58 protein-coding genes and 1 pseudogene (1 of these 59 only partly in view) are annotated in these 55788 nt (G+C 55.7%); 20 read left to right on the top strand and 39 right to left on the bottom strand.

Going from position 1 to position 55788, the window contains the following annotated elements; genetic code table 11:
• The 4 genes in view from AC2FGC_RS18940 to AC2FGC_RS18925 are tightly spaced (at most 21 nt apart) and all read right to left on the bottom strand, a layout consistent with a single transcriptional unit that may run on beyond the window.
• Positions 1–1096, bottom strand: partial view of a nitric oxide reductase activation protein NorD gene (locus AC2FGC_RS18940; protein ID WP_496783140.1) — the 5' portion only. Its footprint begins 791 nt before the window's first position; 1096 of the gene's 1887 nt are visible here — the first part of the coding sequence; the start codon lies at positions 1094–1096; its stop codon lies beyond the left edge, outside the window.
• A 5-nt stretch (positions 1097–1101) separates the two neighbouring features.
• Complete coding sequence (locus AC2FGC_RS18935) at positions 1102–1896, bottom strand: CbbQ/NirQ/NorQ/GpvN family protein (protein ID WP_496725634.1); 795 nt, start codon at positions 1894–1896, stop codon at positions 1102–1104.
• A 3-nt stretch (positions 1897–1899) separates the two neighbouring features.
• Positions 1900–3249 (bottom strand): cbb3-type cytochrome c oxidase subunit I, encoded by a 1350-nt coding sequence (locus AC2FGC_RS18930; protein WP_496725635.1) that lies wholly within the window; start codon positions 3247–3249, stop codon positions 1900–1902.
• 21 nt (positions 3250–3270) lie between these two features.
• Positions 3271–3723, bottom strand: coding sequence for a c-type cytochrome (locus tag AC2FGC_RS18925; RefSeq protein ID WP_155147961.1), 453 nt, complete (start codon positions 3721–3723; stop codon positions 3271–3273).
• Between the two features lie 119 nt (positions 3724–3842).
• On the opposite strand from AC2FGC_RS18925, the gene AC2FGC_RS18920 reads away from it, so the two are divergent.
• Positions 3843–4058: a DUF1858 domain-containing protein gene (locus tag AC2FGC_RS18920; protein ID WP_496725636.1), complete on the top strand. Its 216-nt coding sequence runs from the start codon at positions 3843–3845 to the stop codon at positions 4056–4058.
• Positions 4059–4063: 5 nt separating this feature from the next.
• On the opposite strand, the gene AC2FGC_RS18915 is transcribed toward AC2FGC_RS18920, so the two are convergent.
• Positions 4064–4777, bottom strand: coding sequence for a Crp/Fnr family transcriptional regulator (locus tag AC2FGC_RS18915; protein WP_496779736.1), 714 nt, complete (start codon positions 4775–4777; stop codon positions 4064–4066).
• Between the two features lie 153 nt (positions 4778–4930).
• Here AC2FGC_RS18915 and AC2FGC_RS18910 point away from each other — a divergent pair, with 153 nt between their 5' ends.
• Genes AC2FGC_RS18910 through AC2FGC_RS18900 form a run of 3 tightly spaced genes read left to right on the top strand, consistent with a single transcriptional unit; the run spans position 4931 to position 7415 of the window.
• Complete coding sequence (locus tag AC2FGC_RS18910) at positions 4931–5362, top strand: pseudoazurin (protein WP_496725637.1); 432 nt, start codon at positions 4931–4933, stop codon at positions 5360–5362.
• A gap of 60 nt (positions 5363–5422) precedes the next feature.
• Complete coding sequence (nirK, locus tag AC2FGC_RS18905; protein WP_496725638.1) at positions 5423–6640, top strand: copper-containing nitrite reductase; 1218 nt, start codon at positions 5423–5425, stop codon at positions 6638–6640.
• A gap of 19 nt (positions 6641–6659) precedes the next feature.
• On the top strand, positions 6660–7415 hold the full coding sequence (locus AC2FGC_RS18900) for a formylglycine-generating enzyme family protein (protein WP_496725639.1): 756 nt from the start codon (positions 6660–6662) through the stop codon (positions 7413–7415).
• Positions 7416–7499: 84 nt separating this feature from the next.
• On the opposite strand, the gene AC2FGC_RS18895 is transcribed toward AC2FGC_RS18900, so the two are convergent.
• The 12 genes and pseudogenes from AC2FGC_RS18895 to AC2FGC_RS18840 all read right to left on the bottom strand — a co-directional run bounded on the left by AC2FGC_RS18895 (position 7500) and on the right by AC2FGC_RS18840 (position 19841).
• Positions 7500–7835, bottom strand: a complete 336-nt coding sequence (locus AC2FGC_RS18895) for a hypothetical protein (RefSeq protein WP_496725769.1) — start codon at positions 7833–7835, stop codon at positions 7500–7502.
• Between the two features lie 13 nt (positions 7836–7848).
• Positions 7849–7986 (bottom strand): annotated as a pseudogene (locus tag AC2FGC_RS18890) (IS5/IS1182 family transposase); the annotation flags it as partial.
• 55 nt (positions 7987–8041) lie between these two features.
• On the bottom strand, positions 8042–8314 hold the full coding sequence (locus AC2FGC_RS18885) for a transposase (protein ID WP_496779729.1): 273 nt from the start codon (positions 8312–8314) through the stop codon (positions 8042–8044).
• Between the two features lie 149 nt (positions 8315–8463).
• A complete protein-coding gene (locus AC2FGC_RS18880; RefSeq protein WP_496725641.1) occupies positions 8464–10080 on the bottom strand; it encodes a GMC family oxidoreductase in 1617 nt (538 codons plus the stop codon).
• A 47-nt stretch (positions 10081–10127) separates the two neighbouring features.
• Positions 10128–11645 carry an FGGY-family carbohydrate kinase gene (locus tag AC2FGC_RS18875; protein WP_496725642.1) on the bottom strand — a complete coding sequence of 506 codons (1518 nt, stop codon included), beginning with the start codon at positions 11643–11645 and terminating at the stop codon, positions 10128–10130.
• Entirely contained in the window at positions 11638–12480 is an 843-nt protein-coding gene (locus AC2FGC_RS18870; RefSeq protein WP_496725643.1) for a class I fructose-bisphosphate aldolase, read from the bottom strand. Before AC2FGC_RS18870 ends, AC2FGC_RS18875 begins: the two co-directional genes overlap by 8 nt.
• Positions 12453–14192, bottom strand: coding sequence for a glycerol-3-phosphate dehydrogenase/oxidase (locus tag AC2FGC_RS18865; RefSeq protein WP_496783136.1), 1740 nt, complete (start codon positions 14190–14192; stop codon positions 12453–12455). Before AC2FGC_RS18865 ends, AC2FGC_RS18870 begins: the two co-directional genes overlap by 28 nt.
• Positions 14193–14253: 61 nt before the next feature.
• Positions 14254–15249 carry an aldo/keto reductase gene (locus AC2FGC_RS18860; RefSeq protein WP_496725645.1) on the bottom strand — a complete coding sequence of 332 codons (996 nt, stop codon included), beginning with the start codon at positions 15247–15249 and terminating at the stop codon, positions 14254–14256.
• A complete protein-coding gene (locus AC2FGC_RS18855; RefSeq protein ID WP_496725646.1) occupies positions 15239–16219 on the bottom strand; it encodes a sugar-binding transcriptional regulator in 981 nt (326 codons plus the stop codon). Before AC2FGC_RS18855 ends, AC2FGC_RS18860 begins: the two co-directional genes overlap by 11 nt.
• Before the next feature lie 3 nt (positions 16220–16222).
• Positions 16223–17218, bottom strand: coding sequence for an ABC transporter permease (locus tag AC2FGC_RS18850; RefSeq protein WP_496725647.1), 996 nt, complete (start codon positions 17216–17218; stop codon positions 16223–16225).
• Positions 17219–17232: 14 nt separating this feature from the next.
• Positions 17233–18753, bottom strand: a complete 1521-nt coding sequence (locus tag AC2FGC_RS18845) for a sugar ABC transporter ATP-binding protein (RefSeq protein ID WP_496783134.1) — start codon at positions 18751–18753, stop codon at positions 17233–17235.
• 71 nt (positions 18754–18824) lie between these two features.
• A complete protein-coding gene (locus AC2FGC_RS18840; RefSeq protein ID WP_496783129.1) occupies positions 18825–19841 on the bottom strand; it encodes a substrate-binding domain-containing protein in 1017 nt (338 codons plus the stop codon).
• Between the two features lie 978 nt (positions 19842–20819).
• On the opposite strand from AC2FGC_RS18840, the gene aspT reads away from it, so the two are divergent.
• Entirely contained in the window at positions 20820–22520 is a 1701-nt protein-coding gene (gene aspT / locus AC2FGC_RS18835; RefSeq protein WP_496725650.1) for an aspartate-alanine antiporter, read from the top strand.
• A 107-nt stretch (positions 22521–22627) separates the two neighbouring features.
• Here the strand turns inward: aspT and AC2FGC_RS18830 are convergent, their stop codons facing one another.
• From AC2FGC_RS18830 to urtA, 6 genes are all read right to left on the bottom strand, one after another.
• Positions 22628–24259 (bottom strand): bifunctional aspartate transaminase/aspartate 4-decarboxylase, encoded by a 1632-nt coding sequence (locus AC2FGC_RS18830; protein ID WP_496725651.1) that lies wholly within the window; start codon positions 24257–24259, stop codon positions 22628–22630.
• 1080 nt (positions 24260–25339) lie between these two features.
• Complete coding sequence (gene urtE, locus AC2FGC_RS18825; protein ID WP_496725652.1) at positions 25340–26035, bottom strand: urea ABC transporter ATP-binding subunit UrtE; 696 nt, start codon at positions 26033–26035, stop codon at positions 25340–25342.
• 3 nt (positions 26036–26038) lie between these two features.
• A complete protein-coding gene (gene urtD / locus AC2FGC_RS18820; protein WP_496725653.1) occupies positions 26039–26779 on the bottom strand; it encodes an urea ABC transporter ATP-binding protein UrtD in 741 nt (246 codons plus the stop codon).
• Positions 26776–28005, bottom strand: a complete 1230-nt coding sequence (gene urtC / locus AC2FGC_RS18815) for an urea ABC transporter permease subunit UrtC (RefSeq protein ID WP_496725654.1) — start codon at positions 28003–28005, stop codon at positions 26776–26778. Before urtC ends, urtD begins: the two co-directional genes overlap by 4 nt.
• Positions 28006–28008: 3 nt before the next feature.
• Positions 28009–29961, bottom strand: a complete 1953-nt coding sequence (gene urtB, locus AC2FGC_RS18810; RefSeq protein WP_496725655.1) for an urea ABC transporter permease subunit UrtB — start codon at positions 29959–29961, stop codon at positions 28009–28011.
• A gap of 62 nt (positions 29962–30023) precedes the next feature.
• Positions 30024–31304 (bottom strand): urea ABC transporter substrate-binding protein, encoded by a 1281-nt coding sequence (gene urtA, locus AC2FGC_RS18805; protein ID WP_496725656.1) that lies wholly within the window; start codon positions 31302–31304, stop codon positions 30024–30026.
• Positions 31305–31699: 395 nt separating this feature from the next.
• On the opposite strand from urtA, the gene AC2FGC_RS18800 reads away from it, so the two are divergent.
• From AC2FGC_RS18800 to ureG, 9 genes are all read left to right on the top strand, one after another.
• The gene (locus AC2FGC_RS18800) at positions 31700–32515 is read left to right on the top strand and encodes an urease accessory protein UreD (RefSeq protein WP_496783127.1); all 816 of its coding nucleotides are present in this window, start codon (positions 31700–31702) and stop codon (positions 32513–32515) included.
• 1 nt (position 32516) lies between these two features.
• Entirely contained in the window at positions 32517–32819 is a 303-nt protein-coding gene (locus AC2FGC_RS18795; RefSeq protein ID WP_496725658.1) for an urease subunit gamma, read from the top strand.
• An 18-nt stretch (positions 32820–32837) separates the two neighbouring features.
• Positions 32838–32999: a hypothetical protein gene (locus AC2FGC_RS18790; protein WP_496725659.1), complete on the top strand. Its 162-nt coding sequence runs from the start codon at positions 32838–32840 to the stop codon at positions 32997–32999.
• Positions 32996–33328, top strand: a complete 333-nt coding sequence (locus tag AC2FGC_RS18785) for an urease subunit beta (protein WP_496725660.1) — start codon at positions 32996–32998, stop codon at positions 33326–33328. Before AC2FGC_RS18790 ends, AC2FGC_RS18785 begins: the two co-directional genes overlap by 4 nt.
• A complete protein-coding gene (gene ureC / locus AC2FGC_RS18780; RefSeq protein WP_496725661.1) occupies positions 33303–35063 on the top strand; it encodes an urease subunit alpha in 1761 nt (586 codons plus the stop codon). Before AC2FGC_RS18785 ends, ureC begins: the two co-directional genes overlap by 26 nt.
• A 130-nt stretch (positions 35064–35193) precedes the next feature.
• Positions 35194–35415, top strand: a complete 222-nt coding sequence (locus tag AC2FGC_RS18775; protein ID WP_170519457.1) for a DUF1127 domain-containing protein — start codon at positions 35194–35196, stop codon at positions 35413–35415.
• 31 nt (positions 35416–35446) lie between these two features.
• A complete protein-coding gene (locus AC2FGC_RS18770) occupies positions 35447–35899 on the top strand; it encodes an urease accessory protein UreE (RefSeq protein ID WP_496725662.1) in 453 nt (150 codons plus the stop codon).
• On the top strand, positions 35883–36536 hold the full coding sequence (locus tag AC2FGC_RS18765; protein ID WP_496725663.1) for an urease accessory protein UreF: 654 nt from the start codon (positions 35883–35885) through the stop codon (positions 36534–36536). Before AC2FGC_RS18770 ends, AC2FGC_RS18765 begins: the two co-directional genes overlap by 17 nt.
• Positions 36533–37162 (top strand): urease accessory protein UreG, encoded by a 630-nt coding sequence (ureG, locus tag AC2FGC_RS18760; RefSeq protein WP_170519465.1) that lies wholly within the window; start codon positions 36533–36535, stop codon positions 37160–37162. The genes AC2FGC_RS18765 and ureG overlap by 4 nt, the downstream gene beginning before the upstream one ends.
• A gap of 525 nt (positions 37163–37687) precedes the next feature.
• On the opposite strand, the gene AC2FGC_RS18755 is transcribed toward ureG, so the two are convergent.
• The 5 genes from AC2FGC_RS18755 to AC2FGC_RS18735 all read right to left on the bottom strand — a co-directional run bounded on the left by AC2FGC_RS18755 (position 37688) and on the right by AC2FGC_RS18735 (position 40713).
• The gene (locus tag AC2FGC_RS18755; protein WP_496725664.1) at positions 37688–38125 is read right to left on the bottom strand and encodes a c-type cytochrome; all 438 of its coding nucleotides are present in this window, start codon (positions 38123–38125) and stop codon (positions 37688–37690) included.
• A gap of 8 nt (positions 38126–38133) precedes the next feature.
• Positions 38134–39000 carry a CopD family protein gene (locus AC2FGC_RS18750; protein ID WP_496725665.1) on the bottom strand — a complete coding sequence of 289 codons (867 nt, stop codon included), beginning with the start codon at positions 38998–39000 and terminating at the stop codon, positions 38134–38136.
• Between the two features lie 2 nt (positions 39001–39002).
• Positions 39003–39344 carry a copper resistance CopC family protein gene (locus AC2FGC_RS18745; protein WP_496725666.1) on the bottom strand — a complete coding sequence of 114 codons (342 nt, stop codon included), beginning with the start codon at positions 39342–39344 and terminating at the stop codon, positions 39003–39005.
• Positions 39345–39355: 11 nt separating this feature from the next.
• Positions 39356–39787 carry a c-type cytochrome gene (locus tag AC2FGC_RS18740; protein ID WP_496725667.1) on the bottom strand — a complete coding sequence of 144 codons (432 nt, stop codon included), beginning with the start codon at positions 39785–39787 and terminating at the stop codon, positions 39356–39358.
• A gap of 536 nt (positions 39788–40323) precedes the next feature.
• Positions 40324–40713, bottom strand: a complete 390-nt coding sequence (locus tag AC2FGC_RS18735) for a MerR family transcriptional regulator (RefSeq protein WP_496725668.1) — start codon at positions 40711–40713, stop codon at positions 40324–40326.
• A gap of 95 nt (positions 40714–40808) precedes the next feature.
• On the opposite strand from AC2FGC_RS18735, the gene AC2FGC_RS18730 reads away from it, so the two are divergent.
• On the top strand, positions 40809–41132 hold the full coding sequence (locus AC2FGC_RS18730; protein WP_496725669.1) for a hypothetical protein: 324 nt from the start codon (positions 40809–40811) through the stop codon (positions 41130–41132).
• Positions 41133–41136: 4 nt separating this feature from the next.
• Positions 41137–41355, top strand: a complete 219-nt coding sequence (locus AC2FGC_RS18725) for a GDCCVxC domain-containing (seleno)protein (protein ID WP_496783125.1) — start codon at positions 41137–41139, stop codon at positions 41353–41355.
• Positions 41356–41778: 423 nt separating this feature from the next.
• Here AC2FGC_RS18725 and AC2FGC_RS18720 read toward each other — a convergent pair whose 3' ends face one another.
• The 11 genes from AC2FGC_RS18720 to AC2FGC_RS18670 all read right to left on the bottom strand — a co-directional run bounded on the left by AC2FGC_RS18720 (position 41779) and on the right by AC2FGC_RS18670 (position 51651).
• On the bottom strand, positions 41779–41994 hold the full coding sequence (locus AC2FGC_RS18720; RefSeq protein ID WP_496725671.1) for a hypothetical protein: 216 nt from the start codon (positions 41992–41994) through the stop codon (positions 41779–41781).
• A 1447-nt stretch (positions 41995–43441) separates the two neighbouring features.
• Positions 43442–44569: a cytochrome-c peroxidase gene (locus AC2FGC_RS18715; RefSeq protein WP_496725766.1), complete on the bottom strand. Its 1128-nt coding sequence runs from the start codon at positions 44567–44569 to the stop codon at positions 43442–43444.
• Positions 44566–44871 (bottom strand): hypothetical protein, encoded by a 306-nt coding sequence (locus AC2FGC_RS18710; protein WP_496783123.1) that lies wholly within the window; start codon positions 44869–44871, stop codon positions 44566–44568. Before AC2FGC_RS18710 ends, AC2FGC_RS18715 begins: the two co-directional genes overlap by 4 nt.
• Before the next feature lie 68 nt (positions 44872–44939).
• Positions 44940–45746 carry an amidohydrolase family protein gene (locus AC2FGC_RS18705; RefSeq protein WP_496725673.1) on the bottom strand — a complete coding sequence of 269 codons (807 nt, stop codon included), beginning with the start codon at positions 45744–45746 and terminating at the stop codon, positions 44940–44942.
• Between the two features lie 21 nt (positions 45747–45767).
• The gene (locus AC2FGC_RS18700) at positions 45768–46634 is read right to left on the bottom strand and encodes a dioxygenase family protein (protein WP_496783121.1); all 867 of its coding nucleotides are present in this window, start codon (positions 46632–46634) and stop codon (positions 45768–45770) included.
• A gap of 10 nt (positions 46635–46644) precedes the next feature.
• Positions 46645–47949 (bottom strand): TRAP transporter large permease, encoded by a 1305-nt coding sequence (locus AC2FGC_RS18695; protein WP_496725675.1) that lies wholly within the window; start codon positions 47947–47949, stop codon positions 46645–46647.
• Positions 47946–48497, bottom strand: a complete 552-nt coding sequence (locus AC2FGC_RS18690) for a TRAP transporter small permease subunit (RefSeq protein ID WP_496725676.1) — start codon at positions 48495–48497, stop codon at positions 47946–47948. The genes AC2FGC_RS18695 and AC2FGC_RS18690 overlap by 4 nt, the downstream gene beginning before the upstream one ends.
• A gap of 30 nt (positions 48498–48527) precedes the next feature.
• On the bottom strand, positions 48528–49601 hold the full coding sequence (locus AC2FGC_RS18685) for a C4-dicarboxylate TRAP transporter substrate-binding protein (protein ID WP_496725677.1): 1074 nt from the start codon (positions 49599–49601) through the stop codon (positions 48528–48530).
• 29 nt (positions 49602–49630) lie between these two features.
• Positions 49631–50086: an OsmC family protein gene (locus tag AC2FGC_RS18680; RefSeq protein ID WP_496725767.1), complete on the bottom strand. Its 456-nt coding sequence runs from the start codon at positions 50084–50086 to the stop codon at positions 49631–49633.
• 18 nt (positions 50087–50104) lie between these two features.
• Complete coding sequence (locus AC2FGC_RS18675) at positions 50105–50770, bottom strand: malonic semialdehyde reductase (protein WP_496725678.1); 666 nt, start codon at positions 50768–50770, stop codon at positions 50105–50107.
• Positions 50767–51651, bottom strand: coding sequence for a fumarylacetoacetate hydrolase family protein (locus tag AC2FGC_RS18670; RefSeq protein ID WP_496725679.1), 885 nt, complete (start codon positions 51649–51651; stop codon positions 50767–50769). The genes AC2FGC_RS18675 and AC2FGC_RS18670 overlap by 4 nt, the downstream gene beginning before the upstream one ends.
• Positions 51652–51735: 84 nt before the next feature.
• On the opposite strand from AC2FGC_RS18670, the gene AC2FGC_RS18665 reads away from it, so the two are divergent.
• Genes AC2FGC_RS18665 through AC2FGC_RS18650 form a run of 4 tightly spaced genes read left to right on the top strand, consistent with a single transcriptional unit; the run spans position 51736 to position 55650 of the window.
• The gene (locus tag AC2FGC_RS18665) at positions 51736–52122 is read left to right on the top strand and encodes a YciI family protein (protein WP_496725680.1); all 387 of its coding nucleotides are present in this window, start codon (positions 51736–51738) and stop codon (positions 52120–52122) included.
• Between the two features lie 51 nt (positions 52123–52173).
• Complete coding sequence (locus AC2FGC_RS18660; RefSeq protein ID WP_496725681.1) at positions 52174–52830, top strand: GntR family transcriptional regulator; 657 nt, start codon at positions 52174–52176, stop codon at positions 52828–52830.
• Position 52831: 1 nt separating this feature from the next.
• On the top strand, positions 52832–54130 hold the full coding sequence (locus AC2FGC_RS18655) for a malonyl-CoA decarboxylase (protein ID WP_496783118.1): 1299 nt from the start codon (positions 52832–52834) through the stop codon (positions 54128–54130).
• Entirely contained in the window at positions 54127–55650 is a 1524-nt protein-coding gene (locus AC2FGC_RS18650; RefSeq protein ID WP_496783117.1) for a malonate--CoA ligase, read from the top strand. Before AC2FGC_RS18655 ends, AC2FGC_RS18650 begins: the two co-directional genes overlap by 4 nt.
• The last annotated feature ends 138 nt before the right edge of the window (positions 55651–55788 follow it).

Below are 55788 nucleotides of genomic sequence, written 5' to 3'. Positions count from 1 at the left end.
CGGGCTGAGCCGGGGCATCCAGCACGCGGCAGTGCCCCTCCATGTAGGAGCGCGCGCGGTGGTTCCATTCGGGATAGGTATGCTCACCGGCCAAGGCTTCGTGATCGGCATCGGCGGGGGAAAGGTCGAGATGCAGGCGCAGGCGCGTTGCCGCCTTGCGATGCTGTTTCGACAGAATGATCTGGTCCTGATCCTCGGCCGCTTTCTGGGCGTTCTCGTCATCGTCGTCATCGACGCTGCGGTTGATATTCATCGACTCGACCCAGGACAGGATCGATTCAAAGCGGTGGATGATGAAGCTGTCTTTTCGGTTCTGCTGATCCTGATCCTTGCGGTGGCCCAGTTTCCGGCTCGTAAGTGCGGCATTGGGCGGAGGGGCCGCAGGGTCGGCCTGTTCTTCGGTTGCCGCCGCACCCGATCCGGGGCGGGAAAAACGCAGCCAGATCGGTACCGGCGCAAAGGGTTCATAGCCGCGCGAAGTGGTTTCGGCGCCGATTGCCGGTGTTGCGCCGCAAAGCTGGTCGCGGATCGCGGTTTCGATCTGTGCCTCAGGCGTGGGGCGCATCACGTCGAGCCGTGTGGCGGCGCAGTGTTCTGCCATCCGGGCGTAGTCACCGCGCAGGCCAGGGCAGCTTGCATAGGCCCGGTCGGCGGCTGCGGCATTGGCGCGAATTTGTGCCCCGTCCAAGACAGCGCCATCCCCTTCAAGATCGAAATCGGTCACTTCGCTGACCGCCGCCAGCGCGGTCAGCCAGAAATAGGCGGCGCGGTTCAGGTGTGGCTCGGGGAAGGCAGCGATGACCGGGGGGAGCGACAGGCGTTCGCCGTCATACCCCGCCACCCATTCCCGGTCCCGCTCAGCCCCCAGATTGCGGCGCACCGGACGGCGGTGGCGCACCAGCGTCGCGGGGGCCTCGGCCAGTTCCACGCCGGGCGCTCCGCCCAGCGCACGGAACAGGACCGCAAGGCTGGGTCGGACCGAGGCAAGGGAAACACCGGCCTCGGGGTAGCTGACATGCGCCGCGATCCCGCTGGCCACCTCGTGCCAGAGATTGCCAACGGTTTCTTCGGGTTCCATGAGATCGAGAAGTCGCATGACGCTTATCCGTAAATGGTGGCAACCAGATCGCGCAGTGCCTGCTGCATGTCGGCCTCATCGGTCAGGGGTTCGACAATGGCGGCCTCGATCGCCTGATTGACCCCCATGCCCCCGGCCATCAGCGTGGCGGCATAGATCAGCAGACGGGTCGAGACACCCTCTTCGAGGTCCATGCCCGACAGCGCCCGGATATGACCGCCCAGACGTACCAGAGGCGCGACGCGTCCGGGTTCAAGGCGGCTTTCGCGGGCCACTACGGCAATCTCGATCTCTTCGTTGGGGAAGTCGAACGAGATGGACAGGAACCGCTGCCGGGTCGAGGGTTTCAGCCGCTTCAGCACGTTCTGGTAACCGGGGTTGTAGGAGGCCACGAGCATGAAGCCCGGTGGTGCCACCAGTTCTTCCCCTGTGCGGTCGATCATCAGTGTCCGGCGCGTATCGGTGAGCGGGTGCAGCACCACGGTCACGTCCTTGCGGGCCTCGACCACCTCATCGAGGTAGCAGATGCCGCCCTCGCGCACCGCACGGGTGAGCGGGCCATCGACCCAGACGGTTTCCCCGCCTTTGAGCAGGTAGCGCCCGATCAGGTCGGCCGCCGACAGGTCGTCATGGCAGGCAACGGTATAAAGCGGTTTGCCCATCTTGGCCGCCATATGTTCGACAAAGCGCGTCTTGCCGCAGCCGGTCGGCCCCTTCAGAAGAAGGGGCAAACCATTGTCATAGGCCGTCTCGAACAGCTCGCATTCACGCGCGACGGGCTGATAGAACGGCAGGGTCGGAGGTGTTTGCATGTTCATGGCTTACTCTCCGGGAACCGAGTCTGCGGCGCCGGGCGTGATGATCTCTTGCTTGCGCACGACCAGCATCGAGTAGATGAACAGCAACGCACCGATCACCACGGCAGCACCGGCGCCGAACCGCATCAGATAGAAGATCGACAGGGCGTCCTGCACGTCCATGTAATAGTCACCGACCACCCGCTGCATATGGGTCTGGATGGTGCCTGCGAAGGTCAGCACGAAGGTCATGAACGCCATGCCGCCGGTCATCAGCCAGAACGAGGCCATGTTCAGCACCTGATTATAGGGCGCCCTGCCCCGCAGCATCGGCATCGCGTAGGTGAAGACCGCCAGGTTCAGCGCCACATAGGCCCCGTAAAAGGCAAGGTGGCCGTGGGCTGCGGTGATCTGCGTGCCGTGGCTGTAGAAGTTTACCCCATGCAGGGTGTGCAGGAAGCCCCAGACACCGGCGCCAAAGAAGGCCACGGTGGACGACCCCAGCGACCACAATAGTGCGGCTTTGTTCGGGTGGTTCTTGCGGCCCTTCCAGACCATGACGAAGGCAAAGCTCATCATCAGGAAGAAGGGGATCACCTCGAAGGTCGAGAAGATCGAACCGATCCACTGCCAGTAGCCCGGCAGACCGATCCAGTAGAAATGGTGTCCGGTGCCGAGGATGCCGGAAAACAGAGCGGTGGCGACGATGACATAGAGCCATTTCTCCACCACTTCACGGTCCACACCTGTCAGCTTGAGCAGCAGGAAGGCGAGGATAGCGGCCATAACCAGTTCCCAGGTCGCTTCGACCCACAGGTGCACGACGAACCACCAGTACATTTTGTCGAGACTCAGGTTGTCCGGGTTGATGAACGCAAACACCCAGAGCAGCGACAGCAGCCACAGGCCCATCAGCAACACATTGGTGATTGCCGTCTTCTTGCCCGCCAGGACGGTCATCGAGACGTTGAACAGAAAGATCAGCGCCGCAACAAGGATGCCGAACTTGACCCACAGGGGCTGTTCAAGAAACTCACGCCCGCCATGGATGCCCACCAGATATGAGCCGACCGCGCCAAGCGTCCCCACCAGCAGGATGATGAGTTGCAGATAGGCCAGTTTGACCGAGTAAATCTCGCGCTCGGATTCCTCGGGGATGAGGAAATACGCCGCCCCGAAGAAGCCCAGCAGCAGCCAGACGATCAGCGCGTTGGTGTGGATCATGCGGATGATGTTGAATGGCAGAAGTTCGGACAGGAAGTTGGGCGAGACATAGATCCAACCCGCCAGAAGCCCGCCCAGCACCTGAATGCCGAACAGGGCTATTGCGGCCAGAAAATAGTAATACGCCACTTTTTGAGATTGGTATTTCATGTGATTTCTCCTTCGTGCCGCTTAGCCAGCGTCATTGGGCGGCCAGCCCTGCGTGTCGGTCTGATCCGCCCAGCGCAGGAACTCGGCGAGGCCGCGCATCTCTTCTTCGGTCAGATCGAAATAGGGCATCTGGCGTCGTCCCTCGACGCCCGAGGGCTGCGCCTTCATCCAGCCATCGAGGATTTCATAGGCGTCCTCGGGCGAGTCCATGACGTCCCAGCGGGTCATCACGTTGCCCAGCTCGGGGGCGAAATATGCACCCTCGCCATGCAGGCTGTGGCAGTTGATGCAAGAATGGCGTTCCCAGACATGTTTGCCCAGAACGACCTCTTCGCTGAGTTCCATGCCTGCGGTTGACGTATTAACCACGTAACGGTGGCTGTGGACGGTCATCGCCACGAAGATCACGACGAAAAAGATCGAGCCCCCGTAGAAGATGTTTCGCGCCCGCGATTTGGTTAAGATTTCAGCCATGCGTCGGCCTCCTTCAGATCGGGATGCCTATTGCTAGCCCGAGCGAAGAAGGCACTGTTTGCGCCAGCGCAACGTTTGGAACGGTTCCAAGCCTAAAGTCGAGGGTGAGAGGAACCCCAATGCCTTGCCCGAACATTGACGATCCAGACCTGACGCTTGCGGATCTTATGGCGCAATGGCCGCAGACAATGCGTGTTTTCCTAAAGCATGGAATGTTATGTGTCGGATGCCTGGTGAACCCGTTTCACACCATCTCAGATGCCTGTCTGGAATACGATCTGGATGAAACGGCCTTTTTGGAAGAGCTGAAGAGCGCAATTTCTAGCTGTGCCTGACCGGACTAACCTTGGCTGAGCTCGACCAGCGCGTGTGGATCACATACTTTGATGCGCTTGCGTTTGCTTTCAACGATACCTTGCTTTTCCCATGCGCTCAGCAATCGGCTGACCGTATGCAGGGTGGTCGCAGTAAGCTCTGAAAGATCCTGTCGGGTGATGGGGAAATCAATCTCAATCCCATCCTCCACCTTGCGACCAGTCTGATTGATCAGACGTAACAGCGCGTTAGCCACGCGCTGTTCCACCTGTTGCGTCGCAAGCTCCACAATACGGGTGTTCATTTCTCCTACACGGTGGCCAACCGTCTTGTAGGTTTCAGTGGCGAAGCCGTCATATTCGGTGACGAAAGTATCCCACAGTCTGGTGGGCCAGCTCAGCGCGATGGACTCCGTCGCCGTGACTGCCGTGGCCGGATAAGTCTCGCGCCCGATCGCCTTTGCAATTCCCAGAAGTTGGCCTGCAGGGATATGCAACGCGGTGACCTGTTCACCGGTCTGCGTAACCCGCACCACTCGGACATAGCCATCCAGCAACATGAAGAAACGATCGGCCGGGTCTTCTTCTTCAAAGATATGCGCGCCCGCTTCATAGCGGCGCGAACTGGCCTGATCCAGAATCGTGCGGATTTGCCGACGATCCAGTTTTGAAAATGGTGGCAAATGCGTCAGCAGGCTTTCATCAAGCCGCGGCAATATTTTCTTGGCTGCTTCCATCATGGCTTACCTGATTTGGCACAATCACAGCCGCAAAACCAGATCGTAACGGTCAGTGTTTCCCGAAAACGCACCAAACCTTGCGCCAGCGCAAATTTCAGATCGCGGAAATCAATAGAGTCAGGCCCAAGAGATCATTCAGGAAAGGACAATTCGATGATCCGCACGCTTACAACCAGCGTTGCACTGGCCACCCTGCTGGCCGGTGCCGCCTTCGCGGAAACCTTCGAGGTGCAAATGCTCAACAAAGGCAGTGATGGTGAACGCATGGTGTTCGAGCCCGCGTTTGTACAGGCTGCCCCGGGTGACACGATCAAGTTCATCGCATCGGACAAGGGCCACAACGCGGAAACAGCCAAAGGCATGCTCCCTGATGGCGCCGAGCCGTTTAAGGGCAAAATCAATGAGGAAATCGAAGTCACGCTGGATACCGAAGGCGTCTATGGCGTGATCTGCAAACCCCACTATGCAATGGGCATGGTGATGACCGTAGCGGTGGGTGACGTCGAAATTCCCGAGGGTTTCCTTGAAGGCCGCGTCCCCAAAAAAGCCAAGGCGCGTTTCACAGCCCAACTTGAAAACTTCTGATCCCCGATACGGCGGCGAAATGCTTACTCGCTGCACTCATCCGACCTCAAGGAGGATACTATGACCAAATTCATCAACCCCGGCCTTATGAAAACCAGCCGCCGCAATGTGTTGCGGGGATCGGTTCTGGCAGGCGCCGCAGCTATGACCGGCGCAGGTGCCATGGCAGCTCGTCGTACACCAATGCCGCTCAAGGCAGATGCAGCCTCGGCTAAACTCTACAAAGTTGCGGGTGAACAAAAGGCTGACAGCACAGCCAAACCGGCGGATTTGTCTGGCTATACCCGTGTTAAACAGGAACTCGTTGCACCACCCTTTGCACCAGAGCACGAGCAGGTGGCCACAGGCGGACCAAAGATCATCGAAATCACCATGGAGACAACTGAGCGTCTTATGGTCGTTGACGAGGATACCGGCGCGTCTGTCTGGGCTCTGACCTACAATGGTTCAGTCCCAGGCCCGCTGATCATCTGCCACGAAGGCGACATGATCGAACTGACCCTGCGCAACCCCGAAGACAGCGTGATGGAGCACAATATCGACTTCCACGCTTCGACCGGTGCGTTGGGTGGCGGTGGCCTGACCCATGTCTATCCTGGCGAGGAAACCGTGCTGCGCTGGAAGGCGACCAAGCCGGGCTGCTTTACCTATCACTGCGCGCCGGGCGGGGCGATGATCCCGTATCACGTCACCCATGGCATGAACGGTGCGGTGATGGTGCTGCCGCGCGATGGCCTGAAGGACGCGGATGGCAATCCGCTGACATATGACAAGATCGCCTATATCGGCGAGCAGGATTACTATCTGCCCCAGGACGAAAACGGCGAGTACAAGACCTATGAGGCCGCCGGTGACGACTATGCCGACAGCCTGGATGCGATGCGCACGCTGACCCCGACACATTCGGTGTTTAACGGCGCGGTGGGTGCCCTGACCGGTGAGAACGCGCTGAAGTTCAACGTCGGCGAGACGGTTCTGATGATTCACAATCAGGCCAACCGCGACACCCGTCCGCACCTGATCGGCGGCCACGGTAACTATGTCTGGGAGACCTCATTTACCGATGCGCCTCAGACCGGTGTCGAAACATGGTTCGTCCGCGGAGGATGTGCAGTTGCCGCAATGTACACGTTCGAACAGCCAGGCGTTTATGCCTATGTGAACCACAACCTGATCGAAGCCGCGCTACTGGGGGCCACCGCGCATTTCATTGTCGAAGGGGACTGGGACAATAACCTGATGGAACAGGTTGTAGCCCCCCGGCCATTTGCAACCTAACGCCGCTGGGCTTCAGATCATGAAAACCACTGCCATGCAAAGGATCACCAATCCAACCAATCTAGGTTGGGCAGGTCTGAGTGTGGCAGTGGTCATCTGTGCAAGTGTGTTGTTTTTGAATGGGCCATTCTTTCAAACACAACTGATGCCCGAAATGGCCGATAATCCGGTCATTTTCCCCGGCGGTGAAACGCTCTACGTTCAACGCCACGAAGTGACGGTCACTGAATGGAATCTGTGCCACGAAAGCGGTGGTTGTACGCTGAAATTACACACCCGGTCGGGTCTCGATCCGGCTACAACGCCCGCTACCGGGCTCAATTATGTAGACGTAAGCGAGTACTTGCGTTGGATCAATGCCGCCACTAGTCACGATTTTCGCCTTCCCACAAGAGCGGAATGGAACCACATGGCATTGTCAGTTCTGCCTGAAGATCCCGACCCGATCTTTACCGACCCATCACTAACATGGGCCTCAAGTTATCTGACCGAAGGGCTCGCTCCACGTGCTCTGAAACCGCAAGGCAGCTTTTCGATATCACTGCACGGGATCGCTGATCTGGACGGCAGCGTCTGGGAATGGACTCAGGACTGTTATGCTGGGGCCAGCGAAGACATCGACCCTGATCGATGCCCCGCCTTTTTTGTCGGTGGTGAGCATGTCGCCGCGGTGCCTTTCCTCGTGCGCGATCCAGCACGAGGCGGTTGCGCCGTCGGCGCACCCCCGGCACACCTCGGCATGCGTCTGGTTTCGGACGTAGATACAGAAAATTAATTCACGGGCATTGTTTGCCAAAGAGCCCCGCGACCGTGTTGCATGGAACAAGATTGAGGCGGATTGACCCCATTGTCCATCACTTCAAAAGACCCGCTCATACGCCGCACGACCGAGAGCTGTCATGCGGTTGAGCGTTGTTGATGCAATTTTCGCTTCAGATCTTTGATTGTCGAAATCGCACGCTTGCAGGCGATTCCTGAGTACTTGTGTCCAACTGCCGATCTGGGCTTCAACCTTTGACCTCTGATTGTATCCTGCCTTGGTTTGCCACTTCATTCTACCATGTTCGGCGATGGCAGTGATGTGTTGATTGCGCTGTGCATTCGCCCCGTGAACCGCGTTCTTCCGCGAAGCAACAGCCCACACCGGTTTCAATTCTGGCGAGCAAATCCGGGACAGCAGTTTCATCGCCTGCATGTTCAGTGGTCAACTCCTCCGCGGCGATATCGCCGGTTTCTGGGTCAAGGGAGATGTGCAGTCTGCGGCATGTTTTGCAGGTGTTCTTAGCACCGTGCTTTTCTTCATGCCGGCTCCGGGCACCATGAATTTTCAGACCGGTACTATCCACACTCAGGGTGATCGGCTTTTCTGAAGCGCGCCGGTTTGGGGCCACTATCAGCCCCTTACCGCGTCGCTATCGCGTCGAGTAATCCGGCGCCACAAGATCCAGCCATCAGCTTGGAAATCGATCGCATAAAGCCCTGTGATTGTCTCAAGGCAAGCCGAAACACGACCCACAAAGTGAGGCAAATCTCGATCGCTATGTCCGAATAAATCGCCTGTCCCCAGCGAGTCCTGCACCGCGGCGGCGACCATATCTTGGCCAGATCACCTGAAACCCAAGTCGTCAATTCACCACGTTGCCGAAGGCTTTCGTTGAACTCTAATGCATTCACCACCCGATACCGTGCTTTTTCAAACTTGTCCCGACAGGTATCATTGATACTTGTGGGGCATCTATCATCGCTCACGTCACAGAAAACACTCTGTGGAGACGCTCCCTGAAACAGGGTCGCAGCGGATCCACTTTCCAAAACTAACCCAGTTATGCTCTGGATTTCCTGATTAGGTCAGCCGCTTTCTCGGCGACCATAATGACCGGAGAGGCGGTATTTCCCGACACGATCTTTGGCATGATCGATGCATCTACGACGCGCAGTCCCGTCAGACCCACGACACGCAATTGCGGATCCACGACCGCTTTGTCGTCCTGTCCCATTCTGCACGTACCAACCGGGTGAAAGATCGTTGTTGCGATATCTCCGACGGCATTCATCAGATCCGGCTCATCCTGAATGGCCGGGCCGGGCAGAATCTCTTGCGGCTGGTAAGGTTCAAGCGCTTTGGCCGTCATAATCCGGCGGGTCTGTTGGACCGACTTGACGGCAACCGATCGATCCCGTGCAGCGGAAAGGTAGTTCAGCCGAATATCGGGCTGCTGATCCAAATCTCGGCTTTGGATATGGCTACTGCCGATACTTTCGGGACGCAGGTTACAGACCGACACGGTGATGGCGGGAAAGGGATGCAGCGGATCGCCTAGCTTGTCGGTTGACAAAGGCTGGACGTGATATTCCAGATCCGGCGTTTCCAGCGCGGGATCGGATTTGGTGAACATCCCGAATTGGCTGGGTGCCATCGACATTGGGCCTGATTGGGTCAGCCCGTATTGCAAAGCAATCCGAGCCTTGCCCAAGATGGAATTCGCCATCGTGTTCAACGTTTTAGCGTTCTTCACTTTGTACACGGTTCGGATCTGCAGATGGTCCTGCAGGTTCTCTCCGACGCCGTTGCTTTCGTGCAGAAGGTCGATGCCCAGCGAACTGAGCACATCGCCGCGACCGATCCCTGAAAGCTCCAATATCTTTGGTGAGTTTATCGCACCCGCAGTCAACAGCACCTCATGCCCCGCAAGTGCCTCCAACACTTGCCCCTTGTGGCGAAACCGGACGCCGCGCACGGATTTACCGTCCAAGATCAGGCGGTCGGTGGTGGCCTGGGTTATCACCCGCAGGTTCGGGCGCTTTGAGGCCGGGCGCAGAAAGGCTTTGGCGGTGTTCCAACGCACGCCGTTCTTCTGATTCACTTCAAAAAAACCCGACCCTTCGTTGTCGCCATCGTTGAAATCGTCGCGCGGCTGAATACCGAATTCTTTTGCTCCGTCCTGAACCGCCTTCAGGATGTCCCAGCTGAGCTTTTGTTTCTGAACCTTCCACTCACCCCCGCTGCGATGCACATCGGTGTCGCCGCCGTGGTGATCCTCGGATTTCAGGAAATAGGGCAGAACGTCATCCCAGCCCCAGCCTGTGTTGCCCATCTGTCGCCAGTGATCGTAATCCGCCGCTTGCCCGCGCATATAGATCATGCCGTTGACCGACGAGCAGCCCCCCAGCACCTTACCACGCGGATAGACTAGAGACCGCCCGTTCAGGCCGGGCTCGGGCGCGGTTTTCATCATCCAGTCGGTGCGGGGATTGCCGATGCAATAGAGGTAACCCACCGGTATATGCACCCAGTGGTAATTGTCGGATTTTCCGGCCTCTAGCAGCAATACACGCGTGTCGGGGTCTTCGGTCAGCCGGTTTGCCAGCACGCATCCCGCGGTTCCGGCCCCGACGATGATATAGTCATAGTCGCCATCAAGGCGTGTTGCCTGTGTCATGGTCAATCTCGATTGCCTGTTATTTGTGTGCCGATCATAGCGTAGTTTCAGGCTCGGTCTTGCCGCATGTGCGCGCGCGACCAGAAGTCCTGCATCGTTTCGATCAGATCCAGATAAGTGTCGTATCGGTCGCCATAGTGGGTGTGCATGCCCGGATCGGGTTCAAAAACCTGTTTAACGCGTGTCATCCGGGCGATCCCTTCCTCATAGGTTCCTACCTCGCCCACTGCACGGGCCGCGCCAATAGCCGCGCCCAGAGCGCCCGTCTCGCGGGCTTCAGCCACGGTGATCGGAAAGCCCAAACAATCTGCAAACATCTGCGGCCAAAGTGGGCTGCGCGAACCACCACCCGAAAGAATGGCCCGATCAAGCGAAGCACCCGCTTGTTCCAGTACCCCGATATGGCGGCGGTGTTCGAACATCACACCTTCGAACAGGGCGCGCAGCATATGACCTTCGCCATGCCAGCCAGCCAGCCCGTAAAACCCGGCACGGAACGATGCGCCCTGACCTGAGCCATAGAGGAAGGGGTGAAAGAACGGATCATCTGCCCGGGGTGTCACCCGCCCGATCTGCACATTGCAATAACCGAACGGGTCATCGTGATGCCCGCCGCGTTCAACCAGCTCGCGCACGTACCATTCCAGATTGGCCGCCGATGTCGCACTGGATTCGATATTGACGAAACGATCCCGGCCAAAGCACGAGGCCATAAAGACGTTCCGGTCGTTGACCGGCGCTGCTGAGAACACCTGATTGATGCTCCAGGTTCCGGCGATGATCGAAGCCTCGCCCGCGGCAACCACACCTGACCCCATGGCGCTTGAGATCACGTCGAAAAACCCGCCGATCACCGGGGTTCCGGGCGCCAGGCCGGTCGCGGCAGCTGCATCAGCGGTCACGACCCCGGCAATATCCCCGGGGTCAATCAGGTGCGGCAAGAAATCCCGCGCATCCGAAAGCCCGTAAAGCGTCAGCAATTCGTCGTCATAGACACAGTCCGGCATTCGGGTCAGTCCGCAGCCGGACATGTCCGACATATCGCTGACTCGCTCACCGGTCAGTTTGAACGTAATGAAGTCCTTGCACAGCATTATGGTCTGTGTGCGGTCGTAAATCTCGGGCCGGTGTCGCTTGATCCAGGCCAGCAAAACCGGAGTTTGCGAGGGCCAGGGGTATTGCAGGCAAATCTCGTGCAATCTATCCCCGTTGGCCGCGGAAAGCTGTGCCGCCAGATCCGCGGCACGGGTGTCCAGCGATTGAATACCGATCAGCGGGCTCCCTGCCCGATCCAGCAGATAGAGCCCGTTGCCATGGCCCGCACATCCAACACCGGCAATCTGATCCGCCTGAATGCCAGCCTTGGCGATACAGCCGCCAATTGCGTCACGCGCGTTGGCCCAAAGCTCATTCAGGTCACGTTCGACAAATCCCGGCTCGGGCGTCGAGGACTGCCCGTCCAGCGCGTGCACCGCAACCTGATGCCCGTCCTGATCAAACAGGACGGCCTTGATTACAGTGTTCCCGGCGTCCAGCCCCAGAAAAAATGTGCTCTTCTCAGCCACGGTTGTAGATATCCCAGGCTTCCTCGCCGTTTGCGCCGTTGTGGATCATTGCCATCAGGGCCGACACAACCGCCTTTGGGTTGTCATGCTGATAAATGTTGCGTCCATAGACCATGCCCTGCGCGCCTTGCGCCATCAAGGCCGCCGATTTTTCAAGAACAGTCTTCAGATCCTCTTTGCCACCGCCGCGAACCAGAACCGGAACCCGGGCCGCCTCGATCACGCGGTGAAAATCCTGCGCGTTCTCGGTTGGATCGGCCTTGATGATATCTGCCCCCATTTCCGAGGCAAGACGCACCAGAGTCACAATCTTTTCCGCGTTTCCGTCTACCTGATAGCCGCCGCGAATGTCATTTGGCAGCATGACCAGAGGTTCGATCATCAGCGGCATCCCGTATTTGTCGCACGCAGCCCGAACGCGTGAAATGTTCTCGACGCATTGACGAAACAGTTCGGGTTCATCCGGCAGCATGAACAAGTTCACCACGACGGCTGCCGCATCCATTTCCAGCGCACCGATGATTGGTTCATCAGCGTTTTGCAGCATAGACCACATCACCCTGTGGCGTTGATCATTGTACGGGTTACCCATGTCGATACGCATGACCAGCGCTGGCTTGTCTTTTTCCGGGCGGTTCTGCAACAGATCTGCTTGCCCATAGGCGCATTGGATCGCATCCGGTTTTGCCTCGATCAATGTGTTCATGACTGCAGGCATGTCTTCCAGACCGACCATAAAGCTGGGCTCGTTACAGACCCCGTGATCAACTGCAACGTCGAGACATCCACCATTGGTGAACATTCGGTTCATGCGGGCTTTGCTGCTAATACGCATTCTTCACTCCGTTTGATATTTCTGGCGGTCAGCGTCTCGGCGGATACGCCGTGAAACTCCGACAATTCATTGATCAGCACATTGCGCTGATGTTTTAGGTCCTGTTTGGACAGGTTTCGCTCCTGCGCCAGCAGATCGGCCAGAGTGTCGATGACCTGCATCGATATCCCGCCGGTAATGGCCAGCGATGTCCGACGCAGCACGATGTCAGAGAGCGTTTGAGTATATTCCTCACGCAGCAGCAGTCGGATTTCTGCGCGCGTGTAAGGGCAACCGGGGGCCAGGGGCGTGTCCGCAATCGCCGGACTGCCTTGGGCCACCTGTCGGGCTTGCGTACCGTAGTGAGTCACCAAATGCGCGGCGCGTTCAGTGCTGAGTTGGTAGTGGCGCACCAATTCCTCTTCCAGAACTGCCGGTTGTGCAGGAAAACTGGCCCCGCCACCTATGGCACTGCCAAGTGTGGACTGGCGTCGGGTTTTGCCCAATTCGGCCAGCACTTCATCGGCTGTTTGTTCAGCAAAGGCGCGGAAGGTGGTCCATTTGCCACCGATCATGCAGAATTGCGGCACCTCTCCATCCAGGCGCCTGGTGTAATGGCCGCGGGAAATCCGCCCGGTGAAATCATGATCGCTGTGAGGCAGGGGGCGGATACCGCTATAGCTGAACACGACGTCGTCGGATGAAAACGTCAGGTCAGGGAACACAAGGCGCAGCGATCCAAGGATGTAGTCCCTTTCCTCATCTTCGCAGCGCACCCGCCGGGCGCGTTCAACCCGGATATCCGTCGACCCGGCCAGAACCTTGCCCAGATAGGGAAACACGATACACACCCGGCCATCGGTATTCTCAAAATATACCATATGTCCGCCAAGTGCCTTCAGCAGGTCAGGGTTGTCGATGATCAGGTGAGAGCCCTTGGTGCCAGACACCATCGGCTTGTCCAGCCCATTGCCCAGCGTGCGGATCGTGTCGTCCAGCCACGCGCCGGTGGCATTGACAATGACCTTTGGCCGAACCGGGAGCGTCGCTCCCGTGCGCACATCCCGCAGGTGATAGGTACCGTCTCGCTGGTCCAGCTCAGCATAATTCAGCACGACTGAGGCGCGATTGGCCCGTGCGGTGTCGCGTAGCATTTCGATGCACAGGCGTTCCGGGTGGCTGATCCATGCGTCGTGATAAACAGCCGACCGTGTGGCCTTGGGCGTCAGATCGGGCCAGGTCTGCCGCGTCTGCGCGGCCGAGTTGAACCCGTGGCGCGGCAAAACCCGGCGGCTATGCGTTACCCAGTCGTATAGCGACAGCCCCAGCTTGATCGGAACCGCGCCCCGGCTGGCAGGTTTTCCCTTCCAGCCCACAAAGCTGGCCGCCGCGTTCAGCATTCCGGAGAACCGAGAGGTGATCGGGATCATTGTGGGCAGCGGGCGCACCAGATGCGGTGCGTTTTCCAGCAGAGCATCGCGTTCGCGTAAGGACTCGCGCACGAGATCGAATTCACCGTTTTCCAGATAGCGCAGCCCGCCATGGATCATCCGGGACGGCGCGGCGCTGCAGCCTGAACAAAAGTCGTTCCGTTCTACCAACAGAACGCGCAAACCCTGCAGGGACAGATCGCGATAGACGCCGATGCCGTTCACGCCGCCGCCGATGACGACCGCGTCAAAGGCCGCATCGCTGCGCAGGCTGGCCAGGTTCTGTTCCCGTTGATCGGACATAACTCTCCTGTTCATTGAAACAGTGTTTCAATGGTCTTTGTGTTTTGGTTTTGATCCGGGATCAGGCGTCCAGATCGCTCAGGTGGTGTTTTGCTTGTTGATCGATTGTCGCAATATCTTCAGCCGACAGGCGCAATTGGCCCGCCCGTGCGTTTTCAGCCGCTTGCACCGCATCCCGCGCCCCACACAGTGAAAAGGTGATGCCCGGCTGCTGAACAGTCCAGGCGATGACCGTCTGCGCTGGCGTCGCGCCGTGCGCCTCGGCAATCGGCGTTATGGTTTTCATCAACTCGGCCACCTTTTCCCGGTTGCTCTGCGAAAAGCGCGGGTTGTCCTTGCGCTGATCATCGCCGGTAAAAACCCGGTCGGGGCCGACCTTGCCCGTCAACAGGCCAAGCGCCAGCGAGGAATAGCTCAGCACCGAAACCCCGTTCTCGCTGCAGACGGGTAGCAGGCTGCTTTCGATGTCACGTTTGACCATAGAATATTCTTCCTGAATGGCGTCCAGCTGACCGGCGGCAACATAGGCCCGAACGTCGTCCGCCGAAGTGTTGCTGGCCCCGATGGAGCGAATTTTGCCCTGCTGCTTGAGCGTCTCCAGCGCTTCCATCGTCTCGGCCACTGGTGTCGTCGTGTCCTGCCAATGGGTGATGTAGTGGTCGATATAGTCGGTCCCCAGACGGGTCAGGCTTTGTTCGACCTCATGAATGATCGCATCCTTGCCCAGATAGCGATGCACCGGTCGGCCGTCATAGTCGAAGAAGTGGTTGCCTTTCTGCGTGTGCCAGACCAGCCCGCATTTGGTGGCCAGCACCACCTGATCACGACGGCCTTTCAGCGCCTTGCCCACGATGCCCTCGGCCACGCCTTGCCCATAGGCCGGGGCGGTATCAATCAGGGTCACGCCAGCATCGACCGAGGCCTGTATTGCGGCGATGGATTTGGCCTCATCTGTGCCACCCCACATCCAGCCGCCTATGGCCCAGGTGCCCAGCCCGATGGCCGAGGCCTCGATCCCGGACGTGCCGATTTCACGTGTCAGCATGTCATGCGACATTCTGCGTTCCTTCCATTTCTTCCAGAACCGCCTTGGCGGTCTCTTCATCGACAATCAGTGAATCCAAAAATTTACCGTTCAGCGCCGCAGTGATCGGCTGCACCTTAAGCGGGCCTGCGGTCACACCGATCACCCTTGTGCATTCGGCCAGATCGCCTGGCGGCAATGCGACCAGACGCGAGTTCAGAGCGTAGTTCGATACAGCGCCGTTGCTGTGGATCAGATGTGCCAGAAACTCGCCCACGACACCCATCCCAATCAGCATCTTGCGATCCGCATCCGGTACGGGATGCAGGTCGTAATAGCTTGAACATTCCGGCTCGATCGAACCGATCCCGACCAGCGCCACATTCGCACGCCGTGCCAGATTCAGTACGTCGCGGATCGAAGCGACGTCCATCAGCATGTCCCGCTGTTGCTGGCTTTCGGCAAACAGCGGCGCATGCATCAGCATCGTCTGACCGCCCAAACGTTCCGCCATCTGCGTCGCCAGATGGTTGACGTCCGTGTAATACTTGCCCTGAACCCCGCCGGTCAGCGGCACAACGGTCACGTCAAAGGATTGTTCGGGGGCCAGGCTTTCCACCACGGCGCTGACGGCCTTGCCGCCGGTAATCGCAATCACGTCACCGTCGCGCAGGGTCTCGACCAGACGACCCGCAGCGGCGCGTCCCACCTGTTGCAGCGTCGTCTCGACACTGCCCGACACCGAGGGCGTCACCACTGCATCGTTCAGACCGGTGGTCTGTGCCAGCTCGCGCTCCAGATCCATCAACGTCTGGAACGGGGTTTCGATGTCGATCTTCACCATACCCATGCGGCGGCCCTGCGTGATCAGCCGGTTCACCTTGGACGTCGACAGGTTCAGCGCCTTGGCGATGTCCGACTGTTTCTGACCTTCGATGAAATGCAGGATCAGCACCGTGTGGATCTGTCGGATCAGTTCAAAGTCCTTTTGTTTATCCGTCATGGTCTACCCCCGCCGTTTGTTGAGGTAATGATCGATGGTCACCGCGCTCAGCAGGATCGAACCGCGGATGATATCCTGCCAGTAGACCGACACATCCAGCAGCGCGAGCGAGCTGGACACCAGCGATAGCAGGATCACCCCCAGAATCGCACCCAGGATCGAGCCCGAGCCGCCATTCAGGCTGGCCCCGCCAATCACGGCGGCGGCGATGATCGTCAGCTCTAGCCCCAGACCAAAGGTGGGCTGGGCCGAGCCGAACCGCGCCATGTAGATGATCCCGGCGATCCCGCACAGGGTCGAACACAGGGTGGTGGTCAGGAAGATGACCTTTTTGGTCCGAATGCCGGAATACGCGGCGGCCTTTTCGTTGCTGCCGGTGTAGAACACCTTGCGGAACATGGTCGTCCGACGCAGCATGAAATCAAAGGCTATCACAAAGACCAGAAAGATGATGATTACAATCGGAACTGGCCCGATGCTGCCTTGCCCGATGAACTTGAACTCCGGCGGTAGGGTATAGAGACCCAGGGGTCGCCCTCCGGTAAACAACAGGCAGGCGCCGCGCGCGATGACCATGATGGCCAGCGACACGATGAAATGATGCAGACCCACGCGGGTCACAAAAAACCCCATGAAAGCTCCGATCCCCGTGCACAGAGCGATGGAAATTGCTGAGGCAACCCAGGGGTCTACTCCGCTGAGAAACAGCCAGCCCGCGATCACCATTGCCAAGGCCGTGACCGAACCGACCGACAGGTCTATCCCGCCCGAAATCAACAGGATCGTCATCCCAATCACCAGAATGCCATCGATCGCAAAGGCCATCGACATGGCCCGCATATTCGCCCAAGTCAGAAAGTAGGGCGAGGCAAAGGACATGATCAGGAACAGCCCCAGAATGATCACGATCAGCCCGGTTTCGCGCATCCGAAACAGCCGTTTCAGCGGCGAGGTGCTGTCGCTCGGGTTTGCCTGGGCCATATTCACTGTGTTGTCCATCTTGTTTTCTCCGCTCATGCAACCGTGGCCTGCGCATCCAGGACCGAGGCCAGACGCATGATGTTTTCTTCTGTCATATCCTCATCCGTTACCTGACCGCTGATATGCCCTTCGCGCACCACCAGCACCCGGTCACACACACCGATCAGTTCCGGCAGCTCCGAGGAGATCACGACGATTCCGACGCCATCCCGCGCCAGATCCCGCAGAATGCGGTGGATTTCAGCTTTTGCGCCCACGTCGACCCCGCGGGTCGGTTCATCCAGAAAGATCAGCCGCGGGTTCACCGACAACATCTTGGCAAGCGCCACCTTCTGCTGATTGCCACCTGAGAGCGACGACACCGGATCGGAGAGGGATCCGTATTTCAAGTTTAGCTTTCGACCCAGCGCTTCGGCCTGCGCCTCCTCCGAGGCCGATTGAATCAACCCCAGCCCATTGGCTACCTGGTCGGGCTTCAGGGCGGAAATATTGGCCGAGATCGGCAGGTCCAGAAACACGCCGTCGCCTTTGCGGTCCTCGGACAGGTAGACCATGCCCTTTGCGATACTGTCCTGATAGGTGCGCAGGTTTAGTTTTTCGCCATTCAGCCAGACCTCTCCCGAGATGTCGCCTTCCAGACGGCAGATACCCTTGGCGATCTCGCTGCGGCCTGCACCGATCAGCCCGGCGATGCCCAGAATCTCACCCTTTTTCAGGCTGAAGGATACATTGCGGAACCGTGTCGCCTCGGTCAGGTTGCGCACATCCAACAGGATATCGTCCGATTTCTCGTCTTTGGTCTGTTTCTCGGGATACAAATTGTCGATCACCCGTCCGACCATGGCATTGACCACGTCCGAGGGCTGAATCTCTGCCACATTCTGCGTCACGATATGTTGGCCATCCCGGAACACGGACACCCGGTCGCAATTGTCGAATATCTCGACCATGCGGTGCGAGATATAGATGATGGAAATACCTCGATCCGCCAAGTCACGCATGATCCCGAACAGGGTCTGTGCCTCGGCCTCGGTCAGTGCGGCGGTGGGTTCGTCGAGGATCAGGATACGGCAATCAAGGGTCAGCGCCTTTGCAATCTCGACCAGTTGCTGGTTCGAGATCGACAGGTTCTTGACCAAAACGGCCGGATCAATATTGCTGAGTTGGCGAAAGACGTCGCGGGCCTCATGCTCCAGCTTTTTGTAATCCATCAGCCAGGACCTGCTGACATTTGTCTTGGCCATAAAGATGTTTTCGGCAACCGACACATCCGGGCACAAGGCGATTTCCTGATGGACAAACCCGATGCCCAGACGCTGTGCCATTGTCGGCGAGGTGATCTTGACCGGCTTGCCATCCAGCATGATCTGCCCGTCATCGGGTTGCAGGATGCCATCGATCACGTTCATCAAAGTCGATTTACCGGCCCCGTTCTCGCCTGCGATGGCGTGTATCTCACCTTTGCGCAGTTCAAAGTCGACGCCGCGCAAGGCTTTGACTGGGCCAAAGGACTTGCTGAGGTTCGAGATTTTCAGGATCACATCGTCTTGCATTACACCATCGCGCCCAGTTTCGTTTGGGGTGGGCGCTGCCTTCGATTGCAAGGCAGCACCCTTTTCGGGGATCAGGCCGGATCGCGGCCTTCCATATAGACGTTCAGGTCAAAGCTGTCGGCATTGTCCCTGGTGATGACGGCAAAGCCGTTGTCCATGAACGGGATCTGAACGGGGTTGAAACCACTGGTTTGCCAGTCGTTGAACGGGTCAAAGACATCCGCCCGATTGGCCAAGTGCACCGCCATGAAGCCCATGAAGCCCTGCACACCCTGGTTGGGGTTCAACGACATGTGAATGTTGCCCGCCTTGATATGTTCCAGCGTTGTAGGCGTCACATCCGCATGCATGATCAGCAGGTCCGAGTTCGCTTCCAGCTTGGCCGCAACCGCGCCTTCGGCTGAACCTGCCTCAGGGATCCAGATCGCGGCCACATTCGGGTTGGCCTGAATGATCGACGCAGTAGCGCGATAGGCGGCGTTGCTGTCCTGATTGGTGGCCTGACGACCGACCAGGTTCATGTTCGGATAATTCTCTTCCATATATGCGACCAGGGCCGTCACGCGTAGGTCGTGGTTCGATTGGCCCGGGTTCTCCAGCACCGCATATTCCGCGCTGTCACCCACTTGCTTGACGATCTCTTCGGCGGCAAATTTCGCCTCGGCCAGGTTGTCCGATGTAATATACGCGGTCCGGTCCGAGTTCGGGCTGTCGGCGGCAAAGGTTACAATCTCGGTGCCGTTGCCGATGGCCCGGTTGATCGGCTCGATGAACGGGTCCGACTGCATGGGGTGCAGCAGGATACCGGCGGGGGTCTTGACCAGATCCTGTTCGAACGATGCGATTTGTTTGGTGATATCGTAATCGGGTGTGCCCGAGAATACCGTTTCGCAGCCGAATGCCTCGGCCGCCTGTTTGAAGCCCTGGTAGACAGGCACCCAGTAGGGGTGGCCCGAGACCATGACGTTCATGATATACGTCTCACCGGGTTCGCACATGATCCCCTCAGCCGCCGCCGGAGCTGCGGCCGAGATGCTGCCGACGAGTGCAGTTGACGCAAGAACTGTCTTGAGTTTCTTATAGTTCATGGAATTCCTCCCTAGGTCGATTGCTCGTCGCTCCTGAAATAGTTTTCCTCCACAGCATCAGGAACGCAAGAAATTTCAGTGCGCGCATTTTGTTGCACAGCTTTATTCATAGGTGGAGCGTGCGCTTGGTCAACGAAGTTTAGGACAATTCCCAAAACTTGAAAAAAATTTCACAAATACTCGCGCTGTGTCGCCGACTATCGGTTGTTTCGCAATCTTTTGTAAAAGCCAATCTAGGCGGTTTACTGGACACATCTATCCTGCGGATAATGCAATTTGTGGACAGCTCCGGTGTTGCAAGGGTTTTCTTTGTGATTTTGATCGTTTTGCGTAGCGGTCATTTGTCCGGCCTATTTGTGCGGCGCGATTGACCGCTGGCCCTGATGAAATCCACATGCTGGATCCCTATCAAGCCCGAAGTGGACATTGGATTTGAAGCACACTTGGCGGGTCAGCGGAAAAAGCTGCCAGCCCGGATGACCGTCTTTTCTCCAGCGTAAATTTGTTGGTTGTCTTCCAATAGACCCACTAAAAGTCGCACGTCCACAAGGCCGCCATACTCTCGGAACTGGAATTGCCTGAGAAAGAGACTGAAGACTTAAGTGCGTTTACGAAGACGCTATCCTGTACACAGTCGCCCGAGATTCAAACTTATGGCTTCATTCCTGCAGAGCAGGTCAGAAAAACAAACGCCGTTCGCTGCAACTTGCGTGAGTAATTGCAGCTTGTCCGAAGGGTACTCAAAAATCCATCGGGATGGCCAAAACTCACTCCCCAAAAACAAAGAGTGAATGGTGTGACTACATTCCAAAAAGTTGCTTTTTAGGTTCCAAATGCACCTGCCCTTGAAAAAGTTTATTCCGAGTACTTTCGAAAAGTCCGCACGACGCCCATCGTCTAAATTTTCTTGTTTTCAATACAGTAAGGCGCTGTATCTTGAACGGAAAGGACCACCGTTGGGACGCGGGAGATTTCACAATGGAATTGATTACAGAACAACTGCGCGCCTTCCCGATCATGGCACTGTTTCTTTGTCTGGGTCTGGGATACGGCGTTGGGAAGTTTCGGGTCGGCAAGTTCGAACTGGGGGGCATCGCCGGTACGTTGTTGGTGGCGGTCTTCATTGGCCAAATCGGCGGTATCAACCTTAGCACCGATGTTCAGAATGTATTCTTTTCCCTCTTCATTTTTATGGTTGGCTATAATGGCGGGCCTCAATTTTTTGCGGCCTTGAACCGAACTGCTCTGACCAAGTTACTTGCCGCGTTTACGATGACCCTCTGGGGGTTGTTTTTTGTTATTGTTGTTGCTCGGTTGGCCGGCTTGGATAAAGGGTTGGCGGCTGGATTAGCCGCTGGTGGCCTGACACAATCTGCAATCATCGGCACCGCTGGAAATGCCATAGATCTGCTTGGGCTGGCCGCAGATGAGGCGGAAAAGTTGAAAACCAACATCGCCGTGGGATACTCGGTCACTTATATCTTCGGCTCGATCGGCCCAATATTGGCAGTTAGTGTCATTCCAATCATCATGCGTGTCGACCTGCGACAAGAAGCGATTAAGCTGGCTCAGAAGCTCAGCGGCGGCGGTCGCAAACTAGAGGAAGGTGAGTTCCTTCCTATGAACCGGTTTGACGCCCGAGCCTATCAGGTAAATGCCGATGCAACCATTGCCGGAAAACCCGTCAAAGACATCGAAAGCGGCTATGATGGCGATCTGATCGTCGAACGGTTACTCCACGATGGCGCTCCTGTGGATCCGAATCCTGAAACAGTGGTCAATGCAGGAGACGTTGTGGTCGTCTCTGGCCTCGTAGCGACTTTGACCCAGTTTGAGGGTAGCGCCAGTGGTGAAATCGGAGAGTATCCTCCTGAACTGACGGTTGTAGAGGAACGTCGAAACGTAGTGGTCACCAACCGCAAACTGACTGGCAAAACGTTGGCAGAATTGAGCGAGGCTCTGACAGCGGATCAAAGGCGCGGTGTTCACATCTCAAAGATCACCCGCATGGGCCATGATGTCCCCGTCTTGCACAACACTGAGATCCACGCAGGGGACGAGGTCAGTATTGTCGGTCACAAGGACGATCTGAACCGAGTTGCGAAAGTTGCGGGCTACGTTCCGCCTTCGGCCTCGGTAACCAATTTCATTGCATTGGGGATCGGCGTGGCCATCGGCTATCTGATAGGAGAGATCAGTTTTGTCATCGCGGGAACGAAGGTGGCTTTGGGGTCCGGCCTCGGATGCCTAGTTACAGGGTTGATCATCGGCTACATGCGCATCCGGCGGCCCAAGATCGGCGGTATTAACCGTGGGGCCGCGAATTTCCTTCAGAGCTTTGGATTAGCTGTGTTTGTTGGTGTCGTTGGCCTCAATGCAGGCAAGCCCGCGCTAGAGGCGATTCAGGAATATGGGATCACGCTGCTGCTGTTGGGTGTAGTGGTTACATTGATGCCCATGATCGTGCAGTTCCCAATCAACTATTTCGCCCTGCGTATAAAAAACCCGATTGAGGCCTGTGCGGTTGTGACCGGATCACGCTCGGGCAATCCCGGTTTTGCGACACTATTGGAAAAGGCTGGAAACTCGACTCCCACACCGGCCTTCACCATGACCTATGCCGTGGCCAACATCTTCCTGACGCTCTGGGGGCCGCTGGTTGTGGCTTTTGTTCCGTGAGTCAAACCGGAAATGGGCGCGACAACCGGGATCCTAACTTGAAAGGGTGCGATCAGCGTGTGTGGCAACCATCACGCTGATCCGTTCCTCATTGCTAGTGCTAGATTTCAACCGTGCAAAGGCAGTCCTTTCGAGGCACGGTAGGCCTGCACGTAACCAGTGGCCACCGCGCGCACCGCCCTTCCGATCTGGCGGTAAGCGCTATCATCCAAATTGGCGAACGATACCCGCGCCGACCAGTTGGGCGCGTCAAAGCCCGACCCATTCAGCAAAACGATCCCGTGATCCTGAGCCAGTTTGAAGGATATATCTAGAGGGTGGACATTCTCCTTAATCCATTCGACCACCTCTTCGCCCACGTATTTACGGAGCCAGAATTCGAAGTCGATGATACCGTAATATTTGTCGAACAGCGGGTTATCTGGAACGTCGATGCCCATCCCTTCGACCAACTCGTCAAAGCGATGCTTCAGAATACCCCAGCAGAATTTCTGATAGGCCTTCTCTTCGTCCATAAGCTCGACCAGTGAAAACAAAGTCATCATCACCTGCTGCGGCAGTGATAGACCTGCGGTGTGGTTCAGCGCAACATCGCGACTGTCGGCAACGATCCGGTCAATGAACTTGAACGAGGATGGATCAGGCGTCAACGTTTCGTACCGTGCGTTGACGACGGCCTTGGTTTCGTCCGGAGCCTCCGCAATCATCTTGTCGAAGATGTTGTTCTCGGCCACCAAAATCGCGCCCAAGCGCCACCCGGTGCAACCGAAATACTTGGAGTAGGAATAGACCCCAATGGTATTCTCAGGCAGGTGCCCCAAGATGGACTGAAAGTTTGGAACGAAGGTCCCGTAAACATCGTCAGTCAAAATGATCAGGTCCGGGCGGCGGTTCTTTACGAACTCGACAAGCCGAGTCGAGACTTCGGGGCTGATAGCGACTGATGACGGGTTGCCCGGGTTGACCAGAAATAGTGCTTTGACTTTCGGGTCGGACAAAATTTCGAAATCATCGTCGTTCAGTTGAAAATGGTCCTCTTCTGTCGAAGATACATCCACTGTGTTCAGCCCGTAGTCCTCAAGTACCGGCATTTCCAGATAGGGCGTGAAAATCGGTGTGCCCAACGCAATGGTGTCGCCGGCATTCAGCAACCGCTGGTTCTTGAGTGCCTTGAAAATGTAACACATCGCAGCGGTTCCACCCTCAACTGCGTAGATATCGAACTTCGCATCCGGTCGGTTCCCCGCGCACATCGCCCACATGACGTATTCGTGGACAATCGCCTCGTTGTGCTCCATGCACCGGTCGGGCATCGGGTAATGGTCGCCAACAATACCGTCGGTCAGCTCAAGCACGAAATCGTCTGGCGTAAAACCAAATCTCTCAATCGCAAAATCCACTACGGCCACCAAAGCTTCCGCCCCTGGAGGGCCGTTTTCTTCAACCGATTTGGCGCAATATGCTTTTAGCCGGTCATAACAGCCTGGCCCTTGCGGCATCCCGGCCAGACCGACCTGCGGCTCATTACGATGGCGCTGTGCTTCTGTCATAGCGAACTGCCCTAAAAGGAAAAATGCCTCCCGCGCTTTAGTGGCGATCCAGTTAGGGTTCCCTCGACCAGCATTAAGATATGGCAGAGCCATCTGCCGCGCCTCTTTTTGCGCCAACTTGATAAGTTCGTCTTTGATTTGGAAAGGACTTAGGTTTTCAAATTTATGCAGGTTGAGCGATTCTGGCATGACATCAAATCCTTGCGCTAAAACAGATGACGTAGTTTAGCGGATCGCATGCAAGGCATTGTGTCAATTAAAACAACGCTAATTGAAGGGAACGGTGTAAAACCGAAGACTACTAGTCTTCGTAACAAGCCTTGGGCGTAACCATTTTGCAAGGCAGACAGAGTGATGGAATTTACGCCGAGGCTTTGGGCTCGGTAGTGACATCCCACGAACATTTGCAAAGTTCTCTATCTGCGCATAGCTGCCATTTTTGAGGATCCATGCCGCAACTGCAGCGAACGGCAGCTTGGTGGCCAGACTGTTACTTTTTCAGTTCGACAGAATGATACAATCGCAACTTGCGGTGGGGTTTTCTTCCCCACCATTTTCCTTTCGTGGGCCAGCGGGATTTGGACAGGTCAAACGCTCTGGCCGTCAGTGTGAGGGCGCGGCCCTCCCCCTCGGGCAACCCTATTAGACCGGCCGTGTCCTCGGCCGTGCCTGCGGGCCGCACCACCCCTGCCGATTAGCATTGCCTCGCCCCCTCCCGCGTTCGCCACGTGGCAGATCAGCAGGAACAGGCGGCTTCGCCGTCTGATCTGCAAATCAGCCCTGATTTCCGGAAGGGAAGTCAGATCAAACGAAACAGTCTACGGGAGAACGAAAAAGGGGGTGTTGGGTCAGTTTATGACGCAAAGGTCAATTTCGTCTGACGTCCAACTGTCGGGCGACACATAGTTTTGCCACTCAATGACAGCTAAGCTATTGATTTTGAATCATGCGGAAATTCTTCTGCGCACAGGTTTTGCCATTTGCGACTCAAAAGCCTTCCACAACATGGGTACTTCTAGTTAGCCGTCATTACTCGAAATACGGTGAAAGCTGGGAAAGCGTCTACGTCGAACTTCAGCACGAAATGAAGTCCGTCATGTGATCAAATATACTTGCCCTTCAAGGAAGGAGACACCGAACGACGGGATTTCAGAAGAGAATACAGTTTCAATTGAACGTGTTCAGAGGATCAAACCAAATCCCGAGCCTAAATTTAACCAAGTTTTGCGTTTCATTCTTCAATCCTGAAACCCATTTCAAGCATCTGCTTTAGACAGTTACGGCCTGCAACAACTTATCGCGTGTCACGTCTTCCCTAGTGCCGTTGATCAAGACTTCTCCGCGTCGCAACACGATAAATCTGTCGGCAAGGTCATAGGCAAAGTCAAAGTATTGCTCCACCAGGATGATTGCCATTCCGCTCGTGGTTCTGAGGTGCCGGATGACTTCGCCTATCTGTTGGATGATGTTGGGCTGAATTCCTTCGGTCGGCTCGTCCAACAGCAGCAGGCGTGGCCGCGTGATCAGTGCCCGCGCGATCGCCAGCTGTTGCTGCTGACCGCCAGAAAGGTCACCTCCACGACGGTTTTGCATCTGCTTGAGAACCGGGAACATGTCAAAAATTTCATTTGGAATAAAATGCTCGCTGGCTGCCAGACAGGCGTACCCCGTTTCAAGGTTTTCGCGAACTGTGAGCAAAGGAAATATTTCACGACCTTGTGGAACATAAGCCACGCCTTTCCACGCCATTTGATGAGCAGGCAGGACACCCAAAGGTTTCCCGTCCAGTTCCAGATTGCCACCCGAGCGCAGATGCGTACCTGATATTGCTTTCATCAGGCTGGTTTTCCCGACACCATTGGTCCCCATGACACAAGTCACTTCACCTTGTCTGGCTTCCATGTAAATCCCGTTGAGGATTTGCGAATGCCCATAATGTAAAGTCAGATCAGTCAGCTTCAGCATTGTTTAGCGCCCTAGATAAACGTCGATGACGTCCTGGTTAGATGTCACGTGATCAAGACTGCCTTCAGCCAAGGCGGACCCTTCGTGTAAAACCGTGACTTTGCAATTCAGGCGTCGGACAAATTCCATATCGTGTTCCACCACGACAACGGCACGGGTTTTGGCGGCTTGTACCAGTAAGTCGGTGGTGTGTTCGCGCTCCTGCGGTGTCATGCCGGCGGCAGGTTCGTCCACCAGCAAGAGTAGTGGCTCCTGGGCCAGCAGCATGCCAATTTCCAGCCATTGTTTTTGACCGTGGCTCAGTTCACCAGCTTTGCGGCTTAGGTCTTGATGCAGACCGATTTCGACAGCCAGATCTTCAACTTTCTGCAAATCCTCAGTGGTGGTTCGATAGAAAAGCACGTGAAGCCAGCCACGTTTGTTCTGAAGCGCCATCAGCAGATTTTCGTGCACGGTCTGGTCTTCGAAAACCGTTGGTTTCTGAAACTTCCGCCCGATCCCAGCCTGCGCAATTTTTGCTTCGGAAAGTCCCAACAAAGATAGGGATTTCTCTCCCCAGATGACACGCCCTTCATTGGGCCGGGTTTTACCTGTGATGATGTCCATGAACGTAGTCTTACCGGCCCCGTTCGGGCCGATCACTGCGCGAAGCTCAACGTCGCCGATCTGGAACGACAAGTTGTTGATAGCTCGGAAACCGTCGAAAGTGACCGAAACACCGCTAACCTCAAGCAAAGTGTTCATTCCATGGCCTCCTTCTCTCGCAGAGCGCCGTCACCCGGTCCCAAATTTGCCCCATGCCTGTCCGGGTGGCGGCGATCGGTCCACAAGTCGAACAATCCTCCGATGCCCTGAGGGGCAAACAACGTAACCAACACGAAAGTTACGCCCAGTAGCACCTGCCACCAATCAACCCATTTGATCGTATAAAACCCAAGCGGAATATCCGGGGCCTGCCCGCCCGTGAACCACGTGCTCAGAAGGCTGACAAAGGCTGCGCCAACTACCGCGCCGTACAAGCGGCCTCGTCCACCGATGGCGACCCAGACGGCCAAATAGATCGAGGCGATGGGGGCCATCTCCTCGGGATTAATGATGCCAGCTTGCGGATAGTAAAGCGCGCCGGCAATGGCTGCGATGCAAGCAGTCAGGGTGAAGACGGCCAGCTTGTAGACCTCGACCGAGTAGCCAAGGAAGCGCACTCGTGCCTCGTTATCGCGAATGCCGCGGATGACCGAGCCGAACTTGCCTGACACGATCCATGCGGCCAGCATATAGCCCAGACCCAGCGCCAGTGCTGAAGCCCAGAGGAACCAGATCGACACCACGTCCTGCGAGGCGGTGACACCTGGCAGGTTCTGCAAGCCGGACAGCCCGTTATTGCCGCGCAAGCCGCTGTCGTTCTGGAACAGGTACAGGGCCAGCGCCAGAGTCATAGCCTGGGTCAGGATCGACAGATACACACCGGTGACACGGCTCCGGAAAGCCAACCATCCAAAGATCAGCGCCAGTAGACCGGGGACCAGCACGATCAGGATCAGTTGCAGTGTCAGGCTGTGGGAAAACACCCAGATCAACGGAAATTCCGACGATCCGACAACGCCAAAGACTTGTGTAGCGATGGCGTCCACCACCTCGGCCGAAGTCGGTGGAATTTCGGCCTGTGCCAGCGAGTCTACCACGATCAGGCGTGTACGCTCGTACATCAGCCACATACCGATCATGTAGCCGCCCAGCCCGAAAAAGGCGAAGTGGCCCAACGACAGGATGCCAGTGAAGCCCCAGACCAGATCCATCGCCACTGCGATCAGGCACAGGCACAGGGTCTTGCCCAGTGTTTTAACGAAACTGGTCGAGATTACGCCGATCCCGAAACCCTCGGACAGGATGGTCACGCTCAGGGTGAACAGGGACAGGATGGCAAGAAAGACCAGCACGGATGGGTTCTTGGAGATAAAGCTGCGTTCCATGGCTCAATCCCCCGCCGCGCGGCCCTTGAGGGCGATGATGCCCCTTGGCCGGAACTGGATGAAAATGATGATGAAGATGATCATGTAGGTTTGCGCCGCGAGGGTGTTCGATGGGTTCATCCACTCGATCCCTTTCTGCAGGAAGCCGATCATTCCGGCACCCGCCAGCGCGCCCCAGATGTTGCCGACACCGCCGACAACAACGGTCATGAAGCTTTGTACGATATAATCGCTGCCCAAATCTGATGTGACCTTGGCAAAGAGGCCGATGGCGACACCCGCAATCCCGGCGATGCCCGAGCCCAGCCCGAAGGTCAGCATGTTCACCCGCCCCGGATTGATCCCCATCGACCCCGCCATGCGCGGGTTCTGCGTCACCGCGCGCATCTCAAGCCCCAGCCGGGTCCGTTTCATGATGTAGAGGAACAGCCCCAGAAAGATCATAGCCAGCACGAAGATCGCGATGCGGATATAGCTGATCGCGACCACGTCGTTCAGCACCCACGCCCCGTTGAGCCAGCCTGGAGCGGTCAGCGGACGAGCCTGTGTACCAAAGATGTTCTTGGCCAGTTGCTGCAGGGCAATTGAGATACCGAACGTCGCCAGAAGTGTCTCCAGCGGCCGGGCGTATAGCCAGCGGATCACCAACCTCTCCATTGCGACACCCATGGCAAATGTCACGGCAAAGGCCATGGGGATTGCCACGACGATCGAAAGCGTGTGGTCAGGGATAAACTGTTGCACCACGTAGCCGGTATAGGCGCCCATCATAATAAACTCACCATGGGCCATGTTGATCACGCCCATCACGCCGAAGGTGATGGCCAGACCAATGGCGGCGAGGAAATAGATCGACGCCAGTGAGATCGCGTCCAGCGTCAGGTCGAGTGTTTGGTTCAGGCCGACCTTCAGTTCGATCTGTTCCAGAGTTTTCTCGGCTGCTTCGGTGACCTCAGCAGACGACTCGCTGTAGGTCTCGAAGAATACATGCGCGTTTACTGCAGCGTCGATGTCTGCGTCCGTGAATAAGGCTGGCACAAGCCCGGCCTCTGCCAGAGAGGCATACGCACGCTCGCGCATTGCATCTGAACTCAGTTGCGCGACGGGAATGTCACCTACACGACCACCGACAATGTTAGTCGATAGTGCCGCTCTGATATCATCCGCTGAAACACGCGGTGGGGCGAGGTTTCCCGCAACGAGCAAGTCATATGCTTCGTCGGACGTTAAGACTTCTGAGCCCGCTTCAAGAATAACTGCGACGTTCAGGTCAGTGGGCAATTCGAGAGCGGCGTGCCGGGAGGTGACGACCAAAGGGTTCAAAGCGGCACGAACATCTACGCCCAGATCGCCGGACATTTCTTCGATTGCGGCCACGCGGGCTGCGGTATCTTCGTCAAATCCAATCGTCAGCAATCGTTCAAGCCGCTGTTTTTGCGCTTTCAATTCCGTGTCCGGTTCATCGTCTATCGAAGCCCGCAGCGGCTCTAATAGTGCGCTTTCGGGATCACGCTGAATGGATTGCAGGGCCGCCAGCCGCTTCGCGCGGTTGGGATCGGTCAGTTGGAACTGCACCAACGCTGTCCCAATCATCGCGCGGATACCGCTGTTGGGCTTCAACTGCTTAAGCTCGGACTTCTCGAAGGTGCCGACGATCGCACCTGTATCGAAATCGGTCAGTTCATACGACCGCCCCTCACCTTTCTGGCCAGCGAAGAACAGACCGTCAGACTTGCGCATCCACATGTTTTTGGCGGCCCATGTCTCAAGCATTACTTGCGCCTGAGGCAAACCGCTGGACGCAATAGCATCAATCGCCGGTTTGATCGTCTTACGCGAACTTTTGGCGATGATCTCCTGATGTTCTTGCAGGATCGGTTGCAGACCGACCTCTTGAGCGTTTGCAGTCAGGCCGGCGCACAGGATTGCGAGGCCCGCAAGGAAAAGTCGTACCATGTGGTGAAACCCGAATGTCTTTTGTGGCAAGGCGGGCAAACAAACCCGCCTTGCGTGGTCTGTTAGTAGTTCGACAGGGTCTGAACGCAGGTCTTGGTCTCGGTGTTGTACATACCGCAACCCAGCTCTTTCCAATCAGAGACCAGCACAGCCGACTCCGGAAGGAAATCAGTCCACGCGTCACCCGGCACGACTTCGGTTTCGCTGATGATATCGAACTGGCCGTCTTCCTGAATCTCACCGATCAGAACCGGTTTCGCCAGGTGGTGGTTTGGCAGCATGACGGCGGTGCCACCGGTCAGGTTCGGGAACTCCTGCCCGTACATCGCAGCGCGCACGGAATCGACTTCGGTCGAACCGGCCTCGGTCGCGGCGTTCACCCACATGTTGAAGCCGATGTAGTGCGCCTCCATCGGGTCGTTGGTCACGCGTTCATCGCCCATGGTGGCTTTCCAGGTGTCCACGAATTCTGCGTTGACCTCGGTATCCGCCGACTGGAAGTAGTTCCAAGCGGCGAGGTGACCGACGAGGTTGGTGGTATCCAGACCGGACAGTTCTTCCTCACCGACCGAGAAGGCCACGACCGGAATGTCATCTGCCGAAACACCAGCCGCTGCCAGTTCCTTGTAAAATCCGATATTGGCGTCACCATTGATGGTCGAAATCACGCCGACTTTCTTGCCATCCGCGCCTAACGCGACCACATCAGCCACAATCTTGGACCAGTCGGAATGGCCGAAAGGGGTGTAATTGACGAAGATATCGTCATCAGCAATACCCTTTTGTTTCAGATAGCTTTCAAGAATATTGTTGGTGGTTCTGGGGTAGACATAGTCCGTGCCGAGCAAAGCAAATTTCTCGACCCCCAGTTCCTCCAGAAAATAGTCTGTCGCAGGGATTGCCTGTTGGTTCGGCGCGGCGCCGGTGTAAAATACGTTTTTCGAGGACTCCTCGCCCTCATACTGAACCGGGTAGAACAGCAGGCCGTTCAGCTCTTCGATGACCGGCAGCACCGATTTCCGGCTAACCGAGGTCCAGTTGCCAAAGATCACGTCCACCTCATGCACGGTCAGCAGCTCGCGCGCTTTTTCAGCAAATAGCGGCCAGTCGGATGCGGGGTCGACCACAACCGCCTCAAGCTGCTTGCCCAGCAGGCCGCCCTTCGCGTTTTGCTGATCGATCAGCATCAGCATTGTGTCTTTCAGCGTGGTTTCCGAGATCGCCATCGTGCCGGACAGCGAATGCAGCACGCCAACCTTGATCGTGTCCTCAGCCGACAGTGCGGCGGTGGCCATGGCAGCAAATACAAGTGATCCGGCGAGCGTGGATTTGAGCGATTTCATATAATCCTCCTGGCGGGGCCGGGAGAGAGGGCTTGCGCAAAGGCACACTCTTCTTCTACCTGATCCCCGCAACTGTTGTTGCGTTCCGTGTGGCGGTTGTGTTCGAGGTCCAATTCGCGCAGCCGTCACACACCCCCGGGTCGTTTCCGCGGTGGCACCCATACGGTTTCTGCATCGCAGCAAGCTTGGCAACTTACCATTTACCCAATTTGGGAAATCGGCGAGATGCGCCTATTTTTTCATCCAAGACCGGGGTCGCTGTCTAAAATTTAGACGCGCGATGTCGAAATAAGCAGATTTCGACACTGTAGATTAGTGTTCCGCCCCTTCAACAGAGAAACAGGTGCCACCAAACCAAGCTCTATAGGTGCCTTATTACCCAAGTTACAGCCATATTGCCCACGCACAGTGCTGTTCCACCGCGTGCTGCAGGTGCCGTCAGCCTGAGCACTAAGAAACTGGGCAAAAAGACGGTGCTGGACACGCTTCGCCAGTCCGGGTCATTTAAATGCCTGTTTCCCAGAACCACGACGTCTGATCTTGATACGGTTCTTCTGAACACGGCAGGTGGAGTGACCGGAGGGGATACATTCCGGTTTTCCGGCAAGGCCGCAGAAGGCACCGCGCTGACTTTGACAACGCAAGCCTGCGAGAGGGCCTACAAGGCTCAACCCGAAGAATGTGGCCAGATTACCAATCATCTGACAGTTGAGGCCGGAGCCCGGCTGAACTGGTTGCCGCAAGAGACTATTCTGTTCAATGGCAGTGCTTTGGACCGCCGCCTCAGGATCGATATGGCGCCGGATGCCGAGATGCTGATGGTAGAGCCGCTGGTCTTCGGTCGCGCGGCCATGGGCGAGACGCTGACCGACATCCGCTTGCGCGATCAGATAGAGATTCGACACGCAGGGGCGCTGGCGTTTCTGGATACGATACGGTTCTCGGGGAATTGGCACTCTCACCTTTCGAAGCCAAATGTTGCAGATGGCGCGGGTGCGATGGCGCTGATCGTCTTTGCGTCGAAAGCGGCCGGAACTCGACTGGATTCCATTCGCAAAATGCTACCCGATACTGCCGGCGCAACCTTGATCCAACAGGACCTGCTGGTCGCCCGTATTCTGGCCGACAACAGCTTGGCTCTTCGCCGCACATTGATGCCGATTTTGCGCCGGTTGAACAAAGACACATTACCCCGATGCTGGATGCTCTGACATGAACCTGACACCTCGTGAAAAAGACAAACTTCTGGTCGCCATGGCCGCCGAGGTCGCCCGAAAGCGGCTGGACCGCGGCGTCAAACTGAACCACCCCGAGGCTATCGCCCTGATCACCGACGCCGTGGTCGAGGGCGCGCGAGATGGCCATTCGGTTGCCGACATGATGCAGGCCGGGGCTGAAGTGATCACCCGCGGCCAATGTATGGAAGGCGTGCCCGAGATGATCCACGAGGTGCAGATCGAAGCCACCTTCCCGGATGGCACCAAGCTTGTGACTGTCCATAACCCTATTCGCTAAACCTCAGAGGAGTTCCCAATGTATCGCATGCTGTTTCCCGCCCTTATTCTGGCTGGCCCTGCCATGGCCCATTCGGATACCCATGTTCACTCCCATGGCAGTGATTATGCCCTGCTCGCAGCTGGGCTGGCATTGATCGCGGTCATCGCTGTCACAGTGATTATGAAACTGCCAAAATGATCCCCGGTGAGATCATACCCGCCGAGGGTTCACTGACGCTCAATGCCGGACGCAGCAGTCGTCTTGTTGTTGTCGCCAACACCGGTGATCGACCCGTTCAGGTCGGCAGCCATTACCATTTCGCCGAAGCGAACTCCGCCTTGGATTTCGATCGCTATGCAGCTTTAGGGATGCGATTAGACATCCCAGCAGGTACTGCCGTGCGATTTGAGCCGGGTCAGACTCGCGAGGTTATGCTGGTGCCCTACGACGGGCGCCGCCACATCTACGGTTTCAATATGCATATCATGGGGGCTCTGAAAAATGCCGGGCAAAATCAGTCGGAGTGACTACGCCTCTATGTTTGGCCCCACGGTCGGCGACAAAGTACGATTGGCGGATACCGATCTGATTATTGAGGTCGAGAAAGACCTGATCGTTGAGCGTGCAACAGCCGCGCGTTTTAGCGAAACCGGACACCGCGAAGACGTCTATGGCGAGGAGGTCAAGTTCGGTGGCGGCAAAGTCATTCGTGATGGAATGGGGCAATCTCAGTTCACGCGCGCCGAAGGGGCGGTGGATACGGTGATCACCAACGCGCTGATCCTCGATCATTCCTGCATCTACAAAGCGGATGTGGGGTTGAAAGACGGGCGTATCGCCAAGATCGGCAAGGCCGGAAACCCGGATACGCAGCCCGGTGTGGGCATCATTATCGGTCCTGGCACCGAGATCATTGCGGGCGAAGGTCGCATTCTGACCGCAGGCGGGTTCGATAGCCACATCCATTTCATCTGCCCACAACAGATCGAAGACGCGCTGCATTCCGGCCTGACCACTATGCTGGGCGGCGGCACCGGTCCGGCGCATGGGACGCTGGCGACCACCTGCACCCCCGGCCCCTGGCATATCGGACGGATGTTGCAGGCGGCAGATGCCTTTCCCATGAATCTGGCCTTTGCAGGCAAGGGCAACGCCTCATTGCCCGCAGCGCTTGAGGAACAGGTCCGTGCTGGGGCCTGCGCCCTAAAACTGCATGAAGATTGGGGCACGACCCCTGCCGCTATCGACTGCTGCCTATCGGTGGCTGATGCGATGGATGTGCAAGTGATGATCCACACCGACACGCTTAACGAATCTGGATTTGTCGAAAACACCGTGGCCGCCATGAAAGGCCGCACGATCCACGCCTTCCACACCGAAGGCGCTGGCGGAGGCCATGCCCCGGACATCATCAAGATCTGCGGCCAGGACCATGTCCTACCCTCCTCTACCAACCCGACGCGGCCCTTTACGGTAAACACGGTCGAGGAACACCTCGACATGCTGATGGTCTGCCATCACCTCGACAAATCCATCCCCGAGGACGTGGCCTTTGCCGAAAGCCGCATTCGGCGTGAGACCATTGCGGCCGAGGATATCCTGCACGACATGGGTGCTTTCTCGATCATCGCGTCCGACAGTCAGGCCATGGGCCGCGTCGGAGAGGTGCTGATCCGCACGTGGCAAACCGCAGACAAGATGAAGAAACAGCGCGGGCGCCTGCCCGAGGAAACCGGTGAGAACGACAACTTTCGCGTCCGCCGCTATATTGCGAAATACACCATCAACCCGGCCATTGCACATGGCCTGAGCCACGAGATTGGTAGTATCGAGGAAGGCAAACGCGCCGACCTCGTCCTTTGGAACCCGGCCTTTTTCGGCGTTAAGCCCGAGATGGTTCTGCTGGGCGGCACCATAGCCTGCGCGCAGATGGGCGACCCCAACGCGTCGATCCCTACACCGCAGCCGGTTTATAGTCGCCCAATGTTTGGCGCTTACGGACGATCGGTGGAAAACTCGGCGATCACATTTGTCTCGCAGGCGGCCCATGTGGATGGGATCGGTGATACACTGGGATTGGCAAAGCAAACCGTCGCCGTCCAAAACACACGAGAAATTGGCAAGCAGGATCTTCTGCTGAACAACGCGACACCGCATATCGATGTTGACCCGGAAACCTATGAGGTGCGCGCGGATGGCGAATTGCTAACCTGTCAGCCTGCCGAAGTTCTACCGATGGCACAGCGATACTTTATGTTCTGATTAAAATTTACGCTGCATTGCAGCAAACGCATCCCGGGCATGACCAATCGCCTACTACTAAGCGAGTGAAAGATGACAGATATTAGAACGGAAGGGAGGACCAACGTCTCGCAATTTTACGAGGGTCCCAATGGCACACACAGAAAATCAACAGCATTCCGGTTTTTCCGTATTCGGTCTGTTCTCGGCGATTGGTTCGTCGATCTATTCGGCTCTTGCTCGATTGGCAGAAGCACGATCGCGCACCGATCAAATCCAGTTCCTGCAATCGCTGAGCGACGAAGAACTGCGCAAACGCGGCCTGTCACGCGACCGGATCGTACAACACGTTTTCGCGGGTTCTATCTGGTAATAGCTACCCGTTCCACAGAGGGGGCGCTGGCATGACCATCCTCCTTTGTACAGCACGGCGGTATTCTGATCATCTACACGGCGAGCCTGCAGATGCCCTGTCGCTGACCTATGAAGACCGTTTTTTGCGGCGCAAGGTTCTGACCTGCGAAAGTGGCGAACAGATTCTCATCGACCTGGCACAAACGACTTCGTTGAACCACGGCGGCGCGTTGGTTCTGGACGATGGTCGCGAAGTGGAAATACAGGCTGCGCCCGAAGCGTTGCTGGAGGTAAAAGCCCCGGATCTGACGCGCATCGCGTGGCATATCGGCAATCGCCACACGCCTTGCCAGATCGAAAAGGCTCGCCTGTTGATCCAGGTCGATCACGTAATCCGAGACATGCTTCTTAAAATCGGGGCTACCGCGCGAGAAGTGCACGAGCCGTTCACCCCCGAAGGCGGCGCCTATGGCCACGGCAGGACACATGGCCACACCCACTGACGCCGACATCCTGACGCTGACACAATGGTTGTCCCCTGCCTATCCTGTGGGGGGGTTTGCCTACTCTCACGGACTTGAATCCGCGATTGACTGGGGAACCGTCGCGAATTCCCAGGATACCGAAGCCTGGATTTCAGATGTGCTAGAATATGGCTCTGGTTGGAATGATGCTCTGTTCGTTGTGGCGGCCTTCAATGCGCTGGACAAAGATGAACTGATCAACGTCGATGTCACGGCGCGGGCCTTTTGCGCGACATCCGAAAGGCTCATGGAAACCGAGTTGCTGGGACAGGCCTTCGGAAATGTCACCAAAGGTGTCTGGGAATTGGACCTTGGGCACTTCACCTACCCCGTCTCGATTGGACTGGCTGCAAGACTACAAAACCTTCCCTTGCTGCTGACGACCAAGATGTTTCTGCAAGCATTCGCAAGCAACCTTGTCGCCTGTGCCACGCGCCTTGTGCCACTTGGACAGACCGATGCTCAGAGGTTGATCCGCCAACTGACACCGCTGTGTGCCCAGATTGCTGAAAATGCAAAAAAGGCGAGTCTGGACGAGTTAAGCTCTACTGCGTTCTTGGGGGACATTGCGGCCATGAAACACGAAACACAATATTCGAGGATTTTCCGCACATGACCAGTATAAACGGCCCTCTTCGCGTAGGTATTGGAGGCCCGGTAGGAGCCGGAAAAACTACTTTAACCGCCGCCTTATCTGAAGCGCTGCGCGATGTCTGTTCGGTGGGTGTTATTACCAACGACATATATACGCAGGAAGATGCCGAAGCGCTGATGCGCATGCAGGTCCTGCCGCGGGACAGGATCATCGGCGTCGAAACTGGCGGTTGCCCGCATACAGCAATTCGCGAAGACGCCTCGATCAATTTGGCCGCCGTCGCCGAGATGCAGACACGTCATCCGGATCTCGACATTGTTTTGATTGAAAGTGGAGGCGACAATCTATCAGCCACATTCAGCCCGGAACTGGCGGATCTGACCATCTACGTGATCGATGTCGCCGCAGGCGAGGAAATCCCCAGGAAAGGCGGACCGGCGATTACGAAATCGGACATCCTTGTAATCAACAAGACCGACCTTGCGCCGCATGTTGGCGCTTCGCTGGAGGTTATGGAACGTGATGCGCAAAGAATGCGTAAAGGACGGCCCTTCTTGTTCTCGTCACTTCGTCACAGAAGCGGGGTCGACACAATTGTGGATCTGCTTGTGAAAGGGGGAGGTTTAGAGGTTTCGAAAGCGAGTTAGCCCCCGAGACGAAGAGGCCAAGTTATCGATGCTCAAAGCTGATTGGACAAACCGAAAGCACGATCATCATGTTGGCATTTGTCTGGATGTAATATTTTGTTTTTGTCTGCAGGCTAACTGCAAACGAAATTCACCACGGCATTTTGACAAAATTTGTTAAGAAAAACCTTTTCCTTGACCCGCTTGTTGCGTATCCCAGCTATCAGTAACCAGCGCATCGAATGGCAAGTTTTCGCAACCATCGGGTGACTTGCCGCGCTGTAACAAACCGCGAACGTCGTTGAAGCGGTGTTATGTGAAGCAATCTCTGGTTGAGTGATGGCCGTTCAGTGGAACAAGTTCTAAAGACTGCCTCGCGGGACAAAGCACCAATTCGCTGCGCTAGCGCCAAGGTCGGCAATCAAGGGCGCGCCTAGTGTTTTGGGCGCGCTCAGTTCTTCGACCTAATCCTGCCGGACTATGGCTCTGTAGTCGCCGCGCAATTGAAGTGTCACCGCACCGACCATGTGGCGAAGGTTGTCATCCTTAGTCATGCGGTGGGTTGCGGCTCGCTTGAATTTCCTGAACGCGCTCGGGCCAAGTGGACCTTATGTAGGCGAGAATGTCCCAAATATCGTTATTGGTGAGGGTATCACCAAATCCAGGCATGCCACTTGCAAAGCCGTCGACGCCACGCGCGGCTAACGCCTCCTCGCCACCCAACAGTGTGTATTCGAATAGAAGCTGGTTGTCGTGGTGCCAGGTATGCCCGGTCTCGTCATGAGGCGGCGCAGGCAGAATGCCGTTGTCGTCAGGCGTCCGCCAATCCGGCTGTCCTTCGAGATTGACGCCATGACATGACGCGCATTGTTCAGCGTATAGTGCCTGCCCACTGGTCAAATCCCGGTCTTCCATTTCGTGACCAGCACTTACACTCGTTGCGCAGCTGAAAATTGTGACGATCAAAAAGTCTCGCCTGCTCATGGGATACCTCAATTCGGTAGAGTCAAAACGCTGGTGAGCGTCGCGGTTGCTGCAAGGACCACCAGAATGATTGCGGCTTCGATTTCAATGGAGCGTACCAAGTGGCGGGCGGCATTATCATCCCCGGACTGCATGGCCGGAACGAAGCGGAGCTTGTTTGCGGCTGCCAACGTCAGGACCACGCCCACAAGTGCAAGTTTGATCAGCAGGGTTTGCCCGTAACCTGTTGTCGTTATCGCCCACATATCGCCAAGCAACATCCAAGCCATCAGCAGTCCCGCCAAAATCAATACAGGAACAATAATCGAAGCCGCCTGCCCAAACCGATGCCCCAACATGGCCGCGTTGTTCAGATATTCTGGCCGTTGGGACAGGGCGCGCAACGGCCCAAGGATACCGATCCAAAACGCAACTCCCAGAAGGTGCAGGAGCAATAGCAATCGGAAGCCAGTTTTCTCCAACGCGGGGACATGCCCGACCTGAGCAAATGACCAAAGCGCGAACAATCCGCCTGCAAGTGCGACCCATTGGCCGACTAGGGGTATAAATATCCCGAAGATTATCAGAACCGCCCCGACAACCCGATAGATCAGAACGTCTCCAACCGGGGTTTGCCACAACAGACCGAGCATTTCTGGATCGGTCATACCATCAGCTCCGCCCGTAAGAGCTGCACCGCGCAGCATGAACCCAAGGACAGAGCCCGCAAGCGCAAGCCCCGCCAGCAGCGCAACCTGCACACGCGTCTTATCGCTCAGAGGTGACACCAAGTCGGCAAAAACGGCCCGAATGATCAACAGACCAGTCGCACCACCAATACCGACATAGAGCATCAGCTTGGACAGTATAGCGCCTATTCCCCATACATCGAGCATGGTCAGTCCACTGTGAATGTGAACTCGCCCTGCATGGCGTGCCCGTCTGCACCCAAGCCCCGCCATTCAATGCGATAGGTGCCTTCACCCATGCTTTGAAGCGGGAGCGCGAACGCGCGTCCAAAACTTGTCTGGTCTCCCAGGTCGAGCGTAACGGTGTGAGCTTCCTGATGGATCATGTTGACCTTTGTCAGGCGAATATCATCCGCGAATTTGAAACTGATCTCAGAGGGCACTACGGCAACTGTCGCGCCGTTTTCGGGTGTGGTGGTGTCCACGCTCGAATGGGCAAAAGCGTTTGTGGCAAGCATGGAAATCAATGCAAATGTGGTGAGCTTCTTCATTAAGAGGTTCCTCAATTTATTCCATTAGCGCGCTGGATTTCGCGGATGTAGTCGATGACCATAGCCACATCGCCACGAGTCAAGCCTTCAACCGGAGGCATGTCGCCAAACTGCCAGTGGTGGCTTCTAACGCCCATTGCCACCGCGCGTTGGAAGGACTCGTCCGCATGATGGCTGGGTTCGTAAATAACATGGATCAGCGGCGGACCAGCGCTGTCAACGCCGACCGCGTTGCTGCCGTGGCATGCGGCGCAGGCGTTGTCGAATATTCGCTTTCCGATGGCGGCATTTCCTTCGATAAGCGGCATCTGAATTGCTACCATTGCATCGCCTTCGGTAGCTGCCGACTGCGCGGCTTCCTCAACTGGCGCGGGGCGTAGAGTGATATAGATAGCGACGGCTACTAAGGCGCATGCGCCGATCAGGAGATATTTTTGGTTCATGTACTGGTCCTAACCTTGTGTAACAAAGTGGTGCCGCAAACAATTCGCAGCACACCGGAACGTGTTCAGTGCCGTGAACAGCGTCGGGAGTCTGTTTTAAGTGTTAGGTGGCCTGTCCGGGTTGTCCGGTTCATTGAGCGTCGAGAAGTTTGTTGCCTGTAGTGCCAACACGACCGCTGCTTGGTTAGGTTTGGTTTCGAATGCCTGCGTCGTGAGCGCGAGAACGTTACACAGGAATGGGTTGCATCCTTCATGCGCCGAGCTGCCCGGTTCATGCTGTCTGTCTTCGCTAGGAGCGACCAGCCCGTGGTTAGCGTGTTGCACCTCAACACTTGTCGCCATATGATCAATACAATGCCCGCCAACGCACTCATTGGCTAGCACATGCGCGACGTTCCCAAGCCCCATTACAAGGATCAGAAAAACCGTAAGAAGTGTCGTGGTTATTGGCCGAAGGTACTTCACGTGGCGAAGCTACCCCGGATTCTGACCGAACACAACGCGCGGGCCAAAGGGGCGCAATACCCAACGTCCGGCTACAGTGTACGCAATTGAGAAAGCATAGGGCATGAAACATTCCCGCTGTCGCAATTGGCTGTGAGTTCAGTCAACGCCGCTTCCAAACGCTCAAGTTCCTTTATCTTTTCGCGCACATTGAAAACGTGGTGCTCAGCCAATTCCTTAACGGATTGGCAGTCTTCGCTATCGCCTTCGGATAATTCCAGGAGTGTCCTCGCATCGGCAAGCGGAAAGCCCAAGTCACGGCATTTCTTTAGAAACCGAAGCCGTCCAATGTCGTGCGTAGAGTACATCCGCCGGTTATTTGAAGCGCGTTCCGGTTTAGGCACGATCCCTTCGCGTTCGTAGTAGCGGATCGTTTCAATGCCGACACCGCTTTGACGGGATGCTTCCCCAATCGCAAACATGTGAGATGTTCCGTCTTGATCCTGTAGTCACTACAGAGGTTATACCAGTAATCGCCGCTTAGACAATTCCGCACAAAAAGGCGTCAGGAACAAAAATGCAGAAATACCTTAGCCTCAGTTACATAGGATCTCTGTCCGCGCTTGGCGTCGCGACCTGCTGCGTAATGCCCATGACAATGATGCTTCTAGGACTGGGCGGCAGCTGGTTAGCGATCTTTGGGAAGATAGCAGCAGCAAGCTTTTATGTTCTGGCGATTTCGACCACTCTTGTCGCGGTGTCTTGGCTGGTTTGTTATCAGCGCGGGTCATTGCCAAAGTTGAAATGGTGGCTTTGGGGAACGACCGCGATGACCGGATTGGCTTGGGTTGTCGTGTTCTATGAGGCTCGAATCAACGATTTCCTGATTACGCAGATGTGAGACAATGATGGAACAAACTGTTGTGCTTGAAAGCACACTGACTTGCCCAAACTGTGGGCACAGTGAAACCGAAAAAATGCCTACGGATGCCTGTCAGTGGTTCTATGAATGCAAGTCATGCAAAACAGTCTTGAAGCCGTTGGAAGGCGACTGTTGCGTCTACTGTTCCTATGCCAACGTGCCCTGTCCACCAATTCAGTCGGGTAATGGCTGCTGCGAATAGTGTGAAGGATTCCGGTGTTGCTCACTTGGTGAACTTGCCACCGGAGGATTTCGACAATTTGCCCAACCGTTGCTCCGGTCTGTGATCTTGGGAAACGGCCCTCTGACTTCGTTTGGCGTGCTTCTCGCGACACTACGTCACGCGGCTTCGGCGGGTCCCACGGACACAACAGTGGTCATCGTTTCGGGCGCAGAAATTCAGCACCTCCCCGAATTATTAGAATTGGCCGAAAGTTGAACTTTGCAAGGTCAGCTTACTGCGCATTGTCGCCATTCAAGCCCGGCGTACCACTGGTCACTTTGGGCTCTGAATAGTCGTTCTCTGTAGCAGGTTTAAGTGGGTGGCTTGGAACCCATTACCGCCTTTGGTCACCTTTTGATGTCTCGCCGGTGCAGCAAGTTACAAACCACACATAGCCCACACCTAAATGATTGCCTGCTTCGCCGGTGTAGTTATTGGAAAAAGTACATAGCCATAAGCATTGGCTCGCAAGTCCATCCTAAAGTAGTCAATGCCTTCGCCAAGCGCGTTCATAACTCTTGAATATGTTGGTGCCTCTACCCGTGGCCCGAAAATAACGCCTGTCAGCTTCATACCTGGCACTTGGTAATATCCCGGCACCCCCAAAAATGATGCCATTCGGAATTCTTCCTCATAGACCCAGTCATAGCTTTTTGATGTGGCTGCAATTTTTATTTTTTCGTAGGCAAGGTTTTCTATCTTGGAGCGTTGTTCACTTTCTGTAAGTCCGCTCTAGCTCATCGCCACACGCGTTTGGACGAAAAAGTCAATTGACGAAAACTCAGGGGGCTCTTCTTTCCAGTACTGCAAAGGAAAGAAGGGCGGCCCTTCAACACCAGCCGTTGGATTTGCAGTGAACTGCAAGCAAATTCCTTTGAAGGCGTCTGCATAGTGCCCCCACATCAGTGTATTCTGCCACCCTTTACTAAAGGATGCGACTACAGCTTGCTGTCTAACTGTCTCGTGAAACAGGGGGCTTTGGATATTACAGATATTGAAGTCCTGCTCTGAAATAGTCTCCGGCAAAAGCTCAAAATCCGGAAACTGTTTTGCCAGCAGATCGCGCTATTCACGGTGCCTAGACGTGAACTCATCGTAAGTACCTACCCGGTGACTAACGCATCCCTCAAATGGATCATTTTGAGTATCCAGGAAATTCAACCAAACCCTGTTATCCCGAAGTTGCTCAAGCTCTTCATCAAAGTGCTTGGAAGTTGTTCCGCGATACCTAAACAACTTTTCTGGAAACCAACCGTTCATCATTCTGTCCGATCTATACACGCTAGCGGCGATCCTTAACGATGCCTTGCCACAAAATTGATAAAAAATACTTGCGCTCGTACACAGGGCTGACAGTGGTGTCACAAAACGAGAAAAGCAACTTAGGAAACTCAATAAGCATCCAACTTTGCAACGACCGACATGTGCGCGTAGCTGCCATTTGAAGCGAACCATGCCGCAAAGGCAGCGAACGGCAGCTTTGTGGCCATTACTTATTGCAGTTCGATAGAATGGCACAACTGCAAATGGCCGCAGGCTTTCTTCCTCACCGATTTCCATTTTTGAGCCGGCGGGATTTGGACAAGCCAAACGCCTTTCACCGACAGGGTGAGGGCGCGGCCGTCTTCCTCCCGCGTTCGCCCCGTTGCAGATTCCTAGTAACAGGCGGCTTCGCCGTCTGGTCTGCAAATCAACCCTAATTTCCGAAAGGGAAGTCGGATCAAACCAAACTGTCTGCGAGAGTATGAAATGCGGGCGGCGTGTTGGTTGATGACGCAAAGGTCAAACTCTACTGATGTCCAACGTTGGGGGTGCCTTCCGATGTCGAACATTCATCCCGACTCTGATCCAACTGTGACGGTTGGGTCAGGTTCGTGTGACGTTCAACAGATGTGGAACGTCACTGATACTTGACTCAATCGAAATCCAAAACCTCAACAAATCGGCCGATCACGTCATCCATTTCTGACCCAGAGCGAGCAGAACCCCCTCATCGGCACTGCTAACGATAGTCTCCGAACCAGCTTGCCAAATAGCCCATTCACGAGCGTTAAACACAAACGCTTTAGTAAGGCGCCTTGGACAGCGTCATCAAAAACGCAACTAAGTCTGCAATCTCTTGCTCAGACAAATTCAATTGCGAGAGAATGGCTTCACCGTCGGCGTGCAGCCTTTCCGTATTGATTTTGCTGTAATGCCGGATCACTGCGTTCAGATCACTTAGGCTGCCGTCATGCATGTACGGTGCGGTTTCGGCCGCTCCGCGCAGGCTGGGCGTGCGGAAGGTTCCAAAATCAGCGTGGCTTCGACGTACATTTCGAACCGCCCAAGCACCTTGCTTATCCGGATCGTCATTCCAGTCGCCGTCCAGAGTATAGGGGCTTGAGAGTAAAAAGTTCAGTCCACCGAACCGCCCTTCGTCGACCTCGGTTTCATTCAGAAAATATGGTACGCCAGCGTCATGGAACTCGTTATTGGAAAATCTCGGACCATTGTGGCACAACACACAGTTTCCACGCCCTATGAACAACTGAAGACCTCGCTGTGCAGCTTCGGGGTAGCTCGCAGCCGCTGCTGAATCTTGGTTCTCCAATGCATCACGGAATTCATCAAACTGTGTCCAGTCCGTAGCCAAAGTTTCCAAGTAGGCGGATAGAGTTTTGGCAATGTTCACCAGCACAAGCTCTGAATCTTGAACCTGTATGTCGCCAAATATGGCTTCAAATTCATCAATGTAGGTACTTTCTGAGATAGCGGTTTTTAGGCTATCGGCACTGTGGGCCATCTCTTGTTCTTCGATGATCGGATGCAGGCTGGCTGTCCAAAGGTTATCGCTTTTGCCACCCCACCCATACCAGCGGAGTCCGGCCAGGTTCCGCAGCGATGGAGTGTTTCGATCTAACAGTACACGGCCGAGCGCCCGGGCCTCTGGCGTTGTAAATGCCTGTTCAGGATCATGACAACTTGCGCAAGAAATTGCATCGTCGACGGACAACACCGGATCGTTGAACAAGGCCTCTCCAAGCGCGATCGCTCCGGCATTGTTCGAAACCCTATTGCTTGGGTCCGACTGGAAGGATGGTGGCCAAGGCCCAAAGGAAAGCGTTTGTTCAATTTCGTCTGCAGACAACAAGACCTCTGCACGCACTGCACCTGTCAGGGCTATTAGCGCAGCTGTAAACCACAGCTTCATTTCAGCGTAATTTCTGACGAGTAGAAAATTGATTGGCCATTGATGTCGACATCGACCTGCAGCTCCCACAAACCCGGCATGTGAAACAGCATATCATCAACACGGAACGCTCCGCCGCCCAATGCGGTAACTTTGGGGGTATAGTTCATACCGTGTCGATGAGCGGGCATGATTGCATCAACACGCATTTGACCCACGGCAGTTTCACTACAAATAGAAACCAGTACTGAAAACGGTTGAGCCAACGGAATTTCATCGACGAACAGATAAACCTCGGGTGCGTTTTGAACTTCCGAATTCATACGGTGCCCAGTTACATCACAAGCAAAAGCCGTGCTGGACCAAATCAGAAACCAGACAGCGCAGCGGATCATTCTGATGCCAACAAACGTTCTGCGTTGGCATAGGCGATGTTGTCCGCAATCTGGTCCGGCAGCAAATCCAACCATTCACGCGAAAAATCTGCGTGGGGGCCGACATAGTACCAACGTTCCGGCGCAAATGTATCCGTACCGACCATAAACCGATCGGGATGGGCTTCGAACGCAGCCTTCCAATTCGGGTCGACACTGCCTCGTGAGACCATGTCCGAACGAAATGCCAAATCGGCCCAAAGCCTGGGATAGGTGTCCAGCGCGTCAACAACACTCGCCGGATCATCAAAGCCAGAATGGGCCCACAGTACCCGAGCTTCAGGCCAGGTTTCGAAGATCAAGTCAACTGCCTCTCGATCGCCGTGGTGGTGTAGAATGAGGTTCCGCTCTTTCGCCAGTGCAATCATGCGCTGGATGACCGGCGTATTAATGTCATCTCCGTACGCGTGAAATTCGCCGATGGCTTCGTAGTCGTTCTTGGCCAGATTTGCTTCTAAATAGTCGATTACAGTTTCATCGTGCATCCAGGTGTTGATTTCACCGCGGCGACGGTAAGGGCGCAGTGCAGGAACAACGATATCTGGTGCTGCGGCCAACAATAGTTGAGTGCCATTGTCATCCGAGCTGGAGACCAGGGCTTTACGGACGCCCGCGTCCCGAAGGATTTTGGCCACCTGTTCGGGAGGAACCAGTTTGACGGCATCGTGGCTGTAATGAATATGCGCGTCAAAGATCGGGCGCTCTTCTGCGATGGCGGTACTGCAAAACAGCGCGGCACCTAAAATGAAGATATGTTTCAGCACCTCAAGCCTCCTCAATATCGTTCAGGATCTGGCAAGCTTCACATCGAATTTCACGTGCAAGAAAGGTTCAGTGATCTTACCAGAAAGCTCCATGCCATCCGGAAATTCCGAAACTGGCCTTTCGGCATAGGTCATCACCAGATCATCCCGAACACCAAAGACCGTATCTTGATCCAAATAAGGATCGTCGTCGGGGAAAATCTCAGTCACCAAAGATCGATAACCAGGAGCTTTGACGATATAGTGCAGGTGCGAAGGTCGCCAGGGATGGCGGCCGCAGGCGCGCAGGATGTCTCCGACAGGCCCGTCTGACGGTACCGTGTATTCAACTGGCTTGACGGTCGTGAATGCATACTTACCGTCGTCACCCGTGGTCATCAGGCCGTGAAAAGAAAAGGTGTCCTGTTCTTCGTCCTGACTTGCATACATTCCATTCGGTGCGGTTTGCCAGATATCCAGTTCTGCACCGGAAATCGGATTGCCATCGGTATCCCGGATCACGCCTTCAGAAAGCAGCACAGGTCCACCGTAGTGGCGCTTCATATCCCCGCCGAATGGCAGAGGCGGCGCGCCAGAGACATGAAAAGGGCCAAGCACTGATGAACTTGTTGCATCAGAACTAGAATGCAACATGTCCACCAATGACGAAAGGCCCAGCACATCCGAGGCGAGCACGAATTCATGCCTGTCCTCGGTTTCCACCGCAGCGCAGCCCTCCAGAAATGCAATCCCGGCGCGCCATTCGTCATGTGTCAGGTTGGTTTCCCGCGCGAAATCGTGGAGGTGTTTGACCAGAGACCCGATGATTTCTCGCATCCGCGGATCGGTGTCCTTGGACAGGTATCCCATGAACACGTCGGTGATATTGTCTTTGGTGACAGAGCGCATCTGGGCCTCCTTAAATCAGGGCAAGGCTGAGGATCGGGAACTCGATCAGAATAAACAGAACGATCAGCATCACGAACGCAAAGGGAAGCGCGCCCATGAACACGTCTTTGAGTGATATCCGGTCATCATTGATCGTCGATTTGATGACGAAGCAAGATATGCCCAAAGGCGGGGTCAATAGTCCGATTTCGGCTCCGACTACGGTGACGATCCCGAACCAGATCAACGACATGTCCAGCGCTTCGGCCATGGGCAGGAACAGCGGGACGACGATCAGAATGATGGACGCCGTATCGAGCAAAGTTCCCAGAAAAAGCATCAAGAGGACGTAGAGCAGCATGATCGACCAAAAGGACGCTGAATTCCCCGCAAGTAAGTCCTGCAACTGATTGGGCAACCCGGCCAGTCCCAGCATGCGGCTGTAAATCGAAGCTGCAGTAATCAAGAACAAGATCGCCGCTGTAATGTGACCGGTTTCCAGCAACGCGTCCCAGAACGCTCGTGGTGTCATGGACTTGCGCACGACTGCGATCACGAGCGCAACCAGTGCCCCGGCGGCACCCGCCTCGACAGCGGTTAGCCATCCTGTGTAAATGCCACCAAGCACTACCGTGATAATGAACAATGTGGGCAGGGTCTTGGATGCGATCTCGCGTCCGGACATCCATTCGGTGTCTTCGACGACCCGACCGCCCACAAATGCAGGTGTGAAGCGGCCCATCAACCAGATCGCGCCCACATAAGCTATCGCCAGCATGATACCGGGTATTACTCCCGCCAGAAACATGTCCCCTACGGACTGTTCGGCGACAAAGGAATAGATGATCAGCATCGCGGAGGGTGGAATAATCATCCCCAAAACCGACGACCCGGCCACAACCCCAACTGCAAAACGTGGATTATATGCCTGCGCCATCATCTGCGGGACCGAGACCTTGGTGAACACGGATGCGGACGCAATGGACGACCCGGTAACGGCCGCAAACACGGCATTTGCTCCGACGGTCGCCATTCCGATACCGCCTTTGACCTTGCGAAATCGCATGGTCATGACCTCGTAAATATCCCTGCCTAGTCCCGCTTTTGAAACGATGAGCCCCATAAAGGTAAACAGCGGGATCGTCGCGAAACTGTATTCCATCGCGCTGTCGCCCACCGCAACCTTCAGCAGGTTGAGCGCAAGTGTGAAGTTGTCCCGCATCAGCCAGATCGACACGAAGGAGACTACGCCCAAAGCAATCGGAATGTAGACGCCCGCGTAAATCAAAAAGACGATGGCAACGACCGAAATCAGGCCAATCTCAATCGGCGTCATTTTGCAGCCTCGTCATGTTCAGGGGTTCGGACAAGCTGCGGGCGGTCCTGCGCCGTGACGACCTTAAGCAGGAAGATCACGCAGGCAAGCGCAGTCCCGCACGCGATGACCAGTTTGACCGGCCACCATGGTAATGTGAAAAGACCGGGTACTCCGAAGTAGTCCTGTGTCTCCCACATATGAAGAAATTCTGGGAAGGTCACATACGCAATCAAAGCCATAAAGATTGCCGATATGGCGTTGATGATGCGCCTCAGGCTGGCTGTCAGACCCGGGCGACGATGGTGCAGCAGATTCAGGAACCCGTCTGAGCGCGTCAGCCGATCCACTCTGACGACGTCGGCCAACTGTAGAAAGACGATCATCACGACCGAAAACTGCACCACCTCATAAGTGCCACGCAAAGGGGCTGAAAACAGGCCACGTGCAATAACGTCGACATTCAGAACAACCACCAACGCAAGGACGACAAGCGTACCCAAGGCGTTGGCGGCAATTGCGAGCGAATTGGCGACCCGCGACAGGCCAGCAACTGCGGTCTTCAGCATGAAAGGCCCCTTTCGTGGATCGCCAGACAGTTATTCAGCCGTCCAATCACGTACACCGATGAATCCGGCGTCCTGAAGCTTGCCAAGGTAGGCGGCCAGCATCTCTGTGCCCTGCTCGCCATTGTCGTTCAGCGTCGCAGCCCATTCCTGCGCGACATTCGGCATGGCGTTTGCCCAAGCGGCACGGTCTTCGTCCGAAACCTCAACAATTGTTCCACCCGCTTCAACATACGCATCCCGCGAAGCAGCGGCGCGGTCCATCGCGATGCCGGCGACATGGTCACGGTAGTCGATGGCGACGGCCTTCAACACGTCTTTGACTTCGTCCGGGAGGCTAGCCCAGTAGTCGGCATTGACGGTGATGGTCTTGGAATTCACTGCTCCCAGATCAGCCTTGAGCATGTAAGGTGCCACTTCCGCGATCTTAAACGTCTTTGCGGCTTCGGGCCAAAGCATGCCGCAATCGACGAGGCCGGTTTGAAGCATGTTGTAGAAATCGGTTAGCCCCCCGCGTACACCGGCGGCATCCTTGATCCCTTCAAGATAACGCAGGTTCAGGCCTGCTCCCGCGATTTTGCGGCCCTCAAGATCGGCAACCGAAGAAACAGGTTCCGTGCAGAAAATTTGATAGGTGTCGAGCACAACGCCTGTGGCAAGGTAAACTTGGTTCTGTGCAGCAAACTCGTTCTGCATCGCAGGATATTCGCGCGCGATTTCATCCACTGCCTTGGCCACGGCACGGGAGTCCGATGCCACGAAGGGTGTCGATCCGGATATGCCCTGGCTGGGCAGCTTAGAAGAATGAAAAATGGTTGTGACGATACCTATGTCGCCAAGGCCAAGCTGAATCCCTTCCAAAACGCCTTTCGGCTTAACGATTGAACCGCCGTAGTTCTCTTGCCAGTTCATTTTATAGTTGCCGGACTCGCCCAGCCGTTTGTCCACTTCTGGAATGAAGTAGTTGGTGAATTCTTTCACCCACAACGCGCGGTCGGGATAGCCGTCAATTACGACGGCAGAGATGGTCTCCTCTGCCGCGAGAGGCATCGCCATGACGCTTGCCAGAGCAGCGCCCACTAGGCTGCGTTTGGTCCAGTTTTTCATTTCTCTCCTCCCAGAAAGTTGGGTCTTTTTTATTTTTTTGCTTTGACCCAGTTGACGGTCAGGTCCGTGCCTGCCGCTTCAAACAGTTTTGCGATGGCGCAATACTTGGCTGTCTCCTCGCCCACGCGTGTCAGCTCCTCCTGACTGGCGGGCGTCTCACAATTCACGGTGAGTTCGATTTCCGGAAACGGAACATCGATCTCCTCCTCCATCAGCACACCACGCCGGTCCAACCTGCATTTCGCGTCGATTGTCACCGTGCCGAGTTCAACTCCCAACCGATGTGCGTTCTTGTGCCCGATGACATTTGTACAGGCGATCAGGGCTGCCATTGCGGTTTCGGTCGGAGACGGACCAAGATTTGTCCCGCCGCGTTCGACGGGTTCATCGACAACAACATCAAGATCGCGAATTGGTATTTCAGTCCGCGCATGAGTCGGGCACTGAGCTGTCGTGCGGTAAGTCACGACGGGTTTCACTTTCATAGCCACAGCGTCACTTCCTCAGGCATAAGAGCAAACCTTTTCGAATGGAAAACGTGGAAGCTTCTGGAACAATCCGGTCTCGTCCGCGTAGCCCAGATTGCAAAGAAAATTGGACTTGAGCGTCGTGCCCGCGAAGAACTCCTCATCGACGATCTTGTTCGAAAAACCTGACATGGCGCCGACGTCCAACCCGACCGCCCGGGCCGCAATCATGAAGTAAGCGCCCTGAAGCGTGCCATTTCGAAAGGCCGTGTCTGCCACGTAGTCGGGCTTGCTTTTGAACAATGACCGACGATCTTCGTGCGGGAAAAGAAAGGGCAGTTCCTTCCAGAAGTCCATGTCATAGGCAATGATCGCCGTGACCGGAGCATCCATCATTTTTGGCACATTCTTCGGCTTTAAAGACTTTGCAAGCCGCTCTTTCCCTTCGGGACTTTTCACGAAAACGAAGCGCGCGGGCAACGTATTCATGCTGGTCGCGCCGTTGATCGTAATGTCGTAGATCTCTTCAAGTATGTCGTCAGAAACAGGCTTGTTGGTCCACGCGTAGTGCGATCTGGATTCGCGCAGGATCAAGGCAATCGCGTCATCCGACAAACGTGGAATGCGATCGCGCAGATCGCGATGATCCTGCTGCGCCTTGGCGCGAAGTGCCTCCAGCTCTGCCCCGGTTGGTGCGCTCATTCTGCGGCCACCTTTGACTTGGAGTCCTTTTCGTCGATAACCGGGCTGGCGCAGATTCCAATGCCTTCAATTTCAACCTCGACGGTTTCACCCGGCTTCAACCAACGGGGATTGGGCTTTTTGGCGTGACCGACACCCGGTGGTGTGCCCAACGCAATCAGGTCTCCGGGTTCCAGAGTGGTGTATTCCGAAATCGTCGCAATGACCTGACGAACGCCCCAGATCATGTTGGCCGTGTTCGAGCTTTGTAGGATTTCATCGCCCACGCGGCTTTCGATCTTCAGACCGGAAGCCCCTTCGGGCAGTTCGTCCGGCGTTACGGTGAAAGGACCGATCGCTCCCGTATCATCGAAGTTCTTGCCCGGCGTCCATTGAACGGTTTTGCGCTGATAATCCCGCAGCGACCCGTCGTTGAACACGGTGTAGCCAAAGACATAATCCAGTGCGTCCTCTTCCGAGATATGCCGACCTCTTTTTCCAACGATCAGCATAAGCTCGGCTTCGTAGTCTAGCTTCTCAGAACAGGTAGGCCGCACCATGGGCTGCCCCGCCGCCATGATCGAGTTTTTCCCACGCATGAAAAGCGTCGGATACTCCGGAATATCATATCCGCCTTCCTTGATGTGGTCCGTGTAGTTCAAACCCATGCAAATGATCGTGCCGGGCGCGACCACCGGCAATGCTGGCTTGATAGACGACACAGGCACACTGTCTGCAGCGGCGATTTGGTCAGACAGTGAGTCGGCCAGCTCAGGCTTGGCTATCAAACCCATCAAATCCGAACCGACAGCAGGGTCCAAAGCCGTTAGATTCACTGCGTTTTCGCCGTTTACAGCAAAAACCGCTGTGCCTTCCGAAGTCTCTCCCACCAGGTATTTCATTTTCACCATCCATGTCAGTTCGCTTGATTTTTGCCGACTATTTTGCCATATGTCAAATAATATCGATATTTTTGGAGACGGCAAATGGTTGCTTGGCCAGACTACAAATCAGAAGCAAAAAGCCGCGGTGCGCTTGCTTTGGAGCTTTACGTCGCGCTGAGCACGCCAGCCAAAGCGCCCGAAAATGTAAAGGCGTCACTGCCAGATCACTTGGCGTATCAGGCGCAGTTGGAACGTTCGGGGCAACTAGCTTTTGCAGGCCCCATGTCGGATGAAACCGGCGAGCATATGCAAGGAATGGGCCTGATCATCTATCGCGCTGACAGTCTTGAAGCCGCGCGGAAGCTGGCGGAAGACGATCCTATGCACAAAAGCGGGGCGCGTAGCTTTGTACTTCGGCGCTGGTTGATCAACGAAGGCTCGCTGAACCTTTCAGTTGGTCTATCGACTGGAACGAGTGCCTTCAGTTAAGTGCACTCACGAGTATTTGCCGAGAAATAGGAACAGTCGGATATGGACGCCATGCTTGATACTGAGGGCAAAGAGACATCAGCCACTCATGGAGCGTATCGAAGGCTGCGCGAAATGATCCTGACCGGAGAATTACCTCCGGGTCAAAAACTCAAGATCGAACAGCTTCGCGGGCTTTTGGATACTGGCGCTAGTCCGGTTCGTGAAGCGCTTAGCCTTTTGACTTCAGACATGTTGGTCGAGCGGATTGATCAGCGCGGATTTCGGGCAGCGCCAGTTAGCAAGTGTAACTTTGAGGAAATCCTTCTGCTTCGATGCAACCTTGAAGAAACCGCGTTGCGCGCGTCCATCACCAATGCGGATGCGGCCTGGGAAGATCGGCTTGTCTTGCGTCACCACCATATGAAAAAGGCCGGCCAAAAAGGGGCGCGAGACTTTGAGGACGCTCACAAGGCGTTTCATATGGCCTTGTTGGACAATTCGAAACTGCCGTTGCTGCTGCGGTATTGCTCGCAGCTTTATGACCTGAACATTCGCTACCGATATCTGGCGGCCGGCGGGTCGAGCTACAAAAAGCGGGACATCGCCGCCGAACATCAGCAAATCCTGGACGCCGCATTAAATCACGACGCAGACAGCGCAACTCGGCACTTGATCGATCACTACCGCCGAACAGGTGAGTACCTTAGCAGCCAGATGGAGCCCTGAAATGCAGCGGAATTGGTTTCTGGGTGATCTACTAAACCAATTGCTGGACCGTCCCGACAAAAGGCGTGGCAAGGACGACAAACGGTCCATTGCCGAACTATGTGAGGCGCTTTTATCTGCCGAAGGTGAAGTTTCAGGTTTCACGCTAGCGTCTACTATCCTTGAGCGCTACCACACCCTGAATGACGCGGAGAAACTAAACTTTTTTGTCTATTTAAATGACCAACTTGAGTTGGACGCAAATCAGCTTTCGGAAGCAGCCCGCCTCTACGCCAGTGACCGCAGTGTCAACCTTTATCAAAGACTTAGTGAAGTATCAGAACCAAGGCGACAAGAGTTGTTGCGACGGCTGAACCAGCCGTCTGGTGCGACGCAGGAACTTGTGGCCATGCGCGTTGATCTGCTGCGCTTTCTCAAATCCAAACCGGAACTCAAGCGAACGGATATCGATTTCGTCCATTTATTGCGCAGCTGGTTCAACCGGGGCTTTCTGGTTCTCAAACAAATCAGCTGGGACACCCCTGCCCGCGTTCTGGATAAGATCGTCGCCTATGAAGCGGTGCACCAGATCAACGATCTGGACGATTTGCGGCGAAGACTCTACCCGCCAGACCGTCGTTGTTTTGCGTTCTTCCATCCTTCGATGCCAGATGAGCCACTGATATTTGTCGAGGTCGCTCTGACCGTTGAAATCCCGGATGCAATAGATACGCTTCTATCCGAAGCACGAGAACCGATCGAAGCCGAGCAGGCAAAGGTCGCGGCGTTCTATTCCATTTCAAACTGCCAAAAGGGTTTGGCGGGCATCAGCTTTGGGAATCTATTGATAAAGCAGGTTGTGACCGAGCTTTCGCGAGAGCTTCGCGGGCTTGATACCTTTGTGACATTGTCGCCGATACCGGGGCTAAACCGGTGGCTGGCTGGTGAAACAGACCACCCAGAACACGGGCATGCCGCCGAGGCCGTGCTTGCGGAAACAGCAGCACCGCAGGACACGCGCGCGATGGCTGCCCGATACTTGATGTTCGCCAAGCGCGAAGATGGGATGCCACTGGACCCTGTGGCCCGCTTTCATCTGGGCAATGGCGCCGAGCTTCATGAAGTGCATGCCGAAGCCGATCCCTCGCCGAACGGACGCGCCCAGTCCGGAGGTGCGATGGTCAACTACCTTTACGATTTAAACAAAACAGAACGTTATCACGAAGAATTCGCGACACGTTCCACGATCCAAGCCTCGCGTTCAATTCGCGCGGTTTCAACTGCGACGCTTGCGGTAAAGCCTAGGGAAAATACAGCGTGACTAATACACTTTACGACAGTTTGTTTGCCCGCCACGAGGGCAACATGGCTCCATTCCTGCAACTCGATAATGGCCAGGTAGTCTCTTATGACGCGTTTCTGCAGCGCACCGCCCAGATCGCGCATGTCTTGCAGAACAGCGGAGTTTCCCCCGGCGATCGCATCGTTGTGCAAGCGCCCAAGCTAGCCGACACGATTGCGCTCTATGCCGCTTCGGTTCAGGCAGGTGCTGTCTACCTGCCCCTTAACACTGCCTATACCATGGCAGAGTTGGACTATTTCATCTCTGACGCACAACCTGCGTTAATCGTTTGCGACAGCAACGACAAAGTTGAATTCGAACAATTGGCGACCCGGTCTGGTGCAAAACTGCTGACCTTGGGTGGCGAAAATCCAAGCCTGAGCCGCGAAGCGGACGCACAGCCTTGTGTATTCGAAACCGTGGATCGCGCGCCGGACGACCTCGCGGCGCTTCTTTACACATCAGGTACCACGGGCCGGTCCAAGGGCGCGATGCTCAGCCACCGAAACCTGCTTTCCAATGCCCAAGCCCTTGTGGATTTGTGGGGTATCACCGGCTCTGATCGCTTGATTCACGCGTTGCCCATCTTTCACACGCACGGGCTTTTCGTGGCGATGAACACATCACTACTCGCCGGTTCCAAAGTGCGGCTGATGGAAAAATTCGACACTGGTATGATCTTGGAGGAATTGCCCCACTCGACCCTTCTAATGGGAGTCCCCACTTTCTACACCAAATTGCTTGCGGATGACGGTTTCACCAAAGAAGTCACAGAGAGCATGCGTTTATTCATTTCTGGTTCGGCCCCATTGCTAGCCGAGACCCACCTAGCGTTCGAAACGCGCACCGGCCACCGCATCCTTGAGCGCTATGGAATGACCGAGACGAACATGAACACCTCGAACCCCTATGACGGTGAGCGTCGCGCAGGAACTGTCGGCTTGGCGCTTCCCGGCACCGAGGTGATCGTTACCAATCCTGAAACTGGAGAACCGCTGCCCCGGGGCGAGGTTGGAATGATCGAAGTACGAGGGCCCAATGTGTTCCAAGGCTATTGGCAAATGCCCGAGAAAACCGCCGAAGAGCTACGGGAAAACGGGTTCTTCATCACCGGTGATCTGGGTCAATGCAGCGAGGATGGTTATCTGTCGATTGTTGGTCGGTCAAAAGACCTGATCATAACTGGTGGTTACAACGTCTACCCCAAAGAAATTGAAGACGTCTTGAACGACATCGACGGCATCCTGGAATCGGCAGTTTTTGGCATTCCCGACAACGAATTTGGAGAAGCAATTATTGCTGCTTTGGTTGCAGAGCCCGGTGCACAGCTTCAGGTGGAACAGATCGAGTCGATCATCAGAAACAAGCTTTCGCGATTCAAACATCCTCGCCGCTACGAACTCGTCCAAGAGTTGCCACGAAACACAATGGGAAAGGTTCAAAAGAACGTACTGCGCGATCAGCGCACAGAAAAGGAAACCGCGTCGGCAGGGTCCTAGCAGACCTGCCTTAAGCCTCAAACAAACCATGACCTTTTGATCTGAAAATACCCTACGGCTTGAACCGCCACCTCATCAGGAGATTGACCATGACTCGCATGACGGCAAAAGACTTCGACCAGGAACTTCTGGACCTGT

Source organism: Ruegeria sp. CDSC054 (assembly GCF_059610645.1).
This window is presented reverse-complemented; position numbering and strand designations above follow the sequence as displayed.

Excerpts from the sequence above, each read along its gene's own strand:
- AC2FGC_RS18935 (WP_496725634.1), bottom strand. The coding sequence starts at position 1,896 with ATGAACATGCAAACACCTCCGACCCTGCCGTTCTATCAGCCCGTCGCG.
- AC2FGC_RS18930 (WP_496725635.1), bottom strand. The coding sequence starts at position 3,249 with ATGAAATACCAATCTCAAAAAGTGGCGTATTACTATTTTCTGGCCGCA.
- AC2FGC_RS18925 (WP_155147961.1), bottom strand. The coding sequence starts at position 3,723 with ATGGCTGAAATCTTAACCAAATCGCGGGCGCGAAACATCTTCTACGGG.
- AC2FGC_RS18920 (WP_496725636.1), top strand. The coding sequence starts at position 3,843 with ATGCCTTGCCCGAACATTGACGATCCAGACCTGACGCTTGCGGATCTT.
- AC2FGC_RS18915 (WP_496779736.1), bottom strand. The coding sequence starts at position 4,777 with ATGATGGAAGCAGCCAAGAAAATATTGCCGCGGCTTGATGAAAGCCTG.
- AC2FGC_RS18910 (WP_496725637.1), top strand. The coding sequence starts at position 4,931 with ATGATCCGCACGCTTACAACCAGCGTTGCACTGGCCACCCTGCTGGCC.
- nirK (WP_496725638.1), top strand. The coding sequence starts at position 5,423 with ATGACCAAATTCATCAACCCCGGCCTTATGAAAACCAGCCGCCGCAAT.
- AC2FGC_RS18900 (WP_496725639.1), top strand. The coding sequence starts at position 6,660 with ATGAAAACCACTGCCATGCAAAGGATCACCAATCCAACCAATCTAGGT.
- AC2FGC_RS18895 (WP_496725769.1), bottom strand. The coding sequence starts at position 7,835 with ATGCAGGCGATGAAACTGCTGTCCCGGATTTGCTCGCCAGAATTGAAA.
- AC2FGC_RS18880 (WP_496725641.1), bottom strand. The coding sequence starts at position 10,080 with ATGACACAGGCAACACGCCTTGATGGCGACTATGACTATATCATCGTC.
- AC2FGC_RS18870 (WP_496725643.1), bottom strand. The coding sequence starts at position 12,480 with ATGCGTATTAGCAGCAAAGCCCGCATGAACCGAATGTTCACCAATGGT.
- AC2FGC_RS18865 (WP_496783136.1), bottom strand. The coding sequence starts at position 14,192 with ATGTCCGATCAACGGGAACAGAACCTGGCCAGCCTGCGCAGCGATGCG.
- AC2FGC_RS18860 (WP_496725645.1), bottom strand. The coding sequence starts at position 15,249 with ATGTCGCATGACATGCTGACACGTGAAATCGGCACGTCCGGGATCGAG.
- AC2FGC_RS18855 (WP_496725646.1), bottom strand. The coding sequence starts at position 16,219 with ATGACGGATAAACAAAAGGACTTTGAACTGATCCGACAGATCCACACG.
- AC2FGC_RS18850 (WP_496725647.1), bottom strand. The coding sequence starts at position 17,218 with ATGGACAACACAGTGAATATGGCCCAGGCAAACCCGAGCGACAGCACC.
- AC2FGC_RS18845 (WP_496783134.1), bottom strand. The coding sequence starts at position 18,753 with ATGCAAGACGATGTGATCCTGAAAATCTCGAACCTCAGCAAGTCCTTT.
- AC2FGC_RS18840 (WP_496783129.1), bottom strand. The coding sequence starts at position 19,841 with ATGAACTATAAGAAACTCAAGACAGTTCTTGCGTCAACTGCACTCGTC.
- aspT (WP_496725650.1), top strand. The coding sequence starts at position 20,820 with ATGGAATTGATTACAGAACAACTGCGCGCCTTCCCGATCATGGCACTG.
- AC2FGC_RS18830 (WP_496725651.1), bottom strand. The coding sequence starts at position 24,259 with ATGCCAGAATCGCTCAACCTGCATAAATTTGAAAACCTAAGTCCTTTC.
- urtE (WP_496725652.1), bottom strand. The coding sequence starts at position 26,035 with ATGCTGAAGCTGACTGATCTGACTTTACATTATGGGCATTCGCAAATC.
- urtD (WP_496725653.1), bottom strand. The coding sequence starts at position 26,779 with ATGAACACTTTGCTTGAGGTTAGCGGTGTTTCGGTCACTTTCGACGGT.
- urtC (WP_496725654.1), bottom strand. The coding sequence starts at position 28,005 with ATGGAACGCAGCTTTATCTCCAAGAACCCATCCGTGCTGGTCTTTCTT.
- urtB (WP_496725655.1), bottom strand. The coding sequence starts at position 29,961 with ATGGTACGACTTTTCCTTGCGGGCCTCGCAATCCTGTGCGCCGGCCTG.
- urtA (WP_496725656.1), bottom strand. The coding sequence starts at position 31,304 with ATGAAATCGCTCAAATCCACGCTCGCCGGATCACTTGTATTTGCTGCC.
- AC2FGC_RS18795 (WP_496725658.1), top strand. The coding sequence starts at position 32,517 with ATGAACCTGACACCTCGTGAAAAAGACAAACTTCTGGTCGCCATGGCC.
- AC2FGC_RS18790 (WP_496725659.1), top strand. The coding sequence starts at position 32,838 with ATGTATCGCATGCTGTTTCCCGCCCTTATTCTGGCTGGCCCTGCCATG.
- AC2FGC_RS18785 (WP_496725660.1), top strand. The coding sequence starts at position 32,996 with ATGATCCCCGGTGAGATCATACCCGCCGAGGGTTCACTGACGCTCAAT.
- ureC (WP_496725661.1), top strand. The coding sequence starts at position 33,303 with ATGCCGGGCAAAATCAGTCGGAGTGACTACGCCTCTATGTTTGGCCCC.
- AC2FGC_RS18775 (WP_170519457.1), top strand. The coding sequence starts at position 35,194 with ATGGCACACACAGAAAATCAACAGCATTCCGGTTTTTCCGTATTCGGT.
- AC2FGC_RS18770 (WP_496725662.1), top strand. The coding sequence starts at position 35,447 with ATGACCATCCTCCTTTGTACAGCACGGCGGTATTCTGATCATCTACAC.
- AC2FGC_RS18765 (WP_496725663.1), top strand. The coding sequence starts at position 35,883 with ATGGCCACACCCACTGACGCCGACATCCTGACGCTGACACAATGGTTG.
- ureG (WP_170519465.1), top strand. The coding sequence starts at position 36,533 with ATGACCAGTATAAACGGCCCTCTTCGCGTAGGTATTGGAGGCCCGGTA.
- AC2FGC_RS18755 (WP_496725664.1), bottom strand. The coding sequence starts at position 38,125 with ATGAGCAGGCGAGACTTTTTGATCGTCACAATTTTCAGCTGCGCAACG.
- AC2FGC_RS18750 (WP_496725665.1), bottom strand. The coding sequence starts at position 39,000 with ATGCTCGATGTATGGGGAATAGGCGCTATACTGTCCAAGCTGATGCTC.
- AC2FGC_RS18745 (WP_496725666.1), bottom strand. The coding sequence starts at position 39,344 with ATGAAGAAGCTCACCACATTTGCATTGATTTCCATGCTTGCCACAAAC.
- AC2FGC_RS18740 (WP_496725667.1), bottom strand. The coding sequence starts at position 39,787 with ATGAACCAAAAATATCTCCTGATCGGCGCATGCGCCTTAGTAGCCGTC.
- AC2FGC_RS18735 (WP_496725668.1), bottom strand. The coding sequence starts at position 40,713 with ATGTTTGCGATTGGGGAAGCATCCCGTCAAAGCGGTGTCGGCATTGAA.
- AC2FGC_RS18730 (WP_496725669.1), top strand. The coding sequence starts at position 40,809 with ATGCAGAAATACCTTAGCCTCAGTTACATAGGATCTCTGTCCGCGCTT.
- AC2FGC_RS18725 (WP_496783125.1), top strand. The coding sequence starts at position 41,137 with ATGATGGAACAAACTGTTGTGCTTGAAAGCACACTGACTTGCCCAAAC.
- AC2FGC_RS18720 (WP_496725671.1), bottom strand. The coding sequence starts at position 41,994 with ATGGCATCATTTTTGGGGGTGCCGGGATATTACCAAGTGCCAGGTATG.
- AC2FGC_RS18715 (WP_496725766.1), bottom strand. The coding sequence starts at position 44,569 with ATGAAGCTGTGGTTTACAGCTGCGCTAATAGCCCTGACAGGTGCAGTG.
- AC2FGC_RS18710 (WP_496783123.1), bottom strand. The coding sequence starts at position 44,871 with ATGAATTCGGAAGTTCAAAACGCACCCGAGGTTTATCTGTTCGTCGAT.
- AC2FGC_RS18700 (WP_496783121.1), bottom strand. The coding sequence starts at position 46,634 with ATGCGCTCTGTCACCAAAGACAATATCACCGACGTGTTCATGGGATAC.
- AC2FGC_RS18695 (WP_496725675.1), bottom strand. The coding sequence starts at position 47,949 with ATGACGCCGATTGAGATTGGCCTGATTTCGGTCGTTGCCATCGTCTTT.
- AC2FGC_RS18690 (WP_496725676.1), bottom strand. The coding sequence starts at position 48,497 with ATGCTGAAGACCGCAGTTGCTGGCCTGTCGCGGGTCGCCAATTCGCTC.
- AC2FGC_RS18685 (WP_496725677.1), bottom strand. The coding sequence starts at position 49,601 with ATGAAAAACTGGACCAAACGCAGCCTAGTGGGCGCTGCTCTGGCAAGC.
- AC2FGC_RS18680 (WP_496725767.1), bottom strand. The coding sequence starts at position 50,086 with ATGAAAGTGAAACCCGTCGTGACTTACCGCACGACAGCTCAGTGCCCG.
- AC2FGC_RS18675 (WP_496725678.1), bottom strand. The coding sequence starts at position 50,770 with ATGAGCGCACCAACCGGGGCAGAGCTGGAGGCACTTCGCGCCAAGGCG.
- AC2FGC_RS18670 (WP_496725679.1), bottom strand. The coding sequence starts at position 51,651 with ATGAAATACCTGGTGGGAGAGACTTCGGAAGGCACAGCGGTTTTTGCT.
- AC2FGC_RS18665 (WP_496725680.1), top strand. The coding sequence starts at position 51,736 with ATGGTTGCTTGGCCAGACTACAAATCAGAAGCAAAAAGCCGCGGTGCG.
- AC2FGC_RS18660 (WP_496725681.1), top strand. The coding sequence starts at position 52,174 with ATGCTTGATACTGAGGGCAAAGAGACATCAGCCACTCATGGAGCGTAT.
- AC2FGC_RS18655 (WP_496783118.1), top strand. The coding sequence starts at position 52,832 with ATGCAGCGGAATTGGTTTCTGGGTGATCTACTAAACCAATTGCTGGAC.